The 56065-nt window shown below is 65.4% G+C and carries 64 protein-coding genes (2 of these 64 running past the window's edge); 31 read left to right on the top strand and 33 right to left on the bottom strand.

All coding sequences use genetic code 11. From position 1 onward, the window contains the following. Together hutI and hutG are read left to right on the top strand one after the other, a co-directional pair. On the top strand, positions 1-528 hold the 3' end of the coding sequence (gene hutI / locus B0T44_RS01415; RefSeq protein WP_077118212.1) for an imidazolonepropionase. It extends 675 nt beyond the left edge of the window; the window shows 528 of its 1203 coding nt (coding positions 676-1203); its start codon lies beyond the left edge, outside the window; the stop codon is at positions 526-528. Further along, positions 525-1493: a formimidoylglutamase gene (gene hutG / locus B0T44_RS01410; protein ID WP_077118213.1), complete on the top strand. Its 969-nt coding sequence runs from the start codon at positions 525-527 to the stop codon at positions 1491-1493. The genes hutI and hutG overlap by 4 nt, the downstream gene beginning before the upstream one ends. Positions 1494-1517: 24 nt before the next feature. Here the strand turns inward: hutG and B0T44_RS01405 are convergent, their stop codons facing one another. Both B0T44_RS01405 and B0T44_RS01400 read right to left on the bottom strand, forming a co-directional pair. Continuing rightward, on the bottom strand, positions 1518-2165 hold the full coding sequence (locus tag B0T44_RS01405; protein ID WP_077118216.1) for an ankyrin repeat domain-containing protein: 648 nt from the start codon (positions 2163-2165) through the stop codon (positions 1518-1520). Between the two features lie 13 nt (positions 2166-2178). After that, positions 2179-3333 carry a Tle-like phospholipase domain-containing protein gene (locus tag B0T44_RS01400; protein WP_077118218.1) on the bottom strand — a complete coding sequence of 385 codons (1155 nt, stop codon included), beginning with the start codon at positions 3331-3333 and terminating at the stop codon, positions 2179-2181. Between the two features lie 380 nt (positions 3334-3713). Here B0T44_RS01400 and B0T44_RS01395 point away from each other — a divergent pair, with 380 nt between their 5' ends. Together B0T44_RS01395 and B0T44_RS01390 are read left to right on the top strand one after the other, a co-directional pair. Beyond that, entirely contained in the window at positions 3714-4595 is an 882-nt protein-coding gene (locus B0T44_RS01395) for a helix-turn-helix domain-containing protein (RefSeq protein ID WP_077118220.1), read from the top strand. After that, positions 4592-4798, top strand: a complete 207-nt coding sequence (locus B0T44_RS01390; RefSeq protein ID WP_077118222.1) for a DUF397 domain-containing protein — start codon at positions 4592-4594, stop codon at positions 4796-4798. Before B0T44_RS01395 ends, B0T44_RS01390 begins: the two co-directional genes overlap by 4 nt. A 163-nt stretch (positions 4799-4961) precedes the next feature. Here B0T44_RS01390 and B0T44_RS01385 read toward each other — a convergent pair whose 3' ends face one another. Continuing rightward, complete coding sequence (locus B0T44_RS01385) at positions 4962-5345, bottom strand: hypothetical protein (protein WP_438269005.1); 384 nt, start codon at positions 5343-5345, stop codon at positions 4962-4964. Positions 5346-5357: 12 nt separating this feature from the next. Then, positions 5358-5993: a DUF3558 domain-containing protein gene (locus tag B0T44_RS01380; RefSeq protein WP_077118224.1), complete on the bottom strand. Its 636-nt coding sequence runs from the start codon at positions 5991-5993 to the stop codon at positions 5358-5360. Between the two features lie 149 nt (positions 5994-6142). Between B0T44_RS01380 and B0T44_RS01375 the strand changes: the two genes are divergently transcribed. After that, positions 6143-7099: a NaeI family type II restriction endonuclease gene (locus B0T44_RS01375; protein ID WP_139347881.1), complete on the top strand. Its 957-nt coding sequence runs from the start codon at positions 6143-6145 to the stop codon at positions 7097-7099. Here B0T44_RS01375 and B0T44_RS01370 read toward each other — a convergent pair. Then, entirely contained in the window at positions 7093-8265 is a 1173-nt protein-coding gene (locus B0T44_RS01370) for a DNA cytosine methyltransferase (RefSeq protein ID WP_245839241.1), read from the bottom strand. The two genes, B0T44_RS01375 and B0T44_RS01370, sit on opposite strands and share 7 nt — an antisense overlap. 159 nt (positions 8266-8424) lie before the next feature. Here B0T44_RS01370 and B0T44_RS01365 point away from each other — a divergent pair, with 159 nt between their 5' ends. The 4 genes from B0T44_RS01365 (at position 8425) to B0T44_RS01350 (ending at position 11343) form a co-directional block, all read left to right on the top strand. Continuing rightward, entirely contained in the window at positions 8425-8628 is a 204-nt protein-coding gene (locus B0T44_RS01365) for a hypothetical protein (protein ID WP_077118226.1), read from the top strand. Between the two features lie 155 nt (positions 8629-8783). After that, positions 8784-9596 (top strand): hypothetical protein, encoded by an 813-nt coding sequence (locus B0T44_RS01360; protein ID WP_139347882.1) that lies wholly within the window; start codon positions 8784-8786, stop codon positions 9594-9596. A gap of 152 nt (positions 9597-9748) precedes the next feature. Beyond that, on the top strand, positions 9749-10207 hold the full coding sequence (locus B0T44_RS01355; protein ID WP_217697517.1) for a YybH family protein: 459 nt from the start codon (positions 9749-9751) through the stop codon (positions 10205-10207). 287 nt (positions 10208-10494) lie between these two features. Beyond that, on the top strand, positions 10495-11343 hold the full coding sequence (locus tag B0T44_RS01350) for a hypothetical protein (protein WP_139347883.1): 849 nt from the start codon (positions 10495-10497) through the stop codon (positions 11341-11343). A gap of 33 nt (positions 11344-11376) precedes the next feature. On the opposite strand, the gene B0T44_RS01345 is transcribed toward B0T44_RS01350, so the two are convergent. Then, a complete protein-coding gene (locus B0T44_RS01345) occupies positions 11377-12597 on the bottom strand; it encodes a L,D-transpeptidase (protein ID WP_077118234.1) in 1221 nt (406 codons plus the stop codon). A 76-nt stretch (positions 12598-12673) separates the two neighbouring features. On the opposite strand from B0T44_RS01345, the gene B0T44_RS01340 reads away from it, so the two are divergent. Together B0T44_RS01340 and B0T44_RS01335 are read left to right on the top strand one after the other, a co-directional pair. Further along, a complete protein-coding gene (locus B0T44_RS01340) occupies positions 12674-13078 on the top strand; it encodes a DUF1330 domain-containing protein (protein WP_245839239.1) in 405 nt (134 codons plus the stop codon). 86 nt (positions 13079-13164) lie between these two features. Next, positions 13165-13572, top strand: a complete 408-nt coding sequence (locus B0T44_RS01335) for a four-helix bundle copper-binding protein (protein ID WP_077118236.1) — start codon at positions 13165-13167, stop codon at positions 13570-13572. A 42-nt stretch (positions 13573-13614) separates the two neighbouring features. Here B0T44_RS01335 and B0T44_RS01330 read toward each other — a convergent pair whose 3' ends face one another. Together B0T44_RS01330 and B0T44_RS01325 are read right to left on the bottom strand one after the other, a co-directional pair. Continuing rightward, positions 13615-13833, bottom strand: a complete 219-nt coding sequence (locus tag B0T44_RS01330; protein ID WP_077118524.1) for a hypothetical protein — start codon at positions 13831-13833, stop codon at positions 13615-13617. 76 nt (positions 13834-13909) lie between these two features. Further along, complete coding sequence (locus B0T44_RS01325; protein ID WP_245839254.1) at positions 13910-15049, bottom strand: UDP-N-acetylmuramate dehydrogenase; 1140 nt, start codon at positions 15047-15049, stop codon at positions 13910-13912. 39 nt (positions 15050-15088) lie between these two features. Here B0T44_RS01325 and B0T44_RS01320 point away from each other — a divergent pair, with 39 nt between their 5' ends. The 3 genes from B0T44_RS01320 to B0T44_RS01310 are packed head-to-tail and all read left to right on the top strand — an operon-like array spanning position 15089 to position 16913. Further along, positions 15089-15574 (top strand): DUF2505 domain-containing protein, encoded by a 486-nt coding sequence (locus B0T44_RS01320; protein WP_077118238.1) that lies wholly within the window; start codon positions 15089-15091, stop codon positions 15572-15574. 53 nt (positions 15575-15627) lie between these two features. Then, entirely contained in the window at positions 15628-16143 is a 516-nt protein-coding gene (locus tag B0T44_RS01315; RefSeq protein ID WP_077118240.1) for a DUF2505 domain-containing protein, read from the top strand. Beyond that, a complete protein-coding gene (locus B0T44_RS01310; protein ID WP_245839237.1) occupies positions 16113-16913 on the top strand; it encodes a class I SAM-dependent methyltransferase in 801 nt (266 codons plus the stop codon). The genes B0T44_RS01315 and B0T44_RS01310 overlap by 31 nt, the downstream gene beginning before the upstream one ends. 9 nt (positions 16914-16922) lie before the next feature. On the opposite strand, the gene B0T44_RS01305 is transcribed toward B0T44_RS01310, so the two are convergent. Continuing rightward, the gene (locus tag B0T44_RS01305) at positions 16923-17540 is read right to left on the bottom strand and encodes a hypothetical protein (protein ID WP_077118242.1); all 618 of its coding nucleotides are present in this window, start codon (positions 17538-17540) and stop codon (positions 16923-16925) included. A 139-nt stretch (positions 17541-17679) separates the two neighbouring features. Here B0T44_RS01305 and B0T44_RS01300 point away from each other — a divergent pair, with 139 nt between their 5' ends. Beyond that, a complete protein-coding gene (locus B0T44_RS01300; RefSeq protein ID WP_077118244.1) occupies positions 17680-18402 on the top strand; it encodes an LmeA family phospholipid-binding protein in 723 nt (240 codons plus the stop codon). Positions 18403-18414: 12 nt separating this feature from the next. Here B0T44_RS01300 and deoC read toward each other — a convergent pair whose 3' ends face one another. Then, entirely contained in the window at positions 18415-19083 is a 669-nt protein-coding gene (deoC, locus tag B0T44_RS01295; protein ID WP_077118246.1) for a deoxyribose-phosphate aldolase, read from the bottom strand. Positions 19084-19174: 91 nt separating this feature from the next. On the opposite strand from deoC, the gene B0T44_RS01290 reads away from it, so the two are divergent. The 3 genes from B0T44_RS01290 to B0T44_RS01280 all read left to right on the top strand — a co-directional run bounded on the left by B0T44_RS01290 (position 19175) and on the right by B0T44_RS01280 (position 21584). Next, the gene (locus tag B0T44_RS01290) at positions 19175-19714 is read left to right on the top strand and encodes a GNAT family N-acetyltransferase (protein WP_077118248.1); all 540 of its coding nucleotides are present in this window, start codon (positions 19175-19177) and stop codon (positions 19712-19714) included. A 440-nt stretch (positions 19715-20154) separates the two neighbouring features. Next, on the top strand, positions 20155-20451 hold the full coding sequence (locus B0T44_RS01285) for a DUF2516 family protein (protein ID WP_139347884.1): 297 nt from the start codon (positions 20155-20157) through the stop codon (positions 20449-20451). A gap of 92 nt (positions 20452-20543) precedes the next feature. Further along, the gene (locus B0T44_RS01280; RefSeq protein ID WP_077118250.1) at positions 20544-21584 is read left to right on the top strand and encodes an alpha/beta fold hydrolase; all 1041 of its coding nucleotides are present in this window, start codon (positions 20544-20546) and stop codon (positions 21582-21584) included. A 188-nt stretch (positions 21585-21772) separates the two neighbouring features. On the opposite strand, the gene purU is transcribed toward B0T44_RS01280, so the two are convergent. The 6 genes from purU to B0T44_RS01250 form a co-directional block, all read right to left on the bottom strand. Further along, entirely contained in the window at positions 21773-22663 is an 891-nt protein-coding gene (purU, locus tag B0T44_RS01275) for a formyltetrahydrofolate deformylase (protein ID WP_077118537.1), read from the bottom strand. A 56-nt stretch (positions 22664-22719) separates the two neighbouring features. Beyond that, positions 22720-23130 (bottom strand): type II toxin-antitoxin system VapC family toxin, encoded by a 411-nt coding sequence (locus tag B0T44_RS01270; RefSeq protein WP_077118252.1) that lies wholly within the window; start codon positions 23128-23130, stop codon positions 22720-22722. Continuing rightward, the gene (locus B0T44_RS01265) at positions 23127-23357 is read right to left on the bottom strand and encodes a FitA-like ribbon-helix-helix domain-containing protein (protein WP_077118254.1); all 231 of its coding nucleotides are present in this window, start codon (positions 23355-23357) and stop codon (positions 23127-23129) included. The genes B0T44_RS01270 and B0T44_RS01265 overlap by 4 nt, the downstream gene beginning before the upstream one ends. A 113-nt stretch (positions 23358-23470) precedes the next feature. Beyond that, positions 23471-24178, bottom strand: a complete 708-nt coding sequence (locus tag B0T44_RS01260; protein WP_077118256.1) for a heparin-binding hemagglutinin — start codon at positions 24176-24178, stop codon at positions 23471-23473. Then, on the bottom strand, positions 24175-24666 hold the full coding sequence (locus B0T44_RS01255; protein WP_077118258.1) for a helix-turn-helix domain-containing protein: 492 nt from the start codon (positions 24664-24666) through the stop codon (positions 24175-24177). Before B0T44_RS01255 ends, B0T44_RS01260 begins: the two co-directional genes overlap by 4 nt. A gap of 125 nt (positions 24667-24791) precedes the next feature. Continuing rightward, positions 24792-26126, bottom strand: a complete 1335-nt coding sequence (locus tag B0T44_RS01250) for a DUF445 domain-containing protein (RefSeq protein WP_077118540.1) — start codon at positions 26124-26126, stop codon at positions 24792-24794. 121 nt (positions 26127-26247) lie between these two features. Here B0T44_RS01250 and B0T44_RS01245 point away from each other — a divergent pair, with 121 nt between their 5' ends. The 9 genes from B0T44_RS01245 (at position 26248) to B0T44_RS01205 (ending at position 33937) form a co-directional block, all read left to right on the top strand. Beyond that, positions 26248-27021, top strand: coding sequence for a TetR/AcrR family transcriptional regulator (locus B0T44_RS01245; RefSeq protein WP_245839235.1), 774 nt, complete (start codon positions 26248-26250; stop codon positions 27019-27021). 130 nt (positions 27022-27151) lie between these two features. Further along, the gene (locus B0T44_RS01240; protein ID WP_077118261.1) at positions 27152-28555 is read left to right on the top strand and encodes an ABC1 kinase family protein; all 1404 of its coding nucleotides are present in this window, start codon (positions 27152-27154) and stop codon (positions 28553-28555) included. A gap of 22 nt (positions 28556-28577) precedes the next feature. Further along, positions 28578-29828 (top strand): saccharopine dehydrogenase family protein, encoded by a 1251-nt coding sequence (locus tag B0T44_RS01235; RefSeq protein ID WP_077118263.1) that lies wholly within the window; start codon positions 28578-28580, stop codon positions 29826-29828. Positions 29829-29832: 4 nt separating this feature from the next. Continuing rightward, positions 29833-30519, top strand: coding sequence for a class I SAM-dependent methyltransferase (locus B0T44_RS01230; protein WP_077118265.1), 687 nt, complete (start codon positions 29833-29835; stop codon positions 30517-30519). Positions 30520-30753: 234 nt separating this feature from the next. Beyond that, positions 30754-31143, top strand: a complete 390-nt coding sequence (locus B0T44_RS01225; protein ID WP_077118267.1) for a hypothetical protein — start codon at positions 30754-30756, stop codon at positions 31141-31143. A 33-nt stretch (positions 31144-31176) separates the two neighbouring features. Then, on the top strand, positions 31177-31755 hold the full coding sequence (locus tag B0T44_RS01220; RefSeq protein WP_077118270.1) for a hypothetical protein: 579 nt from the start codon (positions 31177-31179) through the stop codon (positions 31753-31755). After that, positions 31752-32477, top strand: a complete 726-nt coding sequence (locus tag B0T44_RS01215) for an ESX secretion-associated protein EspG (RefSeq protein ID WP_077118272.1) — start codon at positions 31752-31754, stop codon at positions 32475-32477. Before B0T44_RS01220 ends, B0T44_RS01215 begins: the two co-directional genes overlap by 4 nt. 162 nt (positions 32478-32639) lie before the next feature. Continuing rightward, positions 32640-33374 (top strand): DsbA family protein, encoded by a 735-nt coding sequence (locus B0T44_RS01210; RefSeq protein WP_077118274.1) that lies wholly within the window; start codon positions 32640-32642, stop codon positions 33372-33374. Beyond that, positions 33371-33937 (top strand): vitamin K epoxide reductase family protein, encoded by a 567-nt coding sequence (locus B0T44_RS01205; RefSeq protein WP_077118276.1) that lies wholly within the window; start codon positions 33371-33373, stop codon positions 33935-33937. Before B0T44_RS01210 ends, B0T44_RS01205 begins: the two co-directional genes overlap by 4 nt. A gap of 7 nt (positions 33938-33944) precedes the next feature. Here B0T44_RS01205 and B0T44_RS01200 read toward each other — a convergent pair whose 3' ends face one another. The 6 genes from B0T44_RS01200 to aceA form a co-directional block, all read right to left on the bottom strand. Further along, entirely contained in the window at positions 33945-35069 is a 1125-nt protein-coding gene (locus B0T44_RS01200; RefSeq protein ID WP_077118278.1) for a S1C family serine protease, read from the bottom strand. A 175-nt stretch (positions 35070-35244) separates the two neighbouring features. Next, positions 35245-36294: an NAD(P)-dependent alcohol dehydrogenase gene (locus tag B0T44_RS01195; RefSeq protein WP_077118280.1), complete on the bottom strand. Its 1050-nt coding sequence runs from the start codon at positions 36292-36294 to the stop codon at positions 35245-35247. A gap of 77 nt (positions 36295-36371) precedes the next feature. Next, positions 36372-38087, bottom strand: coding sequence for a DEAD/DEAH box helicase (locus B0T44_RS01190; protein ID WP_081511452.1), 1716 nt, complete (start codon positions 38085-38087; stop codon positions 36372-36374). 619 nt (positions 38088-38706) lie between these two features. Further along, a complete protein-coding gene (gene metE / locus B0T44_RS01185; RefSeq protein WP_077118282.1) occupies positions 38707-41025 on the bottom strand; it encodes a 5-methyltetrahydropteroyltriglutamate--homocysteine S-methyltransferase in 2319 nt (772 codons plus the stop codon). A 325-nt stretch (positions 41026-41350) separates the two neighbouring features. Further along, entirely contained in the window at positions 41351-42223 is an 873-nt protein-coding gene (locus B0T44_RS01180) for a 3-hydroxybutyryl-CoA dehydrogenase (protein ID WP_077118284.1), read from the bottom strand. 184 nt (positions 42224-42407) lie between these two features. Next, entirely contained in the window at positions 42408-43697 is a 1290-nt protein-coding gene (gene aceA / locus B0T44_RS01175; RefSeq protein ID WP_077118286.1) for an isocitrate lyase, read from the bottom strand. A 493-nt stretch (positions 43698-44190) separates the two neighbouring features. Here aceA and B0T44_RS01170 point away from each other — a divergent pair, with 493 nt between their 5' ends. The 3 genes from B0T44_RS01170 to B0T44_RS01160 all read left to right on the top strand — a co-directional run bounded on the left by B0T44_RS01170 (position 44191) and on the right by B0T44_RS01160 (position 47674). Further along, the gene (locus tag B0T44_RS01170) at positions 44191-45339 is read left to right on the top strand and encodes a lipase family protein (protein ID WP_077118288.1); all 1149 of its coding nucleotides are present in this window, start codon (positions 44191-44193) and stop codon (positions 45337-45339) included. 256 nt (positions 45340-45595) lie between these two features. Next, positions 45596-46597 carry an XdhC family protein gene (locus tag B0T44_RS01165; protein ID WP_077118290.1) on the top strand — a complete coding sequence of 334 codons (1002 nt, stop codon included), beginning with the start codon at positions 45596-45598 and terminating at the stop codon, positions 46595-46597. A gap of 123 nt (positions 46598-46720) precedes the next feature. Continuing rightward, positions 46721-47674, top strand: coding sequence for a hexose kinase (locus B0T44_RS01160; RefSeq protein WP_254893647.1), 954 nt, complete (start codon positions 46721-46723; stop codon positions 47672-47674). Here B0T44_RS01160 and ramB read toward each other — a convergent pair. The 9 genes from ramB to B0T44_RS01115 form a co-directional block, all read right to left on the bottom strand. Further along, a complete protein-coding gene (gene ramB, locus B0T44_RS01155) occupies positions 47667-49073 on the bottom strand; it encodes an acetate metabolism transcriptional regulator RamB (RefSeq protein ID WP_077118292.1) in 1407 nt (468 codons plus the stop codon). The genes B0T44_RS01160 and ramB overlap by 8 nt on opposite strands. Before the next feature lie 50 nt (positions 49074-49123). Beyond that, positions 49124-49399, bottom strand: coding sequence for a DUF3349 domain-containing protein (locus B0T44_RS01150; protein WP_081511450.1), 276 nt, complete (start codon positions 49397-49399; stop codon positions 49124-49126). A 6-nt stretch (positions 49400-49405) separates the two neighbouring features. Then, positions 49406-49933 (bottom strand): DUF3349 domain-containing protein, encoded by a 528-nt coding sequence (locus tag B0T44_RS01145; protein ID WP_081511449.1) that lies wholly within the window; start codon positions 49931-49933, stop codon positions 49406-49408. A 12-nt stretch (positions 49934-49945) separates the two neighbouring features. Then, a complete protein-coding gene (locus B0T44_RS01140; protein WP_077118294.1) occupies positions 49946-50224 on the bottom strand; it encodes a hypothetical protein in 279 nt (92 codons plus the stop codon). Positions 50225-50232: 8 nt separating this feature from the next. After that, positions 50233-51474 (bottom strand): inorganic phosphate transporter, encoded by a 1242-nt coding sequence (locus tag B0T44_RS01135; protein ID WP_077118297.1) that lies wholly within the window; start codon positions 51472-51474, stop codon positions 50233-50235. 147 nt (positions 51475-51621) lie between these two features. After that, entirely contained in the window at positions 51622-52008 is a 387-nt protein-coding gene (locus tag B0T44_RS01130; RefSeq protein ID WP_077118299.1) for a DUF5313 family protein, read from the bottom strand. Between the two features lie 2 nt (positions 52009-52010). Further along, complete coding sequence (locus B0T44_RS01125; protein WP_077118301.1) at positions 52011-52481, bottom strand: MarR family winged helix-turn-helix transcriptional regulator; 471 nt, start codon at positions 52479-52481, stop codon at positions 52011-52013. Between the two features lie 121 nt (positions 52482-52602). After that, positions 52603-53472: a nuclease-related domain-containing protein gene (locus B0T44_RS01120; protein ID WP_077118303.1), complete on the bottom strand. Its 870-nt coding sequence runs from the start codon at positions 53470-53472 to the stop codon at positions 52603-52605. 85 nt (positions 53473-53557) lie between these two features. Further along, positions 53558-53935: a VOC family protein gene (locus tag B0T44_RS01115; protein WP_077118305.1), complete on the bottom strand. Its 378-nt coding sequence runs from the start codon at positions 53933-53935 to the stop codon at positions 53558-53560. 127 nt (positions 53936-54062) lie between these two features. On the opposite strand from B0T44_RS01115, the gene B0T44_RS01110 reads away from it, so the two are divergent. Beyond that, a complete protein-coding gene (locus B0T44_RS01110; RefSeq protein WP_077118308.1) occupies positions 54063-54836 on the top strand; it encodes a TetR/AcrR family transcriptional regulator in 774 nt (257 codons plus the stop codon). 33 nt (positions 54837-54869) lie between these two features. Here B0T44_RS01110 and B0T44_RS01105 read toward each other — a convergent pair whose 3' ends face one another. After that, positions 54870-55415 (bottom strand): carboxymuconolactone decarboxylase family protein, encoded by a 546-nt coding sequence (locus B0T44_RS01105; RefSeq protein ID WP_077118547.1) that lies wholly within the window; start codon positions 55413-55415, stop codon positions 54870-54872. A gap of 254 nt (positions 55416-55669) precedes the next feature. Continuing rightward, positions 55670-56065, bottom strand: partial view of a polysaccharide deacetylase family protein gene (locus B0T44_RS01100; RefSeq protein WP_077118310.1) — the 3' portion only. It continues 321 nt past the right edge of the window; only the last 396 of its 717 coding nucleotides appear in the window; its start codon lies off the right edge, out of view — the gene reads right to left on this strand; it ends in the stop codon at positions 55670-55672.

Raw genomic sequence — 56065 nt, 5'->3', positions numbered from 1 at the left:
GGCCTGATCCCCCGCGTGCACGGCAACCAACTCGGCGAAGGCCCCGGCGTGCGGCTGGCCGTGGAGATGGGCGCGGCCTCCGTCGACCACGTCACATACGTGACGCGCGCCGACATCGACGCGCTCGCGGGCAGTTCGACCGTGGCCACGCTGCTGCCCGGCGCCGACTTCTGCACCCGCAACAAATACCCCGACGCGCGCGCCCTGCTCGACGCGGGCGTCACGGTCGCCCTCGGCGCCGACTGCAACCCGGGCACCAGCTACACCACCAGCCTTCCCTTCTGCATCGCGATCGCGGTCCGCGATATGCATATGACGCCCGACGAGGCCGTCTGGGCGGCGACCGCGGGCGGCGCCGCGGCCCTGCGCCGTACCGACGTGGGCACCCTCGGTATCGGTGCCCGAGCCGACGCCGTTGCGCTCGACGCACCCACCCACCTGCATCTCGCCTACCGGCCCGGGGTGCCGCTGGTCGGGGGCGTATGGAAGGACGGCGTGCGGTGCACCCCCGAAACGGAGACGGTATGAGCTACGAGATCGAAGTGGACACCCCACCACAGCCCTGGAGCGGCCGCACCGACGGGCCAGGCGATGAGCATCTGCGCTGGCATCACGCGATCACCCCGTACACCCCGGAACCCGGCAGCGGCAGCGTCCTCATCGGATTCGCCAGCGACGAAGGTGTCGCCCGCAACAAAGGCAGGCGCGGCGCCGCCGCAGGCCCCGCCGCGCTCCGGGCGGCACTGGCCTCCATGGCGCTGGATCAGCGGATACCGCTCTCGGATGCGGGCACCGTCACCGTCGGCACGGAACTAGAGGCCGGGCAAGCCGCGCTCGGCCGCGCCGTCACCGCTGCTCTCGATGCGGGTCGGCTCCCGATCGTTCTCGGCGGAGGACACGAGGTCGCCTTCGGCACCTATCAGGGGGTGGCCGCATCCCGGTTGCGGCAACGTTTCCCGCGCCTGGGCATCCTCAATCTCGACGCCCACTTCGACCTGCGCGGCGACCCGATTCCCAGCTCCGGAACCCCATTCCGGCAGCTGGCCGAGAAAGAGACGGACGCGGGAACGAGCTACCGCTACTCCGTGCTCGGCATCAGCCAACCGAGCAACACCACCGCTCTCTTCGACACCGCCCACCGTCTCGGCGTGCGCTACCTCCCCGACGATCGTTGCGGCATCGCCGACCGCGCCGAAGTCGACCGGTTCGTCGACGATTTCCTCGACGACGTCGATCTCGTCTACCTCACCATCGATCTCGATGTGCTACCGGCAGCCGTCGCCCCCGGTGTCAGCGCACCGGCCGCCTATGGGGTACCGGTCGAAACCATCCAACGCGTCTGCGATCGGGTGAGCACCAGCGGCAAACTGGCGGTCGCCGATATCGCCGAACTCAACCCGGAACTCGATATCGACAACCGCACCGCACGCACCGGGGCCAGACTGATACACCGCATCGCCACCTCCCATGTACCGCTGGGGGTACCGATCTGAGAGGAGGAACGACCGTTGTGGCGTTCACCCGTCCTCGACGGGGACGTCGTGTTCCTCCAGCCAGGCGATGATCCGCTCGATTTCTGCTCGCACGGATGCCGGTTGCAGCATGGCCGGGGTCATGAACAGGTAGCGCTGGAAGGTGACGCCCTGCGCGTTGCTTGCTGTGGGGTCGGCGCCCGCCTCCAGCAGGGCCAGCACGATGGCGTGTTGGTCGAGTTGCGCGGCGGTGTGCAGCGGCAGCTCGCCGGTCCGGTCGGCGCTGTTCGGGTTCGCGGCGGCACCGAGTAGGAGGTGGGTGTTCGCGTCCCGTTGCCGCAATACCGCTTCCAGGAGCGGGGTTCGGCCGGTGCGCGGGTTCGGCGCATTCGGGTCGGCGTGCCGGGTGAGTAGGGCCGTGAGGCATGCGGGGTCGTCGATTGTCGCCGCGTAGTGCACCGGGGTGTCGCCGTCGTTGTCGGGTCGGTGCGGGTCGGCGCCTGCGTCGAGCAGCACGAGGCAGGCTTGGTCGGCTCGGTTCACTACCGCCCAGTGCAGCAGCGTGATCCCTTCGTCGCCGGTGGCGTTCGGGTCGGTGCCTGCGGCGAGCGCGCGGCCGAGGCGGCTATCGTCGTGCGCCGCGATCGCCGTCGCGCAATCCTGGGCGGCGGTGCCGTCGAACGGTGTGGCCATTGCGGGTCCTTCCTCAGCCGTCGGGCGGTGGTTTCGACCAAGGCCGTGTGTCCTCTAGTGCCCGCTGAACACCGGTCATCCTGTGCAGTTCCAACGCACGAGAAAATCGTCCGCTGTACTCCTCCGGCGAAAACGGGTCGGGCAGGTCTATTCTCGCGCCGAGGGCGGGTTGTACGCGCGCCAGCCCGCCTGCGGTGACCGTTGCCCCGGCCGAACCGCCGATCGCCGCGCCGACGACACCACCGATCCCACGTCCCGCCACGCTGCCCGTGGCCCGGCCGACCGAGCCACCGACGGCCCCGCCCATCGCGGAGCCGATGAGACCTCCGGCGATTCCGCCGATCGTCGAGCGGCGGGCGCGGTGGGCCTCCTGAATTCCGGTCAGCGGATCGCCCGCCACGATGTAGTTGCGCACATTCCCGGCGGCCGCGTACTTCCTGGCGTTCTCGGGTTCCAATCCGAGACCGCGGATGGTTCGGTCCGTTAGTCCGGCCGCGTTGAACGTCACTGCGGGCGCACCCGATTTCAGTGCCGCGGTGGCGGCCAGACCGCCGCCGAGAGAATGACCGGTCAGCACCAGCTCATTACCGAATGCGGCACGGACCAGTTTGCCCAGACGGCCTGCCAGCACATACTGCTGCGCCCGAAGCCCCGCCCCCTGATACAGGTTGGCTTTCCAGCTTTTCCAGCTGCGTTCGTCGGTGCCTGCGAAGGCGAGCACGTGACGCCCCTGTTCGTCGCGGTACAGTGCTGCGGTCAGGCCACTGGCCCGATCGTTCAATGCTTCTACCGGTATACCCACTCGCTCCAGTTCGGCTCTGTCGAGGCGGATGAACCCATCTATCCGATCCGTACCAGGCGGGTTGTACACATCGCTCGCCAGCTTCGACAGCGTGGCATCCATCTCGCGTGACTCGCGTGAACGCATTGCCGCGGAGAAGGAGATTCCCCGCGACGCCGGATGCTCGACCCCGTCCCCGACCTGCTTGGTCCGCGCGGCCGTGCCTTCCGCTCCTGGCAGCCGATCGGCGTTCTTCAGGTCCTTTTGCGCCCGCCGCATCTGCCGCGTCACCGCATTGATGCGCTCTCCCACAGCGAACCGCGCATGCTCGAGCGCGCCGACGATTCGTCCCGCCACCTCGGCGAACAGTTTCGCTGGAGGTATCACCGCTGTCTTTCCAACCCGTAATGGCCACCGAAACATCCGTAGTGGCCGTTCGAACTGTAGTGGAACGAGAACAGTTCCCGGGTGGCATCGGCGGCGACCGGCTCCGGGCAAGCATGAGCTGCTGGTCGCCATCGATCAGCTGTTATGAAGTCTTTCGCCTGTATTTCCTGGAACGCTCCGAAATGTCTTGGTAGCTGGTAGTTTTCTCGGCGGGGTTCGCGCGTTGAGCGCATGTCGAGGAAACATCCGCCGGAGTTGAGGCGTGCGCGGAAACGATCAGGTCACGAAAAGTCGAGCAAAGTCCCATAACACCGCCCGCGACAGCCGCCAAGCTCCACCCGAAACGGGCCGCACCGGCCCACCCGAACAGGGGAGGAACCTTGCAGGACAACGGATCAACACTGCCGCGGCGACAACTGGGCCGCTACCTGATGGACTGGCGCACCCGTGCGGGGCTCAGCCAGGTCCGCGCCGCTGAGCTACTTCAAATGGGGTCAAGCAGTTTGCAACGCTTGGAACGAGGACTCAACGGGCGCGTCAAGATTCGCGACGTGGAGGCTGCGTGTGAACTGTACGGGGTGCCGGAGAAGCTGACCGAAGCATTCTGCGGCCTTGCGCAGCAAGCGAATGTGAAGAGTTGGTGGCATGAGTTCGGCGACCTGATCCCAGCCGACTTCGACGTCTACATGGGGTTGGAGGCAGCAGCTCAAACATTCACCTCGTATCACGTCGAGCTGGTGCCAGGGATATTGCAGACACCCGACTACACCCGTGTGCTCGTCCGCGCGGACCACCCCGATGAGTCCGATGCAGATCATGAACGCCGCGTGAGGATGCGGCAGCATCGCCAGCTGATAATCACTCGCCGCAGGCAACCAACGTCGGTGGATCTGGTGCTACACGAAACAGTTTTGCATCGTGTCATTGGCGATGGCAAAGTCATGGCAGGTCAGCTCAGGCACCTGGCCGACATGAGTACGCGCGAGAACATCTCTGTTCGGGTACTGCCCTTTCGCGCTGGACTTCCAGGCGGGGCGGCTTCCGGCCAGTTCGTCATTCTTGGCTTTGGCCAAGAGCAACAACGCGGACCGGTAGAACCACCCGTTGTCTACATAGAAAATCTCGCGGGCAGTCTGTATCTTGAGAAACCCGACAACGTTCGCCGGTACCATGAGGCTCACAAGATGTTCCTGGACGCTGCATTGGATGACGTAGCTTCCAGGACTGTGCTCCGCCAGGTAGCGAAGGGGTTTCTACCGTGAATCTTGATCTTTCCGGTGCAAAGTGGTTCAAGAGCAGCCGAAGCGACGGTTCCAGAGAGTGTGTCGAAGTCGCCTTCCTCGATGCGGGCGTTGTAGGTGTCCGCGACTCGAAGAACCCGACCGGCCCTGCCCTGGTATTCAGCCCGACTGAGTGGGAAGCCTTCACCGCTGGCGTAACACGCGGAGCCTTCCAGCGCTCCTGATCCACGAGCGGCCCCGGGCTCGAGTGGCACGGGGCCGCTTCAGTCTTGGTCTCGCCCAGCTAGGTAGCGAGGAGCACCTGATCGAACATCGGCCTTCGAGCGGGCGGTAGTTCAGGCGGCACCGAAGGCCGACTCATCCGGTCTGCGCGCTGCTCCCGAGTTGCTACTGGTCGGGCCCAGTCTTCGTAATCGCCTGCCCCGTCGACTCATCCACCGCCTGTGCATTGGCGATCGACTTGGCGACGACCTGCTTGATTAATTTGACGGTCTCGATGTGTTCTCTGAGAATTGCGTCGATCGACTGCGGAGTTCCACTCCCTTTCAGGGAGAATTTCTCCTTCAACGCTTGCCCTGAGGGAAAGGGGCCGAAACCATCCACAACCGCAACATCCAGAGAAGCCTCGTAGATCTCCTCCAACTGCGCAAGATAGGTATCGCATGCCTTGTCCAGCCCCTCGCTTACGGCGGGGTCCAAGGTCAACTCCCCTGCATTCGCACTATCCAGTAGCCGCCGCCACTGCTTCGGATCAGCGCCCATGATCTCCACGTCATCCCCCTTCTATTCGGGCAGGTGCACGGCCAGGTCGGTCGCGTGCCGACCAACAACCACACACGGATCTTCCTGCGCACCAATGGAAGCTCGCGCAGTAACAGTAAATATGGCTGTTCCTTGCTGCAATTCGACCGCTAGATGACAGCGGAGGTCCTCAGAGGAGCCAGCTTGGAGGAACTGGACGGCTTGACGAGAGCCGCTGGTCTTCGGACGAAAATCCTTGAAGTCGGTTCTGGCCTGAACATCTGCCAATGACGGCGTGCCAGAGAAGACAGTCAACGAGTACCAGCCTGCCGTCGCTTTCCATTTGCAGACCTTCCACCCCGCATCAGTCCAGTCGACACTGCCGATACCGGCCTCCTCGGACGCAGGAACCATGCCGGTTTCGGTCAACGCAGACTCCGGCAACCCACACGGATCCCACAGCGCTTCCTCACTGCTGCTGGTCTCCGGCGCACTGGTCTCGCCCACCGAAGCCTCTCCACTCGCACTCACCTGCGAAGCCTGCTCCGGCTCAGCCGTCCCCCCGGTCTCCCCACCGCACCCGGCCACCACGAACCCCGCCGCAACCAACACCCCGATCCCCCGCCGAACCCTGGACCTGTAGGACACGCTGCCCCCTTCGCTGTAGTCACCGACCATGGCAGCCTACCCACCCCCCACTCATCGGGCGCCCGAAACAAGTTCCGCGCTGAAAGCCGCTGCCCGCGTTGTAGGAGGGGTGTCTGCTCGGTGAGAGGGCAGCAACGCCTTGCTCTCACGTCGAGCGGCACTCGGGCTACATTCTTTCGGTGAACGAAATAGGGGCACTGTTCAACATGTCCGTGCAGGCAGACGCAACGTCGCTTCAGGCAACTACTACCGATGATGCCGAGTTGGCCGAGGTGGTCGAGTGGTTCCGCGGACAGGAAAACCTAGAGAGGCGATTTGCGGACGTCTTCCGTCAGTCTCTCGACGAGGTTCTGGACGGCCAGCGGACCGGCCGGTTCGATATCGAGGAGCTGAGTAAGACCGAGAAGACCTACCTCGGTACGAAGGTCGAGATTGTTGTCCGCGCCGCATTCGAACTGCCGCCCGGTGATCGCATGGACTACAAGGTGCAAGGCCACGATGTGGACGCGAAATTCTCACTGCGCGGAGACTGGGCGATTCCGCGTGAAGCACTGAACCATATCTGCCTACTACTGCATGCGAACGATCGTAAGCGCATCTTCGATGTCGGGCTTATCCGTATCCGACCCGAGCTACTCAATAAGGGCTCGAACCAGGACGGGAAGAAGACCCTGACCAAGAGCGCCAAAACTTCCATCACCTGGCTGTTCCGAGACGCAGCTTTACCCCCCAATCTCCTGCTCTCGCTACCCATCGCCACCCGAGAGACGATCTTCGGAGCCGGCTCTGGGCAAAAGCGCATCAACGAGTTGCTGCGCCACGTGCGAGGTGTGCTGATCGACCGCAATACTGCAGTCACAGTTGCCATGCAGCAAGATGGGATGAAGCGATGCCGTGACGCACGAAAGGTGTTGAGCCGAGAGGGCATTGCCGTTCTAGGACATCAGAACGACAGCCCGAAAATTGCGCAAGCCCTGGAGCTACCTGTACCCCCAAAGGGGAACTTCATCGCTGTGCGGCTAGTCCGCGTTCCTGATGGCACCAACGACCGCCCCACCGCGCTGATCGCCGGGGACCGGTATGCGGTGACCGAAAGCGACGAACCGACGGCGCCCCTTCCCTCGATTCGCTACTGATGGCTACTGCACAACCGGCAGGGCAGAGACGCAAGCCCCCCGGCCCTGCCTGCTGTGCCGTATAGGTATGGCTTGAGGTGATGCGCGATTGCCTCGGCCAGCATCGGCGGGACCGCATTTCCGATCTGCCGAGCAATCTCGATCTTGCTGCCACACCATCCGAACGAGTCAGCAAAACTTTGCAACCGTGCAGCCTCGAAATGGGTAATCGGACGGTCCACGCTGCGCTTCGGATCGTCACGCTCCCACTGCGGGTGCAGGTACTGCCCCTTTTCCGGCTTATAGAACTCGGTACGGATGGTCAACGACGGCATATCCCACTGCATCCGTCCCATCACGTCAGTGGTACCGGTCTTCTTCTCCCTCCAGCACCGCGATAGGAGGTGATCCGGCAAGTTGAACCGACCGCCGCCGGGCGGAATATGCCGGTACCGATCCAGAGACAGCTGGGTCGGATTGCGGCCGATGTGCAGTTCTGTCGTCTTGAAGACTCCGCGCACCCGCTCACCAAAGACTTGAGCCCAGGAATCGGGTAGCTCCCTGGTGGGAGGCACCTCAGGCAAACCAGCTAACACGTCGCGGGTTGTGTGCCAGGACGGCTGGCCCCCCATAGCGCCCGGCGGGTTGTGGGTGGGCATGGGCAGCGGGATCTTACCGATGCGCGAGCCGATCACAATAGTTCGTTTACGCCGCTGCGGTACACCGAAATCCGCCGCCAACAGGAACCCCGCCTCGAGGTGATACCCCTCGAGCAAGCCGCCCGGTCGTACCTCTGCTTTGAGCAAAGCAAACTCACTCGAAGAGAAGAAGCGGTCCACGTTCTCGATGACGAAGACCTTAGGGCGAGCGTGGCGGACGAAGCGGATGTACTCCTTCCACAGCTTATTACGCGGGTCGTCGACGTTCTTCGACCCGAGGTTGGAGAACCCCTGACATGGTGGGCCCCCGATAATCACGTCGACTTCTGGGATATCCCCGTCTGGGATGTCAGCAATGTCGGCGAAGCGGGTGTGCGACTCCCCGAAGTTCGCCGCATATGTCGCCGCGGCCTCGAAGTTGAACTCCACCGCCATCACCGGCTCGTAGTCTTTCGCCGCCACGAACCCCGAGGTCATACCACCGCAACCTGCGAACAGGTCGATCACCGTCAATGTCCGTGCGTCCACGCCGTGAAACACTAGCCGACCTCTCCGACAACCTGCTGGATTCCCATTTCGGATCCTTGCCAGCGAGCCACGCTCATCGCATCTCCCCAGGTAGTGGGTGGATATCCACCCACGATAGCGCACCCGTCAGTGGATATCCACCTGTGGCATAGTTGAAGGATGCCCAGCCAGCACCGCTACCCCGCCGCGATTTATCGCGCCGACCCTGAGCTGCGACAGCGGGTGAGACTGGCAGTCGAACAGGTTGACTCGAACGTCAACAGCCATATCGTGGCGTTCTTTCGCTGGCTCGTGCACGACACCGACGAGTTCCCGCCACGCCCGAGTGAACCGGTCCCGCAACCCGACTTCGAGACCAGCTGACCTCGAAATCCCCGACCACCCCTCTGCATCAACGACACAACGAAGTGCGCTCGGGATCTACACCCGAGCTGAACGAACGAACTCTGTCAGGGGTCAGGCCTATGGTGTTGCCGTTTTCAGCAAACGAGAGCGAATGTGTGGGTTGAGTGATGCGGATGCCTTCCACTAGCGGCACCGAGGTTGTACAACACTTCACGTCAGAAGGACGAATCGCCAGGAACGCGCTCGAGGTGTGGCAAAGCCGTTCCAACCGGGAACATGTCACCCGCACTGTGCTCTCTCATGTGACGAGTACTCCCTACACCCTTGCCGCCGATGACATCCTCCGTCTGGGGACCTCACACTCCCTCGGCTCGGTCGACCAGCAGGAAGCGCTCGGAGTCGATCTGATCAAGAATTGGTACCCCGACTTCGCGTTCACGCATCTCTTCCACCTCATGCTCGAAGAGCACAAGAGTGTCTTCACATGGGATGAATTCCAAGAATGGGCTCGAGGCGCGGAGGTGAGACAGTGGCTATGGGAACCAGCCCAGGCCAAGGTCGGAGAAGCCCAAGCTCATGGCTTCACCCATGCGCAAGCACGTAATGCGATGCGATGGCGCCTTGGAATCTTCTACTACTCGTTCTTGCGCGAGCTCTACGTCATCGCATCACTACGAGAACACGGGCTCCCGCTCCTCTGTCACCCGCTGGCCGACGCCCTTTTCCGGGTCGACGCATGGTGCGGCAACGTCCTGCTCGAACTCTTCATCGCTAACCGAGAATTCAAAGCAGGCAACTCGGGACGCAAGCTGAAGACCGCATCGTTCTTTACCGATCAACCGCAATTCGTCGTCGTCCCCTTCGAGATGCAGCGACAACGAATCTTCGGCCAAGTCCACCTGCCGGGTCAGGTGCAGATCCAGCGATGCGTCGCGGCAATGCAGCGAGCTCTCGATCAGCAGGGCGGCGGAGCAGTTACTCAGTAGCCCAGGGAGCTGCCCCGACCATGGCAGCCTATCCAGCCCGGCCCGCACCGAACACCCGAAGCGGGTCCCGTAAGCCAGGGCAAGCGGGCGGCAAGTCTTTGCGACTGCTCCACGAGAGCCGAGAAGAGTGGCAATGTTATGCTTTTGGGGTCATGCAGAACATTCATGACGCTCAGCCGAATTCCGGCACCGCTTCCTTTTCGGCCTCTACCTCCGGCGTAACGTCCATGTCGGGAGCCGATATCCATTCGGCGCTTGCAACCCATATCGAACGCTGGGTCGACCTGTTCAACAACGCCGACACCGCCGCGCTGAACGAGCTGTACGAACCAGAAGCGGTACTGGTACCCGCACCTGGCACACCGATGACCGGCCCGAACCGCGCCGCCGCCCTCGATCACCTGCGTAGTTTCGGTGTCCCGCTCCGAGCGCGTCTGCGGCACGCATACCAGGCGGGGGATATCGCCTTGCTCATCGTCGACTGGTCCATATCCGGAACGTCCCCGGACGGGCACACCATCGACCTCACCGGCACCGCCACCGACATAGTCCGCAGGCAAGCAGACGGGAGCTGGCGGTACGTCATCGACAACCCCGCCGGCACCACATAACCGGCCGATACCCAGCTTTGCGCCAAAGCCGTGCCTGCGCGGCATCCATCGCCGGTCCGAGCTCAGGTGAACGAGCCTGGACCGGCGAATCCATACAGCAGGCAGCGGGCGGACGTCGAGAGCGATGCGCTGCCGAAGTGAGTTATAGCGAATCCACGGTGTAATTCCTTGCTGCAGTGTAAAATCCGCCCAGGCCGATCATTCGATCGAACCGTTCGGTTCAGATGGACATCGACGGGTGCCCTGGAGCGGTGGCGGTCCAGCGTTCAAAGGCTTTCCTCATGCGTATGAGTTCTGTTCTTCGTGGGTTGACCACCCGGTTGTCCACAGCGTTCCGTGGCGAAGCAAAAGTGGTCGGCGGCGATATGAGGAAGGTCGCTCGAGTGCGCTCCTCTGCCCGCGCTGTCAAAGCGGCGAGCAACCAGGGCGACCACACTGTTCGGAAGGCGTGGCTGTATACCGGGGCCGTAGCGTTGGCTCCGGCGGCAGTAGCCGGTTACGTCATCTGGCAGGAGCAGGGAGCCGACGACCTCGTCGGGTCCGAGAACGACCAGCCGCCGGTGGAAACGGGACTGGGCGCAGAAGTCGATGAGCTGGCGAATAAATCACCAACTCTGCAGAAGACGCTGCGTGAACTATACGCCGACGGGTGGACCATCGATTACGACGCAGGCGCTTATACCATGGCATCGCAAAAGATAATAGGTATCGACTCGAATTATAAAGACAACCCAGAGGAAGTCATAGCGCAGTTGGCTCATGAGTCCGGTCATGCGTATGACGGCAGGTTCGAATGGGATTACACTCCCCCCGAACCCGGGATGAGCAGAGAAGAATGGGTACAGCAGCATGTGTTCAAGAGATACCAAGATGAAGCGCATAGCGAGCTGCTGTCCGCCAAAGTTTTCCACGAAATACATCAGAACAACGGACCGAATATAGTATCGGGGATGCAGCAGAAATACCCCAACCACTCCGCCGACCTGTATCAGCAGATAGTAGACGGAAAGATTTCCTGGGAAGAAGCCCGTGCAACATTGGCCAGAGAACTCGAGGCAGACGGGAACCGGTGGCCTAAGATGAGAGAATCCACCGAAAAATTTTACGACGATATATTTTCCAACTGGTCGCATTAGGCACACTGCGGCATCGCGGTACGTGTGTGCCGATCACCGCACTCCCGCAGGCTGGGGCGGCAGCGGCGTAGCCGAAACCGCGGGAGCCGGTTCGTCCGCCAGCGCCGACATGCCGCGCCAGGTGTTCCAGTCGATGGTCCAGTCGTAGAGGTGACCATCGGCAGCCGACAACGGGATCGAGGTCCCGGTGACTTCTACCGGATCGCCGTACAGGGCGGTCGGGAAATACGCTTGCGCATCAGCGGGAGACAAATTGATACAGCCGTTGGTGACGTTGGCTGCACCCTGCGACGACAGCGACGCCGGGTTTGCGTGAATGAATTCACCATTGTTGGAGATGCGAACCGCCCAGCGTTCCCGCACATTCTCGTAATACGGCGGGTTGGACATCATGAAGTCCTCGTATTTCTCGGTCACCACGTGAATACCGGAACGGGTGACATTACGGGCCTCATTGCCCTGGCCGTAACTGACCGGGAAATCGAAGATGGTGACGCCGTCGCGTATCACCTGCATACGATGGCTGGGTGCGTGGGCTTTCACGATCTGACTGCGGCCGATACGGAAATCGCTGGTCAGGTCGGCCGCGCCGTATTCGCCCTCGCCCATGTCGAGGCCGTAGAGCTTTGCGGACATATGCACTTTCGTGCCGGGAACCCAATATTCCTTCGGCCGCCAATGCACGCGGGAACCGTTCTCGTCGGGGAACCACGCCCACGCACCCTCGGTGGGCGGTTCGGTGGTGACGGTGAGCGCCTTCTCGACAGCGGCCTTGTCACGGATCGGCGCATCGAAACGCAGAACGATCGGGGCGGCGATACCGACTTCCTGACCGTCGCCGATATTCACGGTCGCAGCGACCTGGGTTTCCGGGGCGAGCGTGGTGAACGTGCCGTCGATCGGGACCGGTTTGCCGTCGGTGCCGGTCGCGACACCGGTCCAGGTGTATTGGGAGTCGTAGCCGAGAGGCTCGGTAATCCGATAGGTGCGTTTATCCGGCGACATCTCCCCCTGCACCTGCCTGCCATTGGCGTTGGTCAAGGTGATCTGGGTGATGGTGCCCTGCTCGACCGACACCGAAATCGGGTCCACCGGGTTGACCCCCGAATCCCCGGCGCCAGGAGTCATCTCGACCTTCGCGACCGGTGCATCCGGTTCCTCGGGTCCGCTACCGCAGCCTACGACCAACGCCACCACCACGAGCAGCACCGCTGCCACGGCAGCCGACCCACGCACACTCGCTCGTTTACTCACTTCTCCGAATCTACGCGCGCGAAACCGGTGTTCCCGGGATCAGCGCCCGCACCGACGACGTTGTACGCGAATCGATATGCGAGCCAGTCGGTACGGTGATGTCATTACCGGCTCGATCGATCACGAGGACGCTATGCCCGCCTATGTCATCGCCCACCTGCAAGAGGCCGCTCCGCACCCGGATATCGCCGAATACATAGAACGCCTCCCCGGAACCTTCCAACCGCACGGCGGTCGCTACCTCGTCCACGCCACCCAGCACGAGGTGAAGGAGGGCAGCTGGCCTGGGCATGTCGTGATGATCGGCTTTCCAGGTATCGACGAGGCTCGCGCCTGGTGGGACTCCCCCGCCTACCGGGAGATCGCACCGCTTCGCTCCCGGCATATCGAGGGCGACATCATCATGGTCGACGGCGTCCCCGACGGCTATGAACCGACTGCCGCCGCGCAAGCCATGCGGGCGGCGCTTCCTACCGATTAGCACCGGCGCGCATCGCCGCAGGTGTTCGGCGTCGCTCGGCGGGTAAGTCGCAGGTAGCCCACCCCGAGAAGGTTAGGAGCGACCCGATGACCCACGCGGCCGAGATGCTGGAAACCTATCCACTGGATATGAGCGAACCGGCGCGACGCGCCCTGATCCGCTGTATCGAGGAATGTTCCTCCTGCGCGCAAGTGTGCACGGCCTGCGCGGACGCCTGCCTCAGCGAACGAACCGTTCAAGAGCTGGTCGTCTGCATCCGCACCAACCTGGACTGCGCCGACATCTGCGACACCACCGGCCGCGTCCTATCCCGGCACACCGGCTACGACACCCACCTGACCCGCGCCATCCTCGAAGCCTGCGCCGCCTCCTGCCGAGCCTGCCGCGCCGAATGCCGACGCCACGCCGAACAACACGAACACTGCCAAATCTGCGCCGAAGCCTGCCGCCGCTGCGAGGATGCGTGCCGAGAGCTGATCGCCGCCCTTTCCTGACGGCAGTTATGGCCAGATGCGACGCTTGGTGTGCCCAGGCGGTTACTCCTGACTCGGCTCATCGGAGTAATAGACAGTTATCGACGACCACGGACCATCCGCAGTCACGTCGGTGTGCAGAACCAGATCTTGCACCGTGACATCCCCCAGGCTTTCGATCGTGTCGGCAACCGCCCGCAACAATGCCACCACATTTCCCTGGCCGGCCCCAGCCGGGTTCGCTTGGGAGAAGTGGGAAGTCGGGTATTGCGGCTTCGACATAGTGGCCTCGTTCGTCTTCTCATGTCGGATGCCGGCATTTGTCGCCACGTAGCGGGCCGACGCGCTTCGGCGCTCCTTACAGCCGGACTCCGACGGTGACCGGTTCCGGGACCAAGTGGACACCGAACCGTTCTGCTACACCGTCGCGGACGGTGCGGGCGAGGTCGATGATGTCGGCGGCGGACGCTTCGCCTCGGTTGGTGAGAGCGAGGGTGTGTTTGGTCGACAGGCGGGCTGGGGCGGACGGGGCGGGGAAGCCTTTGGCGAAGCCTGCGCGTTCGATGAGCCAACCTGCGGAAAGTTTCACGCCGTCGGGGGCAGGATAGGTGGGGATTGCGACGTCGCCGACGTGTGCTCGGATCGCCGCGAGCACCCGATCGATGTCTGTCTCGGCGACTACCGGGTTGGTGAAGAAAGAGCCCGCGCTCCAGGTGTCGTGGTCGGTGGGGTCGAGGACCATCCCTTTGCGCGCCCGCAGGCCGAGCACTGCGGCACGGACCTGCGCTGCGGGGCGGGATTCGCCCTCCGCGGCGTCGAGAGTGGTCGCGAGTTCGCGGTAACGGAGCGGGGCGCTGGCGCCGGACGGGTCGAGCGTGAACTCGACCGCGAGGACAACCGAGTGAGGGTGCACCTCGTCGGCGTAATCCGCGACCGACGAGCCGGGGGATGCGATCTCGCGTTTGAGCACGCTGGTCCGGTATCCGAACCCCAGTTCGGCTGGTTCCACCCAGCGGACCTGGCCGGTGTTCCGGTCCAGCAGCTGCACCCGCAGCAGCAGTTGAGCGACCTCGACTCCGTACGCGCCGACGTTCTGCACCGGCGTCGCGCCCGCCGACCCGGGAATCCCGGACAGGCATTCCAGCCCGCCGAAACCGGCGTCCACCGTCGCCGCAACCACCCCGTCCCAGTTCGCGCCCGCCTCGGCGACCACACTGTCAGACCCGATCCGCACCTCACTCGTGGCCACCCGCACCACGACGCCGGGCACATCGGCGTCGGCGATCAGCAGGTTCGAGCCGCCCGCGAGCAGCAGCACCGGGACACCGGCGGTGTCGAGGGTGCGCACGGTGGCGATCAGGGTGTCGGTGGTCGTGCATTCAGCGATGGTGGCGGGGCCGCCGACCCGCAGTGTGGTCAGTTCTGCGAGCGGCACGGATTCGCGAATCAGCGCACCCGTTCCGGCCAACAGGTCGCGCAGCTGCTCCGAGGGCACCAACCGAGAAGTTCGCACCCGGAAACGGTAGCGTGTGCGGTCATGGCTACACCCTTGGCGTACACGGCTCGCTACTCCCATCCGGCTGCCGCTGTGCGCGCCGCCATCTCCGACGAGCAGTACTGGAAAGACCGCATCGAAGCGGTCGGTGGCCCCAACGCCCGGCTGGAGTCGGTCACCGCGCATGGTGACCAGGCGCGGATCGAGATGGTGCAGACCATTGCCGCCGAACTGCTGCCCAGCGCGATCACCGCGGTCCGCCCCGGAGACGTGGTGATTCCGCGCACCGAAACCTGGGACGGTAATTCCGGGACCTTCGCGGCGCGGGTCGAGGGCGCACCGGCCGAGGTGCACGGCAGTATCGCCCTGGTCGATGAAGGTGACGGTTCGGTCGCGACCATCGACGGCACGGTCGAGGTGAAGATCCCGCTGTTCGGCGGCAAGATCGAAACCGCGATCGCCGAACGGCTCAGCGAGCTGCTCGCCGAGGAGACCGAGTTCACCAACACCTGGATCGCCGAACACTGAACGCACCGGCGCACCCAACAGCCGCGATACAGGTCGCGGTATCGTAACGGCCCATGGCTCGCCGATTGGACTACTCCGCCCGCTACCCGCTGTACACCACCAAAGAGGTGTACGCGGCGCTGTCGAACCGGGATTATTGGGAAGCCCGGATCGAGGAGATGCGGAAGTACTCTCCGAACGAGGTGGTCAGCCTCGACGCGAGCGAAGACGGTATCGAGGTGGTGACCCACCACATCCTGCCGCGCGAAACCCTGCCCGAAATCGCGCAGACCGTGATGCGCAAGGACATGGTGATCACCCGCAAGGAAAGCTTCGGGCCGTTCGGGCCGGAGGTCGAAGGCAAATACTCGGCGTCCATCCCGGCCGGGCCGGGCAGCCTCAACGGCACCATGCGGTTGTTCCCCACCGACACCGGCTGCACCCTGCGTATTTCCTCGCAAGCGAAAGTTTTCCTCCCGATGGTCGGCCCACGGCTGGAACAGCTGATGCTGGTGAACCTGGTGGAACTGTTCCGCGCCGAAGCCGAAGTAACCCAGAAGTGGCTGGACGAGCACAAACCCGCCAGCTGAACACCCCGATCGGAACCATCACCAGAGGCACCACCGGAATCAACCGACTGCGCCGCAGCGACCGCAGACTCGTCCACGACGATCTGGTCGGCTCCCGGCTGCGCGCTGCCGTGGACCCGCTCGTCGTCGACCTCGGTTACGGGGCCAGCCCGTGGACAACCCTGGAACTGGCCGCCAGGTTGCGCACGGTCCGGCCCGATGTGCGGGTGGTGGGCCTGGAGATCGATCCGGCCCGCGTGGTTCCCGATCGCGACGGCGTCACCTTCGCTCGCGGCGGGTTCGAACTGGCCGGGTTGCGCCCGATGCTGGTGCGGGCGTTCAACGTGCTCCGCCAATACCCGGAGGACGCGGTGCCCGAAGCGTGGGCGACCATCTGTTCCGGGCTCGCGCCGGGCGGTCTGCTGGTGGAAGGCACCTGTGACGAGCTGGGCCGCCGCTGCGCGTGGGTGCTGCTCGACCGCACCGGCCCGCAGTCGCTCACCCTGGCCTGGGACCCGTTCACCGTGGAACGCCCCTCCGATATCGCCGAACGGCTACCGAAAGCCCTGATCCACCGCAATGTGCCCGGCGAACCCGTGCACGCGCTGCTCACCGCCGCCGACCGCGCCTGGGCGCATGCCGCGCCGTTGGCGACATTCGGGCCACGGGCACGGTGGCGGGCCGCGGCGGGCCTGCTGCGCGATCAGGGTTTCCCGGTCCGCGACTATCGCCGCCGGATGCGTGACAACGTGCTGTCGGTGCCGTGGTCGGTCGTCGCCCCCAACCCCTGACCCGTCAGGTCAGTACGCGGCCAGCGCGCGCTGCACCCGCACCGCCGCCCACGGCGCCAAACGTTCGGCGGCGGAACGGATCTGCCGGTCGGTGCAGCGGCCGATGGCGATTGCGTCGACGACCACTTCGTCCAACGCTTTCTGCCCGATATCGGATTCGGCCAGGTCGAGAATGGTGCGTGTCGGGGTGGTCACCAGGAACGGCCCCGCCGATTCGACGTCGGCGGGATCCAGCCGCCGGTGCAGCACCACCAGGCGCGGCGCGTGAGGCGCGCGGTCGGCGGCCGACGACAGATGCAGGAACCGGGGACGTAACCGGCCCAGCGCGTGCAGTTCGGCCGCGCTGTGATGAGAGACGGCGACCGCGCCGTCGAACCAGGCCGCCCACATCGCGCACTCGTCGAGCGGTCCGGGCTGCCACTGCGTCAACCGCAGCATCCCCACCCCGGTCCTGGTCACCGAACCGTCGCCGAGGCCGGCGCAAACGCGTTCCGTGCAGCCGGCCCGCAGCACATGGCGGGTGGTGAAGAAGCCGGCGTGCCGTCCCGCGAACCGGCACAACACACGCCAACCGCGCCCGGAATCGGGCGCGGATCGGTTAGTGCGACTCGCCGCCTCGCCAGCCATACGGTTCAGGCTACGCCCAACTGTTGTGTCACATATCACAAATACTGAACCTCGCTGGGCTGCTCAGCGACGGCCACCTTCATGAAAACGCGGGACAGCCCTCAGAACAGGCACAGAAAAATCGGGAAGAATCAGCCCCATGCCCATCCAGCCCCGCCCCGCCCCGAGGGTGAGCCGCCGCACCCTGGTGATCGCACTGGTCACGGTGGTCGTCGTACTGGCCGCTGTGCTGGTCGGCGGTGAAGCGTACGCGCGTCACACGGTCGCGAGCTGTATCAGCAGCCAGTTGGAAAAGGAGATGGGATCCAAGATCGACGTCGGATTCGGACCCAAACCGATGTTGCTGACCTGGATAGACGGCGAGCTGCCCCGGATGAGCATCGACAGTGACGGTGTGCAATTCGGCCCGGCCGTCGGTATGCGGGTGCAGGCCACATTCCACGACATCCAGGTCGCCGACGGCGGTAGCAAAGGCACCGAGATCGGCAGCTCGACCGCGCACGTCACCTGGAGCAACGAAGGTATCGCCCAAACCCTCAAAGGGCTGGTCTCCGACGTCAGCTCCTCGGAGTCCTCCGGCGTCTTGACCATGGCCGCGCTCGGTGGGATCGCCCAGCTACAACTGATCCCGCAGATCCGCGACGGCCAAGTCGACGTACAACTGACCTCGGCCGAACTGCTCGGCATCGGCGTACCGAACGACCTGGCGCAAGCCGTGGTCGACCTGTTCACCCAAGGTTTCCAGAACTACCCGTTCGGTATGCAGCCCACCCAGCTGAAGGTCACCGACAACGGCGTCGAGGTGCAATTACGCGGCGGGCCCACAGAGCTCCCGGCGGGCAACGGCGACACCTCCTGCTGATACCGGCACCAGTTACTCGGGAAAACCGTCGAGAACCTCCCGCGAACGCGACAACCCCAACCGGGTCGCGCCCGCCGCAATGAGTTCCGCAGCCGCCTCCGCCGTCCGGATACCGCCACTGGCCTTGATACCGAGCCGGCCCCCCACCGTCTCCGCCATCACCCGCACCGCATGCACACTGGCTCCCCCGGCCGGATGAAAACCTGTGGACGTCTTCACGAAATCGGCGCCCGCCCGTTCCGCCGCCCGGCACACCCCCACGATCGCCTCATCCGGCAGCGCCGCCGACTCGATGATCACCTTCAACACCGCGCGATCCGACACCGCCTCCCGCACCGTCACGATATCGGCCAGCACGGCCGAAAAATCCCCCGCCACCGCCGCCCCGATATCGATCACCATATCGACCTCGGCCGCCCCCTGATCCACCGCCAACCGCGCCTCCGCGCCCTTCACCAGCGAATGATGCTTACCCGACGGGAACCCAGCCACCGTCGCCACCACCAACCCCGGCGCCCGCACCGGCAGCATCGACGGCGACACACAAATCGCGTACACACCCAGCTCCCGCGCCTCGGCCACCAGTGCGCCCACCTGCGCGGCCGTCGCCTCCGGAGCCAACAGTGTGTGATCGATCACGGCGGCCACCTCGGCCCTGGACAGCGACGCGGAATCAGCCATGAGGCCAGAGTCTGGCACACCCGCAGCGAATTCCGTTGCGCGCCTCGAATCGTTCACGCACACTCGTAAAGGTCGGGAGGAGAACACCACAGTGCTGATCCGACGCGAACGCGCCGTCGACATCGACGCCATCGCCGCCGTACACCGCAGTGCGTTCGCCCCGCACTACACCGAGGGCGGACCCGCCGCCGGGATCGCCGACCCGGCGAACCCACCGGAAGTCGAACTGGTCGCCCGGCTACGCAGCGACCCGGCATGGATACCCACCCTGTCCATGGTCGCCGTCGAACACGACCAGATCATCGGCCACGTATGCCTCACCCGTGCCGCCGTCGGGCCATTCCCCGTACTGGCGCTCGGACCTATCGGTGTACTGGCCGAACGCCAGAAATATGGAATCGGCAGCGCACTCATGCACGCCGCCATCGGTGCAGCCGACGCCCTCGACGAACCACTGATCGGGCTACTCGGAAGCCTGGAGTACTACCCGAGGTTCGGGTTCGTGCCCGGAGTCCGCGTAGGGATCACACCGGACGAACCCAGCTGGGTAACCCACTTCCAAGTCCGAGAACTAACGGCCTACGACCCCCAGATCATCGGCGAGTTCCGCTACGCCGATTTGTTCTACTAGCTGTGTTCATGGCGGCGACTCCGTCGCGGCGGGTTTGCGGCCCCCTGGTGGCTCGCGTTTCAGCCCTCGCGACTTGCGCCTTCGGCGCTCCCAGCGAGGGTCGAACGTTCATCCGCCCCGGCATTCCCAGCTGCGAGGGCTGAAACGCGAGCCGGGCCGCAAACCGGACGGGGCTGAGAGAGTGGGGTCAGCCAGGGTGGTTCAGGACCGACGAGGGGCTTCTACACGTGTGCTGCTAGTAGGGGAAACACGCGCCGGACTGCAAACCCGGGCCAGGGGAGCACGGAAGCTCGGTCGGGTTATTCGGGCCGGCCGAGCTTCGGTGCGTGCGCTGCGGAGGTTGAAGCCAGCCAGGCCGCAAACCGGATCTGGTCGACGCGCTCGGCGGCTCGAGAACCCGAGACCCTGGTGTGCAGGGTTCTTGCTCCTATCATGGTGGAGTGGAAACAGTGCATGGTCTGACCGGGTACATCATGCTGGCGCTCTGGTTGCTGGCTCTCGGCGCGACCGTGTTCGCGCTGATTCACGCGCTGCGGCAGCGCGCGGATGCGTTCACTGCGGTCGATAAATTGTCCAAACCGATCTGGCTCGGGATCTTGGGCGTCGCGGTGCTGCTGGTGCTGGTGTCAGCGGGTGGTTTGGGGTTGCTTACGTTCATCGCCATCATCGCGACCGGTATTTACCTGGCCGATGTGCGGCCGAAAGTCGACGAAGTCCAGCGCGGTCCCCGCTGGTAGCAGGCTTTCCGCTGATTTCAACCCGCTGCTTGCACTAGCAAGCACACACTCCAGCAGTTACTGTATCCATCAGTAACACAAAGGAGTGACCGATGCGGGCAATACTGTCGGATGCGCTGGCGGCTCTTTCCGCCCAGATCAGTCGGCGGTTGACCGACCATCGCGCGGACCTGCGCACACGCACCTATCGCAATCCCCTACTCAACGCGCCCACCACGGAACACGAGGTCATCCCGGTGCAAGCCGGCGACGGCGCCCGGCTGCGGGTACACGCCTACGGTCCCGCCGATGGGCAGCCCGTAGTGCTGGTGCACGGCTGGACCTGCTGCCTCGAATACTGGAACCCGCAGATCAACACCTTCGCCCACGACTACCGGGTGATCGCGTTCGACCTGCGCGGCCACGGGGAATCCGAATTCGGCACCCCGGAGCAGCTCGACTGCCGACTGCTCGCCGAAGACCTGTCCGCCGTCCTCGCCGCAGTACTGCGCCCGGACCAACGCGCCGTCCTGGTCGGCCACAGCCTCGGCGCGATGACCCTGCAAGCCTGGGCCAGCCGCTACCCCGACCGCGTCACCGAACAGGCCGCCGCCGTTGTGCTCGCCAACACCGGCCCGCACAACCTCGTCGCCGAGACCACCGTGCTCCCGCCGTTCAACCGGGTCCTGCCGGTGATCAACCGCAAGATCCCGCTACCGATGTGGCTGGGCAGGCGCGGCCTCGGCACGCCGATCCTGTTCCCGCCGATCGCGCCGGTCCGCTGGCTGTTCGCCCGCCAGATCATGAGCCTGGCCGCCGAACGCGAACTGGTGGACTTCTGCCTCAATATCGTGCGCTCATGTGACGCGCGGATCCGCGGCAAATTCGGCATCCTGCTCGCCGAAATGGACCTCGGCGACGCGGCCCGCAACTTCGTCGTGCCCACCACGGTCCTGGCCGGAACCTACGACGATATGACCCCCGCGGTGCATGCCGCCCAAATCGCCGAATGGCTCACCGACGTCGGCAGCCTCGACCGCTTCACCATGCTGCCGACCGGCCATATGGGCAATGTGGAGGCGCTGGAACAGTTCAACGCGGAACTGACCCGTGTGCTCGAATCGGTGCAGAGTGCGGAGCAGGCGACCGGATAGCTCCACACCTGGGGTTCCTCGCCTATCTCCGGCTGAGGTGTCGGCCGCCCTACGGTCTCGGCATATCGGCAGTATCGCCGCAGGCGTGGATGGGTTGAACCGCCTGGCGCCAACCGTCCGTGACCGCTGGACGGATGACCGCGCGGGGCCGATCGGCGTCGCCGCGCGGTCGGCAGCCGATTGCCCGACTAGGAGAAGACGACCGTGCGGCGACCATGCACCAGGACCCGGCCTTCCAGGTGCCAGCGCAACCCGCGCGCGAGCACCACACGCTCGATATCGCGGCCCTGGCGCACCATGTCCCGCACCTCGTCGGCGTGATCGATACGGATCACGTCCTGCTCGATGATCGGCCCGGCATCCAGTTCCGGCGTGACGTAATGGCAGGTCGCGCCGATCAGCTTCACCCCACGCGCGAACGCCTGATGATACGGGCGGGCGCCGACGAACGACGGCAAGAAGCTGTGGTGGATATTGATCGCCCGCCCAGCCCAGTGATCACACAGTTCCGGCGGCAGCACCTGCATGAACCGGGCCAGCACCACCGCATGCGGGTCATGTGCGTCGACCAGGGCACGCACCTGCTCGAAAGCAGGCCCGCGCTCGGCCGGGTCCTTCGGAAACGGCACATGATGGAACTTCACCCCGTGCGCCTCCGCCATATCGGCCAGATCCAGGTGGTTGCCGATCACCGCCTCGATGGTGGCGGGCAGTTCCCCCGAAGCAGCACGCCCCAATAGATCGTGCAGGCAGTGCCCCTCTTTGCTGACCAACAGCACCGCCCGCCGCCGCGCCCCCGAATCGTGCACCTGCCATTCGCTGCTCGACCCCAGCCGCCCCGCGACCTCCCCGAACCGCTCCCGCAACTCCGCAACCCCGAACGGCACCGTCGAAGCCCTGATCGCCTGCCGGGTGAAGAACCACCCCGTCTCCTCGTCCGAGTGATAACCGGCCTCCATGATCGACCCACCGAAGTCGGCGATGAAGGAGGTGATCTCGGCGATGATGCCCGGCCGATCGGGGCAGCCGAGCGTCAGCACATAACGACGCTCGTCGGTAGTAGCGGCAGGTGAACCCATACGGCCATATTCCCAGGTGCGCATTCGCCCCCGGCTTCACCCCTGCGCTTTGTCGGTCACCACTCCCAGGGGTTGACGATCTCCAACCCCAGGTCGGTGAAGACCTTCACGTTGCGAGTGGCAAGCACCGCATCCTCCGCCAGGCAGATGGCTGCAATGTGCGCGTCACCCTGGCTGATCGGACGCCCCAGAACGCGACACTCAGCGGTGATCCGGCCATAGAGCCGCGCCGCCTCCGCACCGTATTCGGTGATGTCGCCGAAGAACTCGTGAAACACATCCTCGGCCACCTCGACGAAACCGGTCTTGCGGCGCCCCTCGGGCAACTGTTCGATACCGGCCCACACCTCACCCACGGTGATTGCTGTCGTCCCGACGGTCGGATTGGCGTCCAGCCAGGCCAGCACCCGCTCGTCGGCGGGGGCGCGAAAAAGCTCCGACACCACGTTGGTATCGGCAATGATCACAGCTGGACCACCCGTGCCTCGTCGGTGCGCTCGGGAATGGGCAGTCCCTCTGCGTCGGCGTACGGGCGGGTGCGGTCGTAGAGCTCACGCAGCAGCCGCTTCGGGCGCACCGCGTCGGAGAGGATAGCGCGCGCCTCCGCCTCCATGCTGCGGCCGTGGGCGGCAGCCCGACGGCGCAAGCGCTCTTTCACCTCGGGGTCGGGTTCGCGAACGGTGATACTGGCCATGCAATCAATGCCATCAATGATTTCGTTCGCTTCACCAGGTCGCCCGTCGACGACACGGCCCCGCACGCAAGGGGGCGTGCGGGGCCGCTGTCCAGCGAGGTGACGGTAGGGTGTCAGACCGTCTTCGGCGCGGACTTCTTGGCGGTCGCCTTCTTGGCCGCGGTGGCCTTCTTGGCGGGGGCCTTCTTCGGAGCCGGGGCCGGAGCGGGTTCCGCCACGGGCTCGGATTCGGTGGCGACATTCACGACCTCGGCATCGACAACCGGCGGGGTGGCGGCCCGGGCGGCGTCGGTGGCCTCGGTGACCTCGGTAGGTCCCGCGGTCGATTCCACGGTCTTGGTCGTCCGCCCGATCAGCCCGTTGACCCGCTCGAACACGTCCTCCGCGCGATCGGCGGCGTCCTTGTACAGGGTTTCGACCCGGTCGAGCTGCTCCTCGACCAGGTGGTTGGCGCGCAGCCGCTCGATGGTGTCCTCACCGCGATCGGCCAGCTCCGAGTAGAGGTCGAGGGCCTGACGGTAGTACTGCTCGGCGAGGCGGCGCAGCTCTTCGGAGGTGAACTTCTCACGCAGTTCGGCCAGATCCTCCGGCAGTTCCGAGGGCAGTCCGGACAGCCGCTCACGCAGCGAATCGAACTGTGCCTGCGCATCGGCGGGCAGGTTGGCAACACGTTCGCGGGCCTCGTCCATCCGGGCCGAAACGTCGGTCGACGCAGCGCGTTCCCGAACCTGGGTAACCGCATCGAGTACAGCGGTGTAAACGGCGTCACCGGCACCGACGGTCGCGAGCAGTGGCTTGTTTGTCGTGTGCTTGTCGGTCATATGTTCTCCTGGCGTGACGGAGTGTCGGTCGTGATACACGGAACAGCGCTGTCCCAGTCATCCCCATCCGAGGCGTTGCCGCCGTTTTCCCGGCGGAACGACTCGTATATATCCAGCAGCACCTGCTTCTGCCGTTCACTGATGCTCGTATCGGCGAGCAGGGCATCCCGGACGGGACTGTGCGGCCGCTGTTCGAGATAGCCGGCCCGCACGTACAAGACCTCCGAGGACACGCGCAGCGCCTTGGCGATCTGCGTGAGCACTTCGGCGGACGGGTTACGCAATCCGCGCTCGATCTGACTGAGGTACGGGTTGCTCACCCCCGCCAGCTGGGCGAGCTGACGCAGCGAGACCTGCGCGGCTTCGCGCTGCGCCCTGATGAAACCTCCGATGTCGTGTGCCGCATTGGCGACACGCCCCGCCCGGTCTCCGTTGCCGGCCGCATCGGCCTGGGTGTACTGGGCGCGAACCTCGGGTTGGTCAGCCATCACTCACCTTCTGGCGGTTGTACGAAATCCAATATAAGACAGGGTGCTAGCTATTGCAAGCACCTTTGCTAGCGCATGTCGGCGGCGGTTTCCGCCGCACGCCACGACGGATGCCGCCAACCGGTTCAGCCGCCGAACATCAGCTGCGAAGCCGTGTAGATCAGCAGGCCTGCCATCGAGCCGACCACCGTGCCGTTGATCCGGATGAACTGCAGGTCCCGGCCCACCTGCACCTCGATTTTCTTACTCGCCTCCTCCGCGTCCCAGCGGGCGACGGTATCGCTGACAATGGTGGCGATCTCGCCCGCATAATTCGCCGCCAGATACCGCGCGCCGCGCTGGATCCAGCCGTCGACCTTCATCCGCATCTCGGTGTCGTCACGCAACCGCTCACCGAGCTGCTGCACGTTCTCGGCCACCTTCCGCCGCAGCGTACTGTCCGGATCGTCGGCCGACTCCAGAATCAGGCGCTTGGCCGCCCGCCACGTGGCCTCGGCCAGCCCGGTGATCTCCTCGCGGCCCATCACCTGCGCCTTGACCCGCTCGGCCTTGGCGATCATCGCCTCGTCGAACTGCAGGTCGTGGGCGAATTCCTCGAGGAACTTGTTCGCCGCCAACCGGACGTCGTGATCGGGAGTGGTCCGCACCTTCCAGGTGAACTCGACCAGCTCGCGATAAATCTTCTCCGACAACAGCACGTTGACGAATTTCGGCGCCCACTGCGGCGCCTCCCCCATCACGATCTTGTCGATCGTCTCCTGACTGCCCAACGCCCACTGATGGGCCCGTTCGGCCAGCAGATCCAGCAGTGCGAGCTGCCGGTTGTCGGCGAGCAGTTCGGTGAGTACGCGGCCGATCGGCGGACCCCACTGCGGTTCGGCGATGCGTTTGACGATGGTGTTGTCGATCACCTGCTGGACATCCTCGTCCCGCAGCACACCCACCACCGCACGCAGAATCGTCGAACTCTCCTCGGCCACCCGCGCGGCATGCCCAGGATCGGCCATCCAACGACCCACCCGCAACGGGACCTGCGCGGATTCGATCTTCGCCGACACCACCTCCGGCGCCAGGAAGTTTGTCCCCACGAAATCGCCGAGACTGGCCCCGAGCTGGTCTTTTTTACGGCGAATGATCGCGGTGTGCGGGATGGGCAGCCCAAGCGGATGACGGAACAGCGCGGTCACCGCGAACCAGTCGGCCAGCGCACCGACCATGCCCGCCTCCGAAGCGGCGCGCACATAGCCCACCCAGTCGCCGCCCGCGCCGCGCGATTCCAGCCAGCGGCAGCACAGGTAGATCGCGGTGGCCACGGCAAGCAAACCGGTAGCCACTGCCTTCATCCGCCACAGGTCACGCCGTTTTCCCGCCTCGTCGGTCAACGTGGCGAAAGCGCTCGGCGTCGCGGCGGGCTCCGGGCGGGCCTCTAAGGTCGCGGTATTGCCGGAAGCTTTCTGCATGGTCTCCATTCTGCTGGCACGACGGGTCGTTGCGCGCGTGCCGAGCATCACGGATGCCGCCGCTGCGGGGCGCACGCCACACCCAAAACCACCTCCGCGATCAGGCGGGGACCTAAGCTGGATGCCAGCCAACCCGACTACGGAGGAGTTAACGCTGTCCACCGAAGATCTTGTCGACGTCGACGAGCGCGCCGAGCAGCCGGCGGCGGTGCGTACCGCGCGGACCGACGGGCGCAAACGCCGGTGGCGCCAGCACAAAATAGACCGCCGCTCCGAACTGGTCGACGGCACACTGGCCGCCGTCCGCACCCGGGGCAGCAATGCGGGCATGGACGAGATCGCTGCCCATATCGGCGTCTCCAAAACCGTCCTCTACCGCTACTTCTCCGATAAGAACGACCTGGTCAACGCCGCCATGCAGCGGTTCATCGAGCTCACGCTCATGCCGCGGGTCTACGGTGCGCTCAGCTTGGACGCCGATGAATACCAGTTGGTGCGATCAGCGCTGAGCGAGTACGTCGCCGCTGTCGACGAGGACCCCGAGGTCTACCGGTTCATCATGGGCAACGGCTCCGGTGACCCGTCCTCGCTCGCCGATTTCGAGAAGCTGTTCGCGGAGGTGGTAGCCGCCGCCATCGTGGCGAGGGCGGGCGACCGCGGCTACGAAACCGACGGCGCGCTGCTGTGGTCGTATGTGCTGGTCGGCGGTATCCAGTTGGCTACCCACTGGTGGACCGCCAACAAAACGATGCCGCGCGACGAAGTGATCGACCACCTGACGATGATGGTGTGGAGCTCGATCGAGGGCATGGCCAGGGCGGGCGGTTCGCGAACCAAGTTCGCCCAGCAGTCCCATGTGCTGCCCGAACCTGTCGAGGACGCCCCCACCGACTGAACCCACCCGGCCGATGTGACTCCCGTCTCGACGGTGCCCGGCGTTTGGTTACGCTGAACGCGAGCGGGGACCCGGCGGGTGTGATCGGGTTCGTGCCACTGCGCGCGCCGGCACCAATGGAGGTACCTCGATGGCGAAGCAAGTGCCGACATCCCGGCTGGCTCGCGGCACCAAACTCGGTGCCGTCGCCGCCGGTTCGATGTTGCGCAACCAGCGTGCCCGGCTGTCCATGCGAGGACGGTCCGAGGCGGTGCGCGCGAAAATGGCCGAGGAGTCGATGATCCGCACCACCGAGCAGGTGGTGATGGTGCTCGGCACCATGAAGGGCGTCGCGATGAAGCTCGGCCAGATGATGTCGGTGCTCGATATGGATCTGGTGCCGCCGCATCATCGGGAACGTTTTCAGAAACGGCTGGCCGTACTGCGTAATGCGGCGCCCGCGGTGTCGTTCGAGGCGATGCGGGAGGTGATCGAGGAGGATCACGGGCGCCCGCTGGACGAGGTGTTCGCCGAGTTCTCACCCGAACCGATCGCCGCCGCCTCCATCGGGCAGGTGTACCTGGGCACGCTGCACGACGGCAGACGGGTCGCGGTCAAGGTGCAGTACCCGGGTATCGACGTCGCGGTGCGGGCGGATCTGAAGAACCTGGCGATGTTCCGGCGGGTGCTGCAATCGGCGATGCCGTGGGTGACGCCCGCGGTGCTCGACGAGCTGCGACTGAACATGGAGGGTGAACTCGACTACCACGCCGAGGCGCAGACCCAGCAGCAGATCGCCGACCTCTACGCCAACCACCCGTTCATCGTGGTGCCGCGGCCGGTTCCGGAACTGAGCACCCGCCGGGTGCTGGTCACCGAATACCTCGACGGCGCAGGGTTCGATGAGATCAAGCAGCTGCCCGACACCGAACGCGACCGGATCGGCGAGATCATCTACCGGTTCTATGTCGGCTCACTGTTCACCTTCGCCGAATTCTGCGGCGACCCGCATCCAGGCAATGTGCTGCTCACCCCGGACGGCAAAGTCGGGTTCCTGGACTTCGGGCTGTTCAACCGGATGGACCCGGAGCATGTGCAATTCGAGGCGACCTGTCTGCGCGCGGCCGCCGAGGACCGGGCCGAGGACCTGCGGACATTGATGGTTCAGCGGGGCGTGATCGACTCACCGGCGGAAATCGGGGCCGAAGAATGCCTGGAATACGTGCTGTCGGCGTCGGAATGGTGCCTGGTCGACGAGGAACTGACCATCACCCCGGAACTGGCCAGCGGCGCGTTCCTGCTCGCGGTGGACCCGCGGGCCGAGGAATTCACCGGAATGAAACAGCAGAACCTGCCCCCGGAGCATTTGTTCTCCCGGCGCGCCGATTTCCTGACCTTCGGCATGCTGGGCCAGCTGGGCGCAACCGCTAATTGGCACCGCATCGCGCGGGAATGGCTTTACGGGGACCCGCCGGTCACCGAACTCGGCAAAATTCATCACCAATGGCTGAGCGAACAGCAACCTGCGGTCCGCGGCGAACACCGTGAAGCGTAGCGACCAGGGAGGCGCGAAAACTATGGCAGACAACCGTGATTTCGATCTGATTCTCTTCGGTGCTACCGGTTTCGTCGGCAAACTCACCGCGGAGTACCTGCTCGAGGCAGCGCCTGCGGGCGCGCGTATCGCGCTGGCCGGGCGTTCGGAGGACAAACTCGCTCGGGTGCGCGATGAACTCGGCGCCGCCGCCAAGGGCTGGGGGATCGTCGTCGCCGATTCCACCGATCAGGCGGCGCTGGATGCGCTGGCCGCCCGCACGAAGGTCGTGGTGACCACGGTCGGCCCGTACCTGCGTTACGGGATGCCGATGGTCGCAGCCTGCGCGAAGGCAGGCACTCATTACGCGGACCTGACCGGTGAGCCACTGTTCATCAGGGACGCGATCGACAACTATCACGACGAGGCGGTGCGCACCGGCGCGAAGATCGTGAATTCCTGCGGATACGACTCGATCCCGTCGGATCTGAGCGTGTACCAGCTCTACCGGAAGTCGGTGACCGACAACACCGGCGAACTCGGCGACACAACGTTGATCGCATCGCTGAAAGGCGGGGTCAGCGGCGGCACCATCGATTCCGGTCGCGCGATGATGGAGGCGATCGCCGAGGACCCGTCCCGGCAGTCGGCGCTGAGCCACCCGTATGCCCTGAGCCCGGACAAGTCGATGGACCCCGATGTCGGCAGGCAGTCGGATCTGGCGTTGCAGCGGGCCAGTGCGATCGACCCGAGCCTGGAAGGCTGGGTGGGTACCTTCGTGATGGCCGCCCACAACGCCAAGATCGTGCGCCGCACCAACGGCCTGCTCGGCTGGGTGTACGGCAAGAACTTCCGCTACCGGGAAGTGATGAGCGCCGGAAAATCACCGGCGGCCCCGCTGGTGGCGGCCGGTATTTCCGGGGGCCTGGTGGCCGGGCTGGCCGCGGGTGGGCTGCTGTCGCGGTTTCCGGCGGGCCGCAAACTGCTCGATCGGGTACTGCCGAAACCGGGTACCGGGCCGAGCAAGAAGGCCAGGGAGAACGGCTGGTTCTGCATGAAGACCTACACCCGCACGTCGTCGGGTGCCCGCTATGTCGCCACCTTCTCCGGGAAGGGGGATCCCGGTTACCAGGCAACCTCGGTGATGCTCGGCGAAAGCGGACTGTCCCTGGCGTTCGATACGAACGAACAACCGGTGACGGCGGGGGTGCTGACCCCTGCGGCCGCGATGGGTGATGCGCTCACCGCCCGGTTGAAGGAGGCGGGAATGACCATCGACGTGAAACCGATCTGAGCCGATGAACCTGGCACGGCGGGCGATGAACACCGCGGCGGTTGCGGCGGTGTACGAGCGGGCATGGCGACCCGCACTCTTCTATCTGGCCAGCGGGCGCACCACCGACGCCGATCGTCGTGACGCCGTCCGATCGTTGCGGCTGGGCGGGGCGCAGCGCGTACTCGACCTGGCATGCGGGCCGGGGAACTTCACGCACTATCTGAGCGAGCAATTGTCCGGTGACGGGTTCGCGGTCGGCGTGGATTTCTCCCCGCCGATGCTGGCTCGGGCCGTCGCCGACAATTCCGGGTCGCGGGTCGGGTATGTGCGCGGCGACGCGCAGCGGTTGCCGTTCGCAGACGACACTTTCGACGCCGTGTGCTGTTTCGGCGCGCTGTACCTGATCCCCGATCCGCTGGCCGCGACACGCGAGATGATCCGGGTGCTCGCTCCCGGCGGCCGGATCGCGATCAGCACCAGCCATCGCGCCGATAACGCGTTCGGCGATCTCACCCGGGTGGTCGGCGGTTCGGCCGGACTCCGAGTTTTCGATGGGCGCACCTTCCCCGAACTGTTCGCCGAATCCGGTTTGGTCGGGATCGAGCAGCGGGTGCATCGACTGTTCCAGTACGTGACGGCCGTACGCCCGGACTCCGCCACGCACACGAGCCCGAACCCGTATCCCGGGCACCGCCGAAACCTCGCCTGACCGTGCAGCGAACGAAAGGCCGCGGTGCGCAAGCAGATACGGACAATTCGACCGTCGCGCACAGCGCCGGAGTTTACCGGCCATAGTTACTGGGGTAACCCAGGCTTTCCGTGCCGGAGATCACAGCCGATACCGGTATGAGCTGGGCGAAGACCACAACCGCACCGATTACCAGTCGGTAGAGTCTCGCATCGGCGCGGCGGTTACGAGGACCGGACAGAAGGGGATCACGGGATGTCGGTACCGGATATCGGCCAGAGCACGGCCCGGCGCCTGTACGCGGCGGCGACAGCGGGCGGCGACGAACCATTCGAACTGGCCGAAGACGTCGCCTCCGATCTGGCCGCGGCCTGCGACACTCTGGTCGGCGATCTGGCTAGAGCCAGAACCGAAGCCACCACCGCCACCGAGGTTTCCGGTTTCCCCGATCTGCCGACCGGCCACGCGCTCACCGCCGGTTTCCGCGACAAGGGCAGCGAGTTCCTCGATACCCTCACCGCATTGCAGGAAACAGCGCTGCTGTTCAAAGCGGCATACCTGGCCGCGAGCAAACGATTCGCCGACGCCGACGCCGCCAACAAGGCCGCCATCGATCTGGTAGCCGCCCGTCTGGAATTCCGATGAGCACGCCCACCGCAACGACCGAAGGGAGCGACCATGGCCGACGCCGGCGAAACCGATCCGCCGTACGCGCCCGAACGCGAACACTTCGGCGGCTACACCCACCAGGAGATCTGGGACCTGGTACACGAGGAACTGGACCCCGCGGCACTGGGCCGGGTCGCCGCGGCCTGGCAGACCGGCGCCGATATCGTGGCCGAGGCATTCCAGACCTTCGCCGATACGACGAACCGGGCGCTGAGCCGTTGCTCCGGGCACACCGCCACGGCAGCCTGGCAGGCGACCAGCGATTTCGTGCGGGCCGGAAACGACACGCATGAAGTGTGCCGCGCAGTAGGGCGCCTGATGGAACGCAATAGCGAAGCGGCCCAAACCATTCGGGCCGCGATACCGCCACCTGCCGCGTACCGCCCGCTGGACGACCCGGCCGCCGAAGCGGTGCACGGCGGAAAGCGCAGAATGGAACACGATATAGCGGCAGCCGCGGCCACGGCCGACGTCCAGGACACGATGAGTTTTATCTACACCCCCACCATGCCCGCCTCCGGCGACCGTGTCCCCCGGTTCGCCGCACCACGCATCGACCCGTCCGACGGCGGGAGACCGCGGCAGTGAAATGGGTACTCACGCCGGACGAGTTCAGTCACGTCTGGGCCAATGAGACGAGCCTGGACCGACGCCCCTATCCGGTCAACCTGGCGCCCGGCGCCACCGTACGCACCGAAAGCGAATACCAGGCGCTCCGATTACCTCAGCGGTTCGCCAGACAGGCCGACCCCGATCTGGCTGCCGCCCTCATGCTCTGCGCACGCACCGACGCAACCACCATCACCATCTCAGGGGAACGCACCATCGGAGCCCGCAACGGGGACGGGCCGAGCACCGAAACCATCCTCGTCTTCGCCGCCGTAGTCCATCATCACGCCGCGATCCTGCACGCCGCAGGTCCCGGTATGACGGTGCGGATGTGTCATGCCCGCACCCTGGGTAAACGGCTGGTGCGCATCATCGGCAGCGCCGAACCCGGCCGGATCGCGACACTGCGGCAACCGCAGGACGCGGTGCTGACCGTCGACGAAGCACCGATACAGGCCGCCGGGTGCCGCGACGCCGCCCGGTTCCGGCAGCTGCTGCGCAAACCCGTCGACGGCCGTGGTTTCATCACCGTGACCGTGGAACCGGAGAACCCGATCTCGCCGCCGACCAGGCACCGCAGCTGGCTCGATATCCGCGGCGACGGACGTTATCTGCTCACCAGCGGCAACGAACTGGTCCTCGCCCCGGCCTGCGACGACAGTTTCGCCGAACAACTGCAGCGCCTCGCGCAGATCCGGTGACCGCGACTGTGACCTACGTCTGATTGTGCATGCCGGATTTCGGAAACTCTCAGGTTCAGCGACCATGATGTGACGGTGCCGGACGGTTCCCGGGGCACAACCCGGAACTACCATCGTCGCGGCAGGGTAATCGCAGCGAGCGAAAGGCGTGGTGAGCGCACGGTGAGCAAGAACCCGGGGCGGAAGAATCCGCTGGCGGCGGCCGAGCGCGCCGACCGCAACCGCAAAATCCTGATCCAGGTGGCGGTGGCCGCCGTCCTGGTCGGTCTGGTTGCCGCGATCGGGATCGGGCTCGCGGTCCGCAACTCCGGCTCCGGCGAGAACAGCCCGGCCCCGGCCGCGACCACGGACAACGGCGCTATCCGGATCGGGAACCCGGACGCGAAGGTGACCGTTCGGGTGATCGCCGATATGCAGTGCCCGGCCTGCCAGATGTTCGAGGCAGCCAACGGGGAAGTGTTGAAGAAGGCCGTCGAGGACGGCACCGCGTCCGTCGAATACAACATCGCCGCCTTCCTGGATCGGGCGTCGACCACCGAATACTCCTCGCGCGCGGCCAACGCCTCCTTCTGCGTGGCCGAAGCCGGAACCGAGAACTACCAGACCTGGTTGCAGGCCATGTTCGCCGAGCAGCCGCCCGAGGGTGGCAACGGCTTGCCTGATTCCAAACTGGTCGATATCGCCACATCGGCCGGTTACACCGATCCGGCGGTCGCGGACTGCATCACCGAACGCAAACACGACGCGTTCGTCCAATCCAACTCCACCGAGCTGCTGAAGAGCGGTATCGAGGGAACACCGACCATCTACGTCAACGGCGAGCAGGTCGAATCACAGCAGGCGGTGTTCGGTAAAGACGGACTCGCCCCCGTGATCGCGGAGGCCGCGGGCCAGTGACCGCCGCACCTGCGAGGTCGGCGTGGATTCTGCTGCTCACCGGCCTGGCCGGCTGGCTTGCCGCGGTCACACTGACCATCGAGGATTTCAAACTGCTGCAGGACCCCGGCTATACGCCCACCTGCAGCTTCAATCCGGTGCTGTCCTGCGGGTCGGTGATGGCGACCGAACAGGCGTCGGTTTTCGGGTTCCCCAACCCGATCATCGGCGTGGTCGCCTTCTCCGTGGTGGTCACGCTGGCGGTGCTCGCCGTTGCCGGGATCGGGCTACCGCGCTGGATCTGGGGCGGGCTGTGGCTCGGTACCGCGGCGGGCACCGTGTTCGTGTGCTGGCTGATCTTCCAGAGCCTGTACCGGATCAATGCGCTGTGCCCGTACTGCCTGGTGGTGTGGGCGATCATCACCCCGCTGCTGGCTGTCCTCACGCAACAACTGTGGGGCGGGGACCGTGGGCCGCTCGGCGTGATCGCGGAATGGCGTTGGACGCTGGTCGCCCTGTTCTTCGCGGTGGTGCTGGTGCTGATGTTCCTGCGGTTCCAGGACTACTGGCTGTCGCTGGTTTGATTCGGCTTCAATTCGGCGTCCCCGTGGCCAGCACCACCCGCACGGTGCGCTGCTGACCGCTGGGCGTGACGATACCCAGATCAACGGCCTCATAGGGTTTGCGCACGTTGATAGCCGAACGTAGCGCGCGGGCGGTGGTGATGGCGCGGCCGTCGAGCGAAGTGATGACCTCGCCGTCGGCCAGTCCTGCGGCCGCGGCGGGCAGGCCGTGGATGGCGACGTCGATGCGGGCGCCGGTGGGGCTGGCATCGGAGATCAGCACGCCGAGGGTCGCGGTGGGACCGATATGCACCTCGTCGGTGGGGACACCGGAACGGATTTGGCGCACCACCCGCATGGCGCGGTCGATGGGCACCGCGTACCCGTTGGGCGGTTCGGCGGCGCGGCCCGACGGTGGCGGCCCCCGATCGCCCGATGCGGCGGCGATGACGCCGACCACCTCGCCCGCATGATCGGCCACCGGACCACCGGACTGTCCTGAACTGACCGCCGCCGACACCTCCAGCATCCCGGTGAGCGCTTTCCGGGACAGGTCGCTGGAGTTCAACGCCAGAATGGTGCTGTCGAGGTCGGTGATCCGGCCGGGCAGTGCCGTCGCCGTGCCGGTGCCGCCCGCATTGCCGATCGCCAGCACTTCGTCTTGGAGACGCACATCGGCCGAACTGCCGATCCGCGCATACGCCAGCCCGGCCGCGCCGGTCAACGACAGCAGCGCGATATCGGCGCCCGAGTCGTAGCCCAGCACTGTCGCCTCGTACGCCCGCGCGTCCTCGACCAGGGTGACCTGCACCGTCTGCGCGCCCTTGACCACGTGATGGCTGGTCAGCACCTGCCCGTCGGGAGTCAGCACGATGCCCGACCCGGCGGCGGCCATACCGAACGAGCTGGACGAGGCGTTGACATTCACCAGCGCGGGCTCCACCGCATCGGCCACCGCAACCAGGTCCAGCGGTGGGCGCGGGACGCAATAGGCGGGCGCGGCCGTTTCCACCCCGCCGACCGGCGTCAGGCCAGGGAACTCGCCCCGATAGCCGAGGAACGCGGCTACAGCGAGGATCGCGGTGACGATCGTGACCACCACGCGCCCACCACCCGCGGGCCCGGTACCGCGCGCACCTTGCCAGTCGTCCATGAGTCTCCCGCCTCACCGGTGCCGAACAACTCCTATTTTCGCCCGCACACTACGAAGGGGAACACCAAAACTTCTCCACACCCACCCACAGCCGGACCTGTGGACACCCAGCGCAACTCAGGCGCTTCATCTTGTCGTCCCGAGGAAGCCCCCGGCTTCAGCCGTGGGGAGGAAGTCAAATGGTGGCGGCGTCGATGACGAACCGGTAGCGCACATCGCTGGCGACGACGCGGTCGAAAGCGCTGTCGATTTCGTCCGCTGCGATCAGCTCGATATCGGCACCGATACCGTGCTCGGCGCAGAAGTCCAGCATCTGCTGGGTTTGCGCGATACCGCCGATCATGGAACCGGCCAGTGAGCGGCGGTATGCGGCCAGGTGCATCGGGTGCACGGACAGCGGATTCTCGGGCAGCCCGAGCAGGACCATGGTGCCGTCGCGGGCGAGCAGCCGCAGATAGTTGTCGATGGGCAGTTCGGCGGAGACGGTGTTGATGATCAGGTCGAAGGTGCCGCGCAGGTTGCGGAAGGTCTGCTTATCGCTGGTCGCGTAGTAGTGGTGGGCGCCGAACCGTTTGCCGTCGTCCTGTTTACTCAACGTATGGCTGAGCACCGTCACCTCGGCGCCCAGCGAGGCCGCGATCTTCACCCCGATATGCCCGAGCCCGCCCATACCGACGATGGCGACCCGCTTACCCGGCCCCGCGCCCCAGTGCTGTAGCGGCGAGAACAGGGTGATGCCCGCGCACAGCAGCGGCGCGGCCACCGAAAGGTCGATACCTTCGGGGATGGTCACGACGAAGTTCTCGGTGACCACGATCTGCGTCGAGTAGCCGCCCATGGTGTACCCGCCCGGCTGCACCGTTTCCGGGACCGGCGTGCCGTAGGTCATGACGGTCGCAGAACAGTACTGTTCCTCACCCGCCAGGCAGGGTTCGCAGCGACCGCAGGAATCCACCATGCAGCCCACCCCCACTCGGTCGCCGACCTTGTGCCTGGTGACCGCCGAACCGACCGCGGCCACGATCCCCGCGATCTCGTGCCCCGGTACGCACGGGTAACTCGTACCACCCCATTCGTTGCGCGCGGTGTGGATATCGGAGTGGCAGATCCCCGCGTACTTGATATCGATCAGCACATCGTGCGGTCCGAGCTCACGACGCTCGATGGTGACCTTCTGGAATGGCGCGTCGGCAGCGGGCATAGCGTAGGCGGCAGCAGTACTCATGCGTACATGCCTACCGATGTATTGGCTGGTTGCCAAGATGCGGTGTCTCGCAGCCGGTGCTCGCTACGCCGCCACAGTCACCCTGCCGGACGGGTTGCCCGCCTGGTGCCTGAGCGCTGCCCGAGATGGGTGGAAGCGCCGGAGTGCGACATCTGCGCGCCCGACCGGGAGTTGCGTGGGGCGGGAGCGGCAGACCGGCTGGCCTCGGCGCCCTTGCTACTGCGGTGGGTGCGGTGGGCATTCGGCTGTGCAGGTGTGCGGTCGTCGCCGATGTTGCGTCGCTGTTCTCCGGATTTCCGCCGCTGTGGACGCTCGGGCTGTGTCGGTGCTACATCGCGGCCGGAGCGGGTTCCCCGGCGGGCATTGTGCTCGGACTGCTCATGCGAGGACGCCAGCTGATCAGCAGTACCACGGCGAGGAGCCCGCTTGGGCTGACTGCGCGAGGCTGCGCGACCGAGATCGGAACCACTCCCATTGGTGTGACGGGAGGCGGGTTTTCCTCGTCCGCTACCAACGCGCGCCTGTTTGGTTCGTGCGGGAGCGGACTGAGACGGCGCTTGCCGCGCGGGGCTGGACGAGGCACCTGGATCGGACGACGCGGCAGCGGCAGCGGACTGAGCGGGGCGGCCGGCGAGGGCGATGACGGCCGCGGACCGCGGGGTCACCGGCTGAGGCTGCACGTCGAGTCCGGCCTTGCGCAGCAGCACAGCTACGTCCTTGCGCTGTTCGGGAAGCACCAGGGTCACCACGTCACCCGAACTGCCCGCGCGTGCGGTGCGGCCGGAGCGATGCAGGTAGGCCTTGTGCTCGGCGGGCGGGTCGACGTGCACCACCAGTTCGACGTCGTCGACGTGGACACCGCGGGCGGCGATATCGGTGGCGACCAGGACGCGGGCCGTACCGGTGGTGAAGGCGGCGAGGTTGCGGTCGCGGGCGTTCTGGGAGAGGTTGCCGTGCAGGGAGGTGGCGGTGACACCGGCGCCGGTGAGCTGTTTGGCCAGGCGGGCGGCGTGGTGTTTGGTGCGCATGAACAGGATGCGGCGGCCGCTGCCCGAGGCCAGCACGCGCACCATTTCGCGTTTGGCCTCGGTGCTGGCGACCTCGAAGACCTGATGGGTCATCGCAGGTACCGGGGTCTCGGCCTCCTGCACCGAATGCGACAGCGGGTTGTTCAGGAAACGCTTGACGAGTTTGTCCACACCGTTGTCCAGGGTGGCCGAGAACAGCAGCCGCTGACCGCCGGACGGGGTTGCGGCGAGGATGCGGGTGACGGCAGCGAGGAAACCGAGATCGGCCATATGGTCGGCCTCGTCGAGCACGGCGATGCGCACCGCGTCCAGCGAGACGATCCGCTGCCGCATCAGGTCCTCTAGCCGGCCGGGGCAGGCGACGAGAATATCGGCACCGGACCCCAGGGCGCGGGCCTGCCGTTGCACCGGAACACCACCGAATACGGTGACGACACGGAGCCCGGAGACCTCGGCCAACGGGGTGAGCGTGGCGGCGATCTGCGTCGCCAATTCGCGGGTTGGCGCGAGGATCAACCCGGTGGGCCGTCCCGGAACCCGCTCGACTCCAGTGAGCGACTGGACCATCGGAAGGCTGAACGCCAGCGTTTTACCGCTGCCGGTTTTACCGCGACCGAGCACGTCACGACCGGCGAGGGTATCGGGCAGGGTGGCGGCCTGGATCAGGAACGGCGCGGTGATACCGCCCGCAGCCAGGGTTTTCGTCAGTTTCGGGTGCACGCCGAGCTCGGCGAACGACTGCGCGGCGGCAGCAGAGGAAGACATGGGGATGCGAGTGCCTTTCGGGCATCGGAGTGATACCGCGGCGTCACATCGGACCCGTTGTCCGCACCTACTCTTCGGTGGCAGCGCCGCAATGACCGGCGCGAAAGAAGATCTTCACGACGGAAGGGGTACGCGCGAACACGATCGGCACGCGTACCCCGTACACGCTACCTCATCCGGTTGCCCCGACCGCAGGGAGCGACCGGCATCACAACATGCGGCGGATACCGGGCTACCGCAGCGAACTGCGGCGACCCCGGCCAGCCGATGTCGGCATCACCGCCCCTGTTGCCTTTCTCGCGTCGACAAGACCCGACTCGGCCTCCTCCCTCCCTGGAAAGAGGGGATGCCAACCCTCGCGAGCCGGGTCGCGGAGTTTCACCGCAGACAGCTGGAAGGACGAACCTTGTCCAGTCTTACATCCACTCCGCATACATTGCTGTCTCACCAGGCGCGACGGCAACAGCCCAGGACTGAACCAGATACGCTGCCCCGCCTGAATACGGAGGCTTACGCGCTGGGTCGCTCTTCGCCTGCGCGGCCTCCGCCCGCCCGGCCCGCCCGCGGCATCGGCAGGTGGCCGACGCCGCGGCACGAACTGGGCCAGGTGTGCGGGCAGCTAATCGCCAGACGACTTCGCGGCGAGGATACGGCGACGAACCCGGCGAGCAGCGGCGACCATATTGCGCAGCGAAGGGTCCAGCTGCCAGTAGTGCCGGGTCTTCAACCCGCCATCCGGATTCGCCCACAACCGTTGCGGCCCTACCGCCTTGGCCGCGGCGGTGAGCAGTTCGTCGAGCTCATCGATATCGGGGATACGCGCCGAACGGCTCTCGTACACACCGGGACCCACCCCGTGGCTGAGGCCGTGCCCGGATGCGTAATCCTCCTCCAGCGCCTTGAGCACCCATTCGATGGAGCGGGTGGCGACGATCGCGGTGACATCGGCGTCGAGTTCTTCGATCGCCTTCACGATCTCGGTGCGTCCGGAATACGGGATATGGGTGTGGATCTGGGTTTCGGCTTTGACACCGGAAGTGGCGAGACGGAATGCGGCGACCGCCCAGCGCAGGTATTCCGCGCGTCCGGCCGGGCGTGGTGGCAGCAACTCCCGGATCGCGGGCTCGTCGACCTGAATGATCGAAATACCCGCCCGTTCCAGATCGACCACTTCGTCCCGGATAGCCAGCGCCACCTGGTCGGCGGTCTCGTACAGCGGCTGATCCTGCCGCACGAACGAACGCGACACCATGGTGACCGGCCCGGTCACTATGGCCTTGACCGGTTTATCGGTCAGCGACTGCGCGTAGGTGATCCATTCCACCGTCATCGGCGCCGGCCGCGACACATCACCGTAGATGATCGGTGGCCGCACACACCGCGACCCGTACACCTGCACCCAGCCGAAATGGGTGGTGGCGAAACCGTCGAGCAGTTCGGCGAAATACTGGACCATATCGTTGCGTTCGTGCTCACCGTGCACGAGCACATCGAGGCCGATATCTTCCTGCAGGCGGATGGTGGCCTCGATTTCGGCCTCGATCCGCTTACGGTACTCCTCGTAGGACAGCCGCCCCTCCCCCAAGTCGTAGCGGGCCTGACGGATCTTGTCGGTCTGCGGATACGAGCCGAGCGTGGTGGTAGGCACCGGCGGCAGATTCAGTTTCGCCTGCTGAGCGGCGTGACGCACATCGTACGGGTCTCGTTCCCGCATTTCTGGGGTGATCGCATAAACCCGTTGCCGCACCGCGTGTTTCTGCTTGAAATGCACTTCGGTGGGACGTTTGCGCCATTTCTCCGAAGGCCCTTCGGTGAGCGCTTTCGCAAGCGAAACCACTTCACCAACTTTTTGTTTCGCGAACGCCAGACGATCGGCGACATGACCTTCGATATCGTACTCGGCGAGCACGTCATAAGGCACGTGCAGCAGCGTGGTCCCGGTGGAAACCACCAAATCAGGGCACACCTCGGCCAGTTCGCTGAGATATTCCAACGTCACGTAACGGTCGGCACGCCACACATTGAGCCCACTGATCACGCCCGCATACAGCCGTTTACGGCGGATACCGGGAATTTTCGCCAGGTCCTCGGGCCGCATCCGGAACGAGGCAAGGTCGAGGCCGATTGCTTCCACCCCGGTGCCGGCGAGGATGGCAAGCGCAGGCCCGAAATCACCGTATTGGCCGGTGACCAGAAGACGCGGCCGCAGCGGCGCCTTCGACAGACGCTCATAGGCTTTTTCGAACGCGGCTAGTTCGACATCCGTACGTTCGCTGGTGAAACAGGGCTCATCCAGCTGCACACAGGTGGAACCGCGTTTGGCCAGGATTTCGAACAGCTCTTCATAAACCGGCAGCAACCGATCCAGCAATTCGAGGGTGTCGAACCCGCCCGACTCGCCGGGAATATGCCCCGCTTTGGACAGCAGCAGCAGCGACAGCGGACCGAGCACCACCGGGCGCAGTTCGATCCCTTCGGCTATGGCCCGATCCCATTCGTCCAGCAGCGCCTCCGGGTGCAGCGAGAACTCGGTATCCTCGGCCAATTCCGGCTGCCGATAGTGGTAGTTGGTGCCGAAGAAACGCACCAACTCCAGCGGCGGCAGATCAGGGCGACCCCTGGCCATCAAGAAGTAGAAATCCAGCGGATCCATATCCTGCTGGTATTCGGCGAACCGAGCCGGGACCGCACCGAACAGCAGCGCATTGTCCAACACATGATCGTAGAAGGAAAAAGTGTTGCCCGGCACCTGCGTCAAACCGGTCGCAGCCAACTCACTGAACTGCCGCTCCTGAATATCGCGGCCGACAGCGAGCAGTTCGGCCCTGGTGCTGGTGCCGTGCCAATACGATTCGAGCGCCCGCTTGAGTTCCCGGTGCGGTCCGATCCGCGGATATCCGAGGACACTGGAGCCGAATCCTTCGTTGACATTGGCCATGAGCGCAACTCCTGTGCTGTATCTATGGCCGCGACTCCGTCGCGGCGGGGTTCGCGGCCCCCTGGTGGCTCGGGTTTCCGCCTTCGCGACTTGCGCCTTCGGTGCGTGCACGAGTGTCGGACGTTCGTCCGCCCCTGTGCTCCTAGCTGCGAGGGCGGGAACCCGAGCCGGGCCGCGAACCGGGCGGGGTGCTCGGTGTTCGCGGCTGGCGGCTAGCGGCTTCGGCGGGGGCCGGGACAGATGGTGATCTGTCCCGGCGCTGGCAGCTGCTAGGGATGCGGGGTGGCCGCCGCGAGCTGCGGCTCGTACAGGTTGTCGTCGTTGTTCAGGTCCGGTTGTACTGGTAGAAGCCTGCGCCGGTCTTCTTGCCGAGTAGGCCTGCTTCGACCATACGCATAAGCAGCGGCGGGGCCGAGTACAACGGTTCTTTGAATTCGGCGTACATGGAGTCGGCGATGGACTTCACGGTGTCGAGGCCGACCAGGTCGGTCAGTGCCAGCGGCCCCATCGGGTGGGCGCAGCCGAGCACCATGGCCTTGTCGATGTCTTCCTTGGTCGCGAAACCGGATTCGACCATCCGGATGGCCGACAGCAGGTAGGGCACCAGCAGCGCGTTCACCACGAAACCGGAACGGTCGGACGAACGGACGACCTCTTTGCCGAGCACATCGCCTGCGAATGCTTCGGCCCGCGTCAAAACGGCTTCGCTGGTTTTGAGGGTGGTGACCAGCTCGACCAGCGGCAGCACCGGGACCGGGTTGAAGAAGTGCATGCCGACGACCCGCTCGGGGTTGTTGGTGGCGACGGCGATCTTCATGATCGGAATGGAGGAGGTGTTGGACGCCAGCACCGCAGCCGGGTCGGTCACCACCTTGTCCAGTTCCGCGAAGATGGCGGTTTTGACCTTCTCGTCCTCGAGGACGGCCTCGACGACCAGCTGGCGATCGGCGAAATCCCCCAGGTCGGAGGTGAACCGCAATCGCCACGCGGCCTGCTCGCGCTCGCGTTCGGTGATCTTGCCGCTGCTCACGCCGCGGTCGAGCGACCGCAGGATGCGGGCTCGTCCGGCGGCGGCTAGTTCCCTGGTCTGCTCGTAGACGAGCACGTCGACATGCGCCCGCGCGCACACCTCCGCAATTCCGGCACCCATCTGTCCGGCGCCGATAACACCGACGCGCTGAATCTTCTCGCTGCTCACGTCCCGCTCCTGCTGGTTGGTCTGGCCTGTCGGTGGCTGGGGGCGAAGGTGTGCTCTGGTGTGAGCGAGCCTTCGACGGTCAAGTATGTCGGTTTGTTCGAGTTATAGGGATGCCCTCCCCACTGGGGCTGTCAGCGGGGAGGGCGGTACACCCCTACCGGAGTAGCGGGCTGTAGGTCGCGACCTAGTGGAACTGCCCTTCCTCGGTGCTGCCCTTCAGGGCGGCGGTCGAGGTGTTGGGGTCGACGGTGGTGGCGATGGTGTCGAAGTAGCCCGCGCCGACCTCACGCTGGTGCTTGATGGCGGTGAAGCCACGCTCCGCGGCGGCCTTGAACTCGCGTTCCTGCAGGTCGACGAAGGCGGTCATACCCTCGCGGGCGTAGCCGTGGGCCAGGTCGAACATGCCGTAGTTGAGCGAGTGGAAGCCGGCCAGGGTGATGAACTGGAACTTGAAGCCCATCGCGCCGAGCTCCTTCTGGAACTTGGCGATGGTCGCATCGTCCAGGTGCGCCTTCCAGTTGAACGACGGCGAGCAGTTGTAGGCCAGCAGCTGGTCCGGGAACTCCGCCTTGACGGCCTCGGCGAACTTCTTGGCGACCTCGAGGTCCGGCACACCGGTCTCCATCCAGATGAGGTCGGAGTAGGGCGCGTAGGCCTTGGCGCGCGCGATGCACGGCTCGATGCCGTTCTTGACACCGAAGAAACCTTCGGAGGTGCGGGTGCCGTCCAGGAACTCGTGGTCGCGCTCGTCGACGTCGGAGGTGATCAGGGTGGCGGCCTCGGCGTCGGTGCGGGCGATGACGACGGTCGGGACACCGGCCACGTCGGCGGCGAGACGCGCAGAGGTCAGGGTGCGGATGTGCTGCTGGGTCGGGATGAGCACCTTGCCACCGAGGTGGCCGCACTTCTTCTCCGACGCGAGCTGGTCCTCCCAGTGGGAACCGGCGACACCGGCGGCGATCATGGCCTTCTGCAGCTCGTAGACGTTGAGCGCGCCACCGAAGCCGGCTTCACCGTCGGCGACGATCGGGGCGAGCCAGTTCTTGACCGAGGTGTCGCCCTCGACCTTGGCGATCTCGTCGGCGCGCAGCAGCGCGTTGTTGATCCGGCGCACAATCTGCGGCACCGAGTTGGCCGGGTAGAGGCTCTGGTCGGGGTAGGTGTGGCCGGACAGGTTCGCGTCGCCAGCGACCTGCCAACCCGACAGGTAGATGGCCTTCAGGCCGGCGCGGACCTGCTGGACCGCCTGGTTGCCGGTCAGGGCACCCAGCGAGTTGATGTAGTCCTCGTTGTTGACGAGATCCCAGAGGATCTCCGAGCCACGGCGAGCGAGCGTGTGCTCCTCGACGACGGTGCCCTGCAGCTTCGACACCTGCTCGGCGGTGTAGTTGCGGGTGACGCCCTTCCAGCGGGGGTTGGTGTCCCAATCCTGCTGAATTTCCGCGGCGGTCTTCGGGGTGCCGGTGGTCGACATCTTCAGACTCCACTTTCTCGTTCGGTTGGTGCCGCTTCGTCAGGGTCGAGTGTGTTTCCACTCGAACTGCTGGAGCAGCGATTTGCAGGCTTGCTAGGCCCAGGAGGTGTACTTCAACACGATGGCACACCGAGAAATAGCCGTCTACCTGTTGCTTCTGTGAATCTCAGCTAGCTTTCCGGCCCAGTTTGCCAACTCTGTGAAATTTGCCCGCGAATTGCAAGCGTGCAATCTACTCGCGAGTAGCTCTGACGTGCGCTTTTAGCGTAACGCTCGTACTGCTTTCCATCTCCGGGTGGCAGGGGACCGATCCGCTGACCACCCATCGGTTGTGAGCACTTTCACAAGCGGAGATACTTGCCTTCGCTGTGAACCAGCGCACGATCACGCATGAGCCAACCCCGCGGCGTGACGCACACTCATGACACCAGCCCGGCCCTGACACTGCGCAGGTCCACACGTACGGCCGGTGACCTATGGACGGGAGCCCTTCATGCGGATCAACCGGTTCATCGCAACAGCGATCGCTGCCTGCGCGGTCTGCGCCGCGGGCCTGCTCCAGCCGCCGAGTGCGAGAGCAGCGCCGGACGCACCGGGGACGGTGACCGCGGTGGAGTCGCTGCCCCCCGCCGCGACCCTGCCGGGTTCGGTCGACTCGGCCCGCATCCACTACTGGTCCACCGGCGCGCACAATGCCCCCATCCCGACCAGCGCCGCCGTCTACTTCCCACCCGGCGCACCACCCGAGGGCGGCTGGCCGGTCATCGCCTGGGCGCACGGCACCGTCGGCCTCGGCGACGACTGCGCCTACAGCGTGGCCGGGCCTGCCGCGGCAGAACGCGACTGGGCCTATCTGGGTGCCTGGCTGCGGGAGGGTTATGCGATCGTCGCCGCCGATTACGCCGGGCTGGGCGGGCCGGGAGATCATCCGTATCTCAACGGCGTGGTGGAGGCGCACAATATCGTCGACGCGGTCACGGCCGCCACCGGGCAGTATCCGTCGCTGTCGCGCTCATGGGCGGTGGTCGGGCAATCCCAGGGTGGCGGGGCGGCCATGTTCACCGCCAGGCATGCCACCGCATTCGGACCGGAACTGGACTACCGCGGCGCAGTAGGCACCGGTGTGCCCGCCTATATCGAAGACATCCTGCTACCGCTCGGCCCTGGCATTCCACCGGTCGAGCTGAGCCCGCACTCCACGGCCTATGCGCTGTACATCCTCGCCGGACTGCGCACCACCCATCCCGAACTCGGCATCGAATCCGTTCTGAACGACACCGGGCGGCAGTGGCTCGAACGCGCCAGGAGCTCCTGCCTCGAACCGTTCGGCGCGGAGCTCGACGCCGCAGGGGTGGTGCTCGGCGACCTGTTCGCCCGTCCGCTGGCGCAGCTTCCTGATCTGCACGGTGTACTCACCCGCTATATGGGCTTACCGGAATCCGGGTACGACCGACCCGTATTCCTCGGCCAGGGACTGCGCGATACCGATGTCATCACTCCGCAAACCCTTCGCTTTGCCGCATTGCTGGCAGCCAAGGGCGAACCGGTGACGGTGCGCGTCTACCTCGAAGACCACAACGGCACAGTAAACGCCTCATTGTCCGATTCGCTGCCATTCGTCAAGCAACTGTTTTCCCGATAGCGGGAACTCCTGAATTGTCGTTCCGTTAACGCGTAGCGACCTACCGGCCCGAGCGCGAACGTTCACAATCCAGGAGCGAAGACGTTGTCCGGGACCACAACTCTTGCTCGAGGTTCACGCGAAAGCCGGATGAGGTTTCGTTACGAGCCAACAATTCACCTCGAACAACGATATGGTGTGCGTCACGTGCGCGGTTTTCGGTGACAGGGGTCGATAGGGAGCGCCTGCCCACCGCCCACGCTGATCGGAGCTGTTGATGCGGAACATCGTCGATGACCTGTTGCGGGTATGGCGTTCGGGCCGGACCGGCGGACTGGCGACCATTGTGCGAACCGGGGGGCCGACCGATTTGCCGGTGGGTGCGGCAATGCTGGTCGATCCCGACGGCGGGGTATTCGGCTCGATCACCGCGGGCGGCGTGGAACAGGCCGCATACGAGGCGACATTGCAGGCGGCGCGCACCGGCCAGCGCGCCCTGCACCGGTTCACGGTGCCGAGTCCCGACCCCGGCGCGGGCGGCGCCGTACTCGACGTGTTCACCGAGCCGTTCTCGCGCGTTCATTTCCCGGAATTCCCGGCCGTTGCCACAGAAATAGCCGCCAATCGGCGGGTAACGGTTTTCACTGTCGTCTGGAATCCGGAACCGGCGATGATCGGCCAGCATCTGATCACCGACAAACGGCATGCCACCGAACTGGTCTCGCTGCCGCAGTCCGACATTTTCGTCTCCTCGTTCGCTCCGGCGCCCCGGTTGATCATCTTCGGCGCCAACTCGTTCGCCGCCGCGCTCTCGGTTCAGGCGCGGCTGCTCGGATATCGGGTGACCATCTGCGATACCCGCGCCGAATTCGCGAACCCGGAATCCTTCCCCGGCGCGGACGTAGTGGTCGACTGGCCGCACCGCTATCTCAATACGTTGTCGGCGGCTGGGGAGATCGATCACACGACCGGGATCGTGGTCGTCGCGCACGACCCGCAATTCGAGATCCCGCTGCTCACTGTCGCGCTGCGGCTGCCGGAGGTCGGCTACATCGGCGCGCTCGGCTCCCCGTCGACGCACGCTCGCAGGCTCGACGATCTGAAAGCGGGCGGATTCGACGACGCCCTGCTGGCCCGCCTGCACGCACCGGCTGGTATGGATATCGGCGCGCTGACCCCGGCCGAAACCGCCGTCGCTGTCGCCGCCGAACTGCTCGCCGCACGTAACGGGCGACTAGGCCGCATGACCGTCACCTACCCCGAAGCCGTGGCGGGCTGAGGCATCGACGGTCTCGATGGCAGCGCGCGGAATGTTTTTGTGGCGCAAACGTGTTCGAACTGTGCAGTCGAACTACTGACGCACCCACTTCGGTAGTAGACAGTTGTTCCTGTGATCCTCACCGTGACAATGAATCCCGCCTACGATATGACCTACCGTGTCGAAAGCTTCGAGCGCGGGCAGGCACACCGGGTTCGTACCGTCGAACAGCGCATCGGCGGCAAAGGCATCAATGTGACGCGGGTGCTCAACCAGCTGGGCCGCTACTCACGGGCCACTGGTTTCGCCGACCACATCTTCTCCGCGGCAGCCGAATTGGAAATACCGGTCGATTTCGTGCACGCGCTGCCGTGGGTGCGGCGAACGGTGGTGATCAGCGAATCCGAGACAGGCACCGCGACCGCACTGCGCGAGCCGGGGGCTACTGTCTCCAACCCGCACGCCGGCGAGCAGCTCACTGTGCGGGTATCCGGCCTGCTCCCCGCTATCTCCGGCTTGGTGATCGCCGGGTCGCTGCCGGGCGGTATCGATCCCGGCTTACCCGCGCAGCTCGCCCGCACCGCACTCGCCGCGGGCGTGCCGACGATCTGCGACCTCGACGGCGAACCGCTGCGGCTGGCCGCGCAGGTGCCCGGCGTAGTGCTGATACCCAACCGTGCCGAACTCCAGCGCCTCCTCGGGACACTGCCCGAAACCCCTGAGGACATCGTGACCACCGTGCGCCCGTTCATCGATGACGGGGTGGCCGCGGTGATCGTCACACGCGGCGAACTCGGCATGGTCGCGGTCACCGGATCGGGTAGCTGGAACGCTTCGCTCCCGGCCCCGCTGGCGGGCAACCCCACCGGCGCAGGCGATTGCGCAACGGCCGCGGTGATCGATGTGCTGACCAAACCCGAAGCCCCGGACTGGCCTGCCCTGCTGGTGAATGCCGTTGCTACCTCTGCCGCCGCGGTCGTCATTCCCTTGGCGGGCGAAATCGACCGCCGCCTGCGCGACCACCTCGCCCCGACAGTTCGGGTCGAAGAACTTCAGGCTGGAGAAGCCGACCCCGTCCCTACGGGGGAAGCTATTTGAGCACGTACGGCGATACCGAGCTGCGATGCTCGCTGATATCGAGGGTTTTGCCGAGCGGTGGGAACGCACGCTGCGGGCAGTTGGCCCGCTCGCATACCCGGCAGCCCGCGCCGATGGGGGTGGCCGTCGCCTCGTTCAGATCGATACCGTCGGCGTAGACCACCCGTCCCGCATGGCGTAGTTCGCAGCCGAGACCGATGGCGAAAGTTTTGCTCGGCTGCCCGAAACGGGTGGCGCGCCGTTCTACCGTGCGGGCGACCCACAGATATTTGCGGCCGTCGGGCATCTGCGCGATCTGGGTCATGATCTTGCCCGGATAGGCGAAAGTCTCGTACACATTCCACAGGGGGCAGGTGCCGCCGCTGGAAGAGAAATGAAACCCGGTGGCCGACTGGCGCTTGGACATGTTGCCTGCCCGGTCCACCCGGACGAACGAGAACGGGACGCCGCGCAGTTCCGGCCGCTGCAAGGTGGACAGGCGATGGCAGATCGTCTCGTAGCTCTGGGTGAAGAATGCCGAGAGCCGCTCGATGTCGTACCGGAAGTTCTCGGCCACCTCGTGGAAATAGGTGTAGGGCAGCACCGCGGCCGCGGCGAAGTAGTTCGCCAGGCCGAGCATCGCCAGTTTGCGGGTGTCTTCGGAGGCGAAATTGCCTTCGTCCACCAGCTTTTCCAGTAGCGACCCGCATTCGAAATAGGCCAGTTCGGCGGCGAGTTTGAAGGTGCGCTGCCCACCTGAGAGATGCGGGGCGATTTCGAGTACCTGGGTGTCGGGGTCGTAGCGGTGCAACACCCCGCCGCCGAGGTCGATCCGTTCCATGATCCGCACCCCGTGTGAGCGCAGTGCGCGGGGAATCTCGCTGTGCGTATCGCCGCCGTGCAGCCGGATCCGATTGGCGAGTTCCTCGGCAGCGGTATCGAGTTCGTGGATGTAGTTCTGCCGCTGATAGAAGTAGTCGCGCACTTCCTCGTGCGGTTTGCTGATGGTGGCGCTACCTGCGCCGTCGGCGAAACGGTCCTCGGTGGCGGCGGCGAGCTGGGCACTGGTGTTGCGGTAGCGGTTGTGCATATTGACCAGTGCCCGGGCCATGCTGGGATGCGCGGAGACGATTTCGGCGATCTCCTTGGCGTCGGCCTCGATCCCGAGTTCCTGGTCCATCACCACTTCCTGCAGTTCGGCGATGAGCCTGGTGTCGTCCTGCGGGGAGAAGAACGTCGCGTCTACCCCGAACACCTCGCTGATGCGCAACAGCACCGGAACGGTGAGCGGACGCACATCGTGTTCGATCTGATTGAGGTAGCTCGCCGATATTTCCAACTGCTGGGCGAGCGATACCTGGCTCAGCCCGCGTTCGGTCCGCAGCTGCCGCAGCCGAGCGCCGACATAAGTCTTGGCCATGCGCCCAGTTTAGAGGCGGTTTCGCATCCTGCAATAGCGAAATTAACACCTCATGCTGGCCACGACGGGGGTTCCAGCCGCGCTATGACCCGTTCCACGTCCGATTCCGACGGCATTTCGTTGGTCATCTTGGTGATCATCACCTGGATATCGGTTTTACCGACCGGCTCATCACCCGAACGCAGCAGCTCACCGGCGATCTGCTCGACCTCAGCATCAGAGAGCCTGCGCCGCAGCAGCGCCAGCAGCGGGATGTAATCCGATTCGGGAATCCCGTCGGGATAACCGGCCCGCAACCAGTCGATGATGGCGTTCAACAAGGCCACCGCCGGTCAACTCGCATCCGACTGCGGGGTGTCGAGGGGCCAGCCGCCTGCCGCCAGATGAGCAGCCACCCGGGAAATATCCGATGGCTTCGGTTGCTGTTTGGCGAACCGGGCGATGGCCGCCTCGATATCGGCATGGGTGATCTCGGACTCCGGATTCGCGCGCACCACCTCGTCGGCGATCGCCGCCACTTCCCGGTCGCTGAGGTGACGGCGCAGCACCGCGTACAGCGCCAGATAGTCCGACCGCGGCACACCTTCCGGATAGCCGGCCCGCAACCAGTGCACGATACGGCCGAGCAGGTTCCGTCGCCCAGGCGAGGGCGCCGGGGCAACCTCCCCGGAACCGGTGGGTCCGCCACCTGTCGCCTCCGCGCGACTCTGCGCTTCGGCGTCGGCGGACGCTGGTGCCGACGCCGATTCGGCAGTAGGTTCAGCGCCCGGCACACCGGTTTCCGCATTCACCCGGTCGTCTGGTTTCGCCGGTGGGTCGACGGGTTGTCGCTGCGATAGCTCGGGTTCGGGTTCGTTCATGGTTGCACCTCGCTATTCCCCGAACAGGTGGATGCCGAGGCGGGCGGCGATGAAGGCCCTGGCGGTGTACAGAATCCCGGTGACGACCGCGCCGAGCACCAACAGCAGGCAGCCCACCGCGCCGGCCAGAGCCGGATAGTTGCGGCGCACCACACCTTCGTCGTCCACGGTCTCGGCGGACGACCAGCACCGCACCCCCACCGCGAAAACGATCGGCAGGCCTGCGCCGAGCAGCAGCGCCGCGGCGGTCACCTGCCACAGCGCATTGAGGTTTGTGATCAGCGTCTGCACCGCGCCTCCTATCTTCCCGCCTGCTGGGCGCCGATTCCGGAACCGGCGGCCATATCGGATGCACCGGAACGGAGGTGCTCGGCGTTACCGGTGACGCCGATATCGCCGGCAGCCGCCTGTTCGGGCCATTCGTTGACGTTATGCGTTCCGACCGGGTCGCGCCGGGACCTGAGGTACATGAAGGCCGACAGCGCGACCAGGATGGCGAACACCACTCCGGCGCCGAGCAGTCCACCGATGGTGTGCCCGATCAGCCAGCAGGCCGCGCCGACCACACCGGCAGCGGGCAATGTCAGCAGCCACGCGACCGCCATCCGGCCCATCACCTTCCAGCGCACCTCGGCGCCTTTACCGATACCGGTGCCGAGGATCGAGCCGGTGGCGGTCTGTGTGGTCGACAGCGGCAGACCGAAATGAGACGAGGTGAGGATGATCGACGCCGCCGCCGTTTCCGCGGCCAGACCCTGCGGCGATTCGATATCGACCAGCCCTTTGCCGAGCGTACGGATGATGCGCCAGCCGCCGAGGTAGGTTCCCGCCGCGATCGCGACGGCACACGAGGCCATCACCCACAGCGGCATCTCGTCGTTGGGTGCGAGGCTGCCGTGGGCGACGAGCGCAAGGAAGATGACGCCCATCGTTTTCTGCGCGTCGTTGGTGCCGTGCGCCAGCGACACCAGGGACGCCGAGCCGATCTGGCCCCAGCGGAAGCCCTGGTTCACCTTCGTCCGGGCGGAGTCCCGGGTGATCCGGTACACCATCAGCGTGCCGACGGCGGAGACCAATGCGGCCACCACCGGGGCGAGTACGGCGGGCACGATGATTTTGGTGAGCACCCCCTGCTCCCCGGACGCCCAGATGACGCCGTTCCAGCCCAACGAGGCCAGGGTGGCGCCGATGATCCCACCGAACAGGGCGTGTGAGGAACTTGATGGCAGGCCGAACAGCCAGGTGAGCAGGTTCCAGACGATGGCACCGACCAGTCCGGCGAACACGATGAACAGCAGGTTGTGGCCCGACACTTGGTCGAGCCGCACGATTCCCTTCGCGACGGTCGCTGCGACCTCGACCGACAGGAATGCCCCCACGAGATTGAGCACCGCCGACAGCGCGACCGCGACCTTGGGTTTCAATGCCCCGGTCGCAATCGATGTCGCCATCGCATTGGCGGTGTCGTGGAAACCATTGGTGAAATCGAATACCAGCGCCGTGACGATGACGATCAGCAGTATCAGCAGTTCGGCGGACACCTGTTCAGTGTGCGGCAACGGTTTGTCCGCTTGTTCACCCAGTCCTCATGGTTGGGGAACCGTTATGGGATACCATTCGCCCTCTTTTGCGGTGCAGGCCGCGATATCGAGCATCGCAGCCCCCAAGGTGCGAAGTACCCCGAATTGTCAGGTGTTGGTTCGGGGGTATTTGGCCTCATAGGCCGCTCGTTCGGCAGCGCGGCGAGCGACCCGATCGGGGTTCTGCAGATCCGGCGGCAGCCCGTGCTTGATCAGCCGGTGTTCCCGATTCATCGGCATATAGGCCACGCAGTAGAACAACCCCAGCAGCACGGCCAGCAGAATCATCGCCCCTCGGAGCCATAGCGGCCCGGGGAACAGCAGGAACGCTGCGAAGATCGGGGTCAGCGGGACCATACCGCGCACCATATGCCGGGGTGTGGCGTATTTGCCGGTGAGGTCGTTGCGTACCCAGTCGCTCATCGAATCGGGTAGCCGCCGTCCGCAGGCGTATCCGATCCACTGGATCGGGTTGGGACGTTTCCGCTCGGCCATGATCACACTTCCTGTTCCTGCGGGGCCGGTAGCACCGAGCGGCGCGCGGCGGCGTTCACCTTGTTCAGCACAGTGCGTAGTTCTTCCAGGTCGGCCAGGCTCACACCGAGGCGTTCCACCACGGCGGGCGGTATCTTCTCCGCTTCGCGGCGCAGGGCTCGGCCGGCATCGGTGAGGTCGACCACGAGGGTGCGTTCGTCGTGTGGTCCGCGGCTGCGGGTGATGAGCCCGGCGGTCTGTAGCCGTTTGAGCAGCGGGGACAGGGTCGCCGAATCGAGTTGGATGGCCTCGGCAATGTTCTTCACCGACATCGGCGCTTCCCCCCACAGCGCCAGCATCACCAGGTACTGGGGGTGGGTGAGTCCGAGCGGTTCCAGCAGTGGCCGGTATACGGCCAGCACCGCACGGTTGGCCACGGCCAGGGCGAAGCAGACCTGCCGGTCCAGGCGCAGCGGGTCGTTATCAGGCTCCATCGCATCCTCCTCACCTGGAGGTTAGCGCATTAATAGTTTGCGCATTAATAGTTGTGACGCAAGGTACGGCGTAGGCACAGTCAGCAGCGGTCGACCGGCCCCGATGCCCCTGCGGGCAGGATCAGCAGTCCTGCTGCAGCGGCCAGCACTCCACAGCGGTATGCGGCGCGGGCGAGGTGGATTCGGTGGAGGTGGTGGTTGCGGCAGGCTCGGACCGAGTCCGGTCGGTGGACAGCGCGCTGAGGATCACCCCGAGGACCACCAGCATCCCCAGCACCGCGGTGACGACCACTGCCCAGCCCGCAGTGGTCTGGCCGCGGGTGTGTTCGGGTGTCCGATCCACCCGGACCTTGTCCTTGTCCGCGACGGGTTCGGGCAGTTTCTCCGCAAAACCAGCGGCGAGCAGATCGGCACGGGTGATCCCGTCCGCGCCGAGCGCTTTCACGGCACCCAGCACCCGACCTGCGGTCCAGCGGACCGGTCCGGGTGCGAAACTTTCCAGATAGATACGCATTTCGGTGGCATCGGTGACATTGCAGACGACCACGTCCAGACCCGGCCGCAGAGTCGAACGGGCCGGACGCAGCGCGGCGCCGCGAAATGCCATGAGCGCGATCGCACCACAGATATGGCCGGGGTCGTGCAGCGCCCGTTCCAGGGCCTGCCGGACCTCGGACACCGCGATCTGGAGCCGATCGGTAGGGCTGACACCGGGCGCGGCATCGATATCGGCGCGGGCCTGGCCGATCTTCCACGGGCCTTCGGTACGCACATCGAGCACTCCGGCCTGGCGGCTGCGGAACCCGACCACCTCGAACACCGTCATTCCCTGCGGTGTCCACACCACGGCATCGATCCGGCGCGTCCCGCCGTTGTCGCCGATACGCAGGTCGATCAGGGCGAGGCCGGTGATCGGGTAGCGCCGTAGACATTCGACGAACTCTCGTTCGGCCGCAGTCAATTCCGCCCGTTCACCGACCTCAACCAACATCGTGCGTTACCCCTTGTGCGCGTATCGTCCCCGGCCACCCGATACCGACCCATATCTCACCCGGGCACCACTGCAACCACAAGCCCTAAACCCATTGGACGAGTTGGATGATGATCCCGTTGGGGTCGGTCATCTGGAAGTAGCGTTCGCCCCACTCTTCGGTCTCGATGGGCGTGACGATGGGGACTCCTTCCGATTGCAGGCGAGCGTATTCGGTGTCGATGTCGTCCACCACGAAAACGACGAGCAAACCGTCACCCGCGCTGCCCGCGATACGTTCCGGTTTGAACGTCGACAGGCCGGTGCGCAGGTAGATGAGGTTCATGCCTGCATCGGGGCGGGACAGGGAGACGAACCCGTCGGCCGACATCTGCTCGGTGAATCCCAGGTGGTCGATGGCGAATTGCGCCGAGGCTTGCGGGTCGGCGACGTTGAGCGAGATGGCGGACTGGGTGATTCGCATACGCGTTCTCCTTGCGATCAGTAACTCTGTACTTAGTACGTTATACTTTGTAGAGAGTTAGCTGAGCAAGGAGTTGTGATGCACCTCACATCGATAGGATCGAGTCGAACCAGGCGAGGAGGCCGTTTTGACGGGAACGAAACAGCCCAAAGAGCGCAGCGGCGCAGGTGATCCGGTGCGCACGCTGGAACTACTATGGCGGGTACCCGGCAAGGCCGGGCGGGGCCCGAAACAACGCAGCAGCACCGATGCCGTGGTAACCGCCGCCATAGAGATCGCGGACACCGACGGCATCGGAGCACTGACCATGCGCGCCGTGGCCAATCACCTCGGCCTCACCCCCATGGCCACCTACACCTATGTGCCGGGCAAAGCGGAACTCATCGACCTGATGCTCGACACCGTCTACCTGCAGATGGACCGCACCGACCTCACCGGACTGGACTGGCGGGCCAAGGTCACCGCCATCGCCGCCGAGAACCGCGCCATGCTCACCCGGCATCCGTGGGTGGCCTACCTGCCCATCACCCGCCCCCCACTCGGACCGGGCCAGCTGACGAAATACGACCACGAACTGGCCGCGTTCGACGGGCTCGGGCTCGACGAGGTAACCATGGACGCCGCACTCACCTACGTCCTCGGCTTCGTGGTGTCGGCCGCCCGCATCAGCATCGACACCGCAGCTGCCGCGGCCGACAGCGGATACAGCGACCAACAGTGGTGGGAACGCGCCGCACCGTTACTCGAACAACTCATCGACCCCGAGCGGTACCCGCTGGCCACCCGGGTGGGAACGGCGGCAGGCCACGCGCACGATTCCGCCTACAGCGCCGAGCACGCGTGGGAATTCGGGTTGGCCCGAGTGCTGGACGGGTTGGCTGCGCAGTTCGAGCAGAGCTGACGGTTACCGCAGCGTGGCGGCGGAGTCGCGGGACTAGAACTTGTCGCGTCGGATGCGCAATGCGGTGATCGTTGCCGCCAATCCTTCGTACTGATTGATCAGCAGCACGATTTCGATCAGCCTTCGCTCGTCGTAATGGGCGGCCAGACCGGCCCACGTCGCATCGTCGATATCGCGAGTGGCCACCAATTGGTCTACCGCGGCCAGCAGGGCACGATGCTTGTCCGACCAGCCCGGCGCGTCCGCACCCGCACGCACCCGCTCCAGAATCTCCTCAGTCACCCCAGCCCGCCTGCCCAGCCGGATGTGATGGTCGGTTTCGTATTCGCAGCCGCGCAGATGCGCCACCCGCAGGATGACCAGCTCGGTGTCGTGCCTGCTCAACCGCCCGCCCGGCATGAGTTTGCCGGAGAAATGCAGCCAACCGCGGAATAGCCCGCCGGAGCGGCCCAGCGTGCTGAACAGCTGCGCGTCCCCCGTGCCCGCAGCCCGCGAAAGCACCTGCCACACAACCCAGTTGATCGGGCCCAGCTCCCGGAACCGCCCCGGGGAGATACGTGGTTGCGACGCCGAAACCATCTGCACTCGCCCCTTTCACGACATCAGCGCGCCCACCGCAACGACTCGACCGGGTGGCGAGCCGCGAGCGTGGGCCGGAAGCCTGACACTACCGCTGCCAACGCCAACCCGCCGCGTCGAAACAACCGCGCCGAGTACTTCGATCTGCGACGCGTTCCTCAGGCGGCGCTGTTTCCCGGCGCATTTCGATCCGTCCTACCGCGGCGCTGGTCGCTGGGCCTTCAGGCTTCGCCCGAGCCGTGTCTACGGGGTGCTCAGACCGGCCCGGTCCCGCGCGCCAGCAGCTCGGAAACGGTGACGAAGCGGTACCCGTCCGCACGGAGCTCGGCAACGATACGCGGAATGGCGGCACGTGACGAGGCACGACCGGGGAACATCGCGTGCAGCAGAATGATCGACCCCGGACGCACACCGGACAGCGTTTCGGCGACGATCTGATCGGTGGTCGGCTCCTCGCCGACTTCCCCTTCGACATCCCAGGTCACCGTGAGCCGGTCGTGGTCGGACAGATATCTCGGCAACGACCACAGTTTCTTCCCATACGGTGGCCGGAAGGTGATCAGCCCCTGGTACCCGGTTTTGCGGATCTCGGTATCGGTGCGCTCCACCTCCTCGGCGACCGTGTCCCGGGATACCAGCACCATCCGGCG

This window comes from Nocardia donostiensis, assembly GCF_002081715.1.
GTDB lineage: Bacteria > Actinomycetota > Actinomycetes > Mycobacteriales > Mycobacteriaceae > Nocardia > Nocardia donostiensis.
The sequence above is the reverse complement of the archived record's forward strand: the minus strand, read 5'-3'. Positions and strand labels throughout refer to the sequence as shown.

Coding starts and splice junctions, on each gene's coding strand:
- B0T44_RS01350 (WP_139347883.1), top strand. CDS start 10,495: ATGAGTTCTGTTCTTCGTGGGTTGACCACCCGGTTGTCCACAGCGTTC.
- B0T44_RS01125 (WP_077118301.1), bottom strand. CDS start 52,481: ATGGAGCCTGATAACGACCCGCTGCGCCTGGACCGGCAGGTCTGCTTC.
- B0T44_RS01195 (WP_077118280.1), bottom strand. CDS start 36,294: ATGAGTACTGCTGCCGCCTACGCTATGCCCGCTGCCGACGCGCCATTC.
- B0T44_RS01255 (WP_077118258.1), bottom strand. CDS start 24,666: ATGGCTGACCAACCCGAGGTTCGCGCCCAGTACACCCAGGCCGATGCG.
- B0T44_RS01360 (WP_139347882.1), top strand. CDS start 8,784: ATGCCTTCCACTAGCGGCACCGAGGTTGTACAACACTTCACGTCAGAA.
- B0T44_RS01330 (WP_077118524.1), bottom strand. CDS start 13,833: ATGTCGAAGCCGCAATACCCGACTTCCCACTTCTCCCAAGCGAACCCG.
- B0T44_RS01260 (WP_077118256.1), bottom strand. CDS start 24,178: ATGACCGACAAGCACACGACAAACAAGCCACTGCTCGCGACCGTCGGT.
- B0T44_RS01240 (WP_077118261.1), top strand. CDS start 27,152: ATGGCGAAGCAAGTGCCGACATCCCGGCTGGCTCGCGGCACCAAACTC.
- B0T44_RS01320 (WP_077118238.1), top strand. CDS start 15,089: ATGGCTACACCCTTGGCGTACACGGCTCGCTACTCCCATCCGGCTGCC.
- B0T44_RS01190 (WP_081511452.1), bottom strand. CDS start 38,087: ATGTCTTCCTCTGCTGCCGCCGCGCAGTCGTTCGCCGAGCTCGGCGTG.
- deoC (WP_077118246.1), bottom strand. CDS start 19,083: ATGGCTGATTCCGCGTCGCTGTCCAGGGCCGAGGTGGCCGCCGTGATC.
- B0T44_RS01355 (WP_217697517.1), top strand. CDS start 9,749: ATGCAGAACATTCATGACGCTCAGCCGAATTCCGGCACCGCTTCCTTT.
- B0T44_RS01315 (WP_077118240.1), top strand. CDS start 15,628: ATGGCTCGCCGATTGGACTACTCCGCCCGCTACCCGCTGTACACCACC.
- B0T44_RS01340 (WP_245839239.1), top strand. CDS start 12,674: ATGCGAGCCAGTCGGTACGGTGATGTCATTACCGGCTCGATCGATCAC.
- B0T44_RS01130 (WP_077118299.1), bottom strand. CDS start 52,008: ATGGCCGAGCGGAAACGTCCCAACCCGATCCAGTGGATCGGATACGCC.
- B0T44_RS01380 (WP_077118224.1), bottom strand. CDS start 5,993: ATGGTCGGTGACTACAGCGAAGGGGGCAGCGTGTCCTACAGGTCCAGG.
- B0T44_RS01230 (WP_077118265.1), top strand. CDS start 29,833: ATGAACCTGGCACGGCGGGCGATGAACACCGCGGCGGTTGCGGCGGTG.
- B0T44_RS01220 (WP_077118270.1), top strand. CDS start 31,177: ATGGCCGACGCCGGCGAAACCGATCCGCCGTACGCGCCCGAACGCGAA.
- purU (WP_077118537.1), bottom strand. CDS start 22,663: ATGGGTTCACCTGCCGCTACTACCGACGAGCGTCGTTATGTGCTGACG.
- B0T44_RS01300 (WP_077118244.1), top strand. CDS start 17,680: ATGCCCATCCAGCCCCGCCCCGCCCCGAGGGTGAGCCGCCGCACCCTG.
- B0T44_RS01165 (WP_077118290.1), top strand. CDS start 45,596: ATGCGGAACATCGTCGATGACCTGTTGCGGGTATGGCGTTCGGGCCGG.
- B0T44_RS01200 (WP_077118278.1), bottom strand. CDS start 35,069: ATGGACGACTGGCAAGGTGCGCGCGGTACCGGGCCCGCGGGTGGTGGG.
- ramB (WP_077118292.1), bottom strand. CDS start 49,073: ATGGCCAAGACTTATGTCGGCGCTCGGCTGCGGCAGCTGCGGACCGAA.
- B0T44_RS01170 (WP_077118288.1), top strand. CDS start 44,191: ATGCGGATCAACCGGTTCATCGCAACAGCGATCGCTGCCTGCGCGGTC.
- B0T44_RS01115 (WP_077118305.1), bottom strand. CDS start 53,935: ATGCGAATCACCCAGTCCGCCATCTCGCTCAACGTCGCCGACCCGCAA.
- B0T44_RS01235 (WP_077118263.1), top strand. CDS start 28,578: ATGGCAGACAACCGTGATTTCGATCTGATTCTCTTCGGTGCTACCGGT.
- B0T44_RS01145 (WP_081511449.1), bottom strand. CDS start 49,933: ATGAACGAACCCGAACCCGAGCTATCGCAGCGACAACCCGTCGACCCA.
- B0T44_RS01405 (WP_077118216.1), bottom strand. CDS start 2,165: ATGGCCACACCGTTCGACGGCACCGCCGCCCAGGATTGCGCGACGGCG.
- B0T44_RS01280 (WP_077118250.1), top strand. CDS start 20,544: ATGCGGGCAATACTGTCGGATGCGCTGGCGGCTCTTTCCGCCCAGATC.
- B0T44_RS01335 (WP_077118236.1), top strand. CDS start 13,165: ATGACCCACGCGGCCGAGATGCTGGAAACCTATCCACTGGATATGAGC.
- metE (WP_077118282.1), bottom strand. CDS start 41,025: ATGGCCAATGTCAACGAAGGATTCGGCTCCAGTGTCCTCGGATATCCG.
- B0T44_RS01120 (WP_077118303.1), bottom strand. CDS start 53,472: ATGTTGGTTGAGGTCGGTGAACGGGCGGAATTGACTGCGGCCGAACGA.
- B0T44_RS01265 (WP_077118254.1), bottom strand. CDS start 23,357: ATGGCCAGTATCACCGTTCGCGAACCCGACCCCGAGGTGAAAGAGCGC.
- B0T44_RS01250 (WP_077118540.1), bottom strand. CDS start 26,126: ATGCAGAAAGCTTCCGGCAATACCGCGACCTTAGAGGCCCGCCCGGAG.
- aceA (WP_077118286.1), bottom strand. CDS start 43,697: ATGTCGACCACCGGCACCCCGAAGACCGCCGCGGAAATTCAGCAGGAT.
- B0T44_RS01365 (WP_077118226.1), top strand. CDS start 8,425: ATGCCCAGCCAGCACCGCTACCCCGCCGCGATTTATCGCGCCGACCCT.
- hutG (WP_077118213.1), top strand. CDS start 525: ATGAGCTACGAGATCGAAGTGGACACCCCACCACAGCCCTGGAGCGGC.
- B0T44_RS01305 (WP_077118242.1), bottom strand. CDS start 17,540: ATGGCTGGCGAGGCGGCGAGTCGCACTAACCGATCCGCGCCCGATTCC.
- B0T44_RS01225 (WP_077118267.1), top strand. CDS start 30,754: ATGTCGGTACCGGATATCGGCCAGAGCACGGCCCGGCGCCTGTACGCG.
- B0T44_RS01245 (WP_245839235.1), top strand. CDS start 26,248: ATGCCAGCCAACCCGACTACGGAGGAGTTAACGCTGTCCACCGAAGAT.
- B0T44_RS01105 (WP_077118547.1), bottom strand. CDS start 55,415: ATGGTTTCGGCGTCGCAACCACGTATCTCCCCGGGGCGGTTCCGGGAG.